Raw genomic sequence first — 56443 nt, forward strand, 5'->3', positions numbered from 1 at the left:
CGGACTCATCAGCCAGTCGGTCGAAAGTACCACCTGCATAGCGTGGGTTCACCCTCGCCAACTCAGGGCGCATCTCACCGAGCCAGTCGAAGAAGTCGGTTAGGTGGGTGATGATGTGCGAGGCATCCTGCGGCGATCGTGGAGGCCAGCATAGTCCGCTAACGTCGAGGCCTGTCTCGCGGTCAAACGTCCCGGTGTAGAGGCGTTGAGCGAAGTTCTGGAAAAGTTGGTAAGTGTCGCTCTCTGAGGGATTGACTTGCAGGTATTCGAGGAACATTCGCACCGAGCGTGTCACCTTCTTCATCCACGTCATACTTCGGTCGTGGCTTCTGTAAAGGCAGTAATCGAGCAATGATTCAAGCACACCAGCAGGCGTCAGCAGCGCTGGAAGTTGGGTGTAGGCCCCCGTAGTGTCGGTGTAGACGCGAGACTTGACTGTCACAAACACAAGGCGATCCCTCTCTGCTCACTGTGCAAGTCAAAGCGGCCATTCGTGGCCTTCTTCAACGACCGGATGTGTCTCACTCACCACGATGAGCGTTTTGTTACGATGCTCCAAGCAAAAGCGAGACACGAGATCAGCTTCGACACCAACTGTGGACGTCGTGCCGCCAAGCGCACCAATCCAGACATAGCAGTAAGTATCGAGGCATGCCAGGTAGTAGCCGGTAGGCATAACACTGCTCCAATCGATGAATTACGAGCTTCAAGCAGCCTTATGAGGGCGTTGACGACTACTGCCACGAGTAAGGCAGGCATTACGGCCCATAAGTCAGAGGGCTACGATCAACCTAACTCCTAGCCGCAGTCCTTTCCAATGATGCATATGGCTGAGCGTCGTCTACATACCATGCTAGATCACGGTATGGCTTTCGCATTGGGGAAGTAAAAAAATACCCCTCAGTGAGGGGTATTGAAGTGTTAATAGTCTGAAAGGCCCAAACTATGTATTCCCAAGTGGGGGGAATAACCAAGTGCGGGGCATTTTTTTGGTCGTTCCCACGCTCACCTGCGTGGGAACGATCATCACAGCGCTTATTGAATCTCTTCCGGTTTCACGATCACCCAGTTCTTGTCCGCCGTCACCGCCAGCCCTTCTTTGGCCTGGGCCGCCGCGTGCTTGGCCATCATGCCGTTAATCTGGGTCATGTACTTGTCTTTGCGGTTGACCCACAAATGGATGCCGCCCTTGGACACGTCGACGCTGTGGAACAGCATGTAACCATCGCTGGTCGGGGTATCGCCGCCCACCAGGACCGGTTTCTTCCATTCATCGATGTAGGTCAGGATGGCCGCCTGCTTACCGGACATCCAGGTGGCCGGGGTCCACAGGTACGGAGTCAGTTCCAGGCCCAGGTTAGCCTTCTCGTCATACTTGCCGGCAGTAATCTGCTTGCGTGCCGTGGTCAGCTCGCCAGTCTTGCGGTCCTTGAGCAACGTGGTCACGCCGATCACGTTCTGCGGTTTGACGTTGTAGCCGTACTTCGGATCGGCAGCGACCATGCGCACCAGCTCTTCGGAAGCGGCGGTCATCACGTAGACCTCGATGCCGTTCTCCATCAGCCTGTTGTAGAGCTCTTTCTGACCGGTGAAGATTTTCGGCGGGTTAACGTCGATGGTCTTGACCACGTCGCCATCGTAATAAGTGCTCGGCACCGGTTTGCCGGACGCCATCAGCTCATCGACGTTGGCCTTGAGCTCCTGAAGCGTGAAGCCGGAAAACACTTGGGCGACCCATGGATAGCAAACCATGTCGTCGATTTCGCAGAGGCGATAGTAGTAGCTGAACAGGCTTTCCTTGTGGTCGGCGGTGTCCTTGAACGGCATCAGTTTCAGAGAAGGGTCGAGGCTCTCGCGGGTGATCAGACCCTTGTTTTCCATGAACGGCAGCAAGGACTCTTCGAGGTCGTAGCGGTAACTGGTGTTGTCCATGTCGAACACCGCAAAGTTACCCTTGTTGGCATTGGCCGCGATCATCGCGTCCAGCGCCTTGGCCTGATCCGCTGGCCAGTGCTGCAAATCGGTGGCGAAAACCTGCCCGGCAAGGCCCAGGCTCAACCCCAATCCCAGTGCAGCAGCAAGAAATTTCGGTGCAAGTTTCATCGGCGTTTCTCCCCTGGTTCAAAGAGATCGACGCTAACAAATAAGTGTGACAGTCCTCGCCTGCCCGCGACCGCTTACATCCTGATTCCGCCAGCCGCATTCCTTATAGCGGCATTGGCTTATTCCAAAAACGACAGTCAACCGCTGTTTTTGATATTAATTCATTACATATCAAGCTGTTAGGCTTACCGGTTCGCAGCTGCCCCGGAATGCGGCTGACACAGTTATTGGAGCCTCTATGAATCTGCCGCTGATCCTCAATCTGCTGGTGTTCCTCGCCTTGCTCTTTGGCCTGGCGCAAACCCGTCACACCACCTGGAGCCTGGCCAAAAAAGTGTTGCTGGCACTGGTGCTGGGCGTGGTATTCGGTGTCGCCCTGCACACGATCTATGGTGCGGGCAATCCGGTGCTGAAAGCCTCGATCGGCTGGTTCGATCTGGTGGGCAACGGTTATGTGCAGTTGCTGCAAATGATCGTGATCCCGCTGGTGTTCGCCTCGATCCTCAGTGCCGTGGCCCGTCTGCACAACGCTTCGTCGCTGGGAAAAATCAGCTTCCTGACCATCGGCACGCTGCTGTTCACCACCGCCATCGCGGCGCTGATCGGTATCGGCCTGACCAACCTGTTCGGTCTCACGGCTGAAGGCCTGGTCGCCGGCACCCAAGAAATGGCTCGCCTGCAAACCATCCAGACCGACTATGCGGGCAAGGTCGCCGACCTGAATGTGCCGCAACTGTTGTTGTCGTTCATCCCGCAGAACCCGTTCGCCGACCTCGCTCGCGCCAAACCGACGTCGATTATCAGTGTGGTGATCTTCGCCGCATTCCTTGGGGTCGCGGCGCTGCAACTGCTCAAGGATGATGTCGAGAAAGGTCAGAAAGTGATCAACGCCATCGACACCCTGCAAGCCTGGGTGATGCGCCTGGTGCGCCTGGTGATGAAGCTGACCCCATACGGCGTGTTGGCGCTGATGACCAAAGTGGTCGCCGGCTCCAACCTGCAAGACATCATCAAGCTCGGCAGTTTCGTGGTGGTGTCCTACATCGGCCTGGGCCTGATGTTTGTGGTCCATGGCGTGCTGGTATCGGCCGCCGGGATCAACCCGTTGCGCTTCTTCCGCAAAATCTGGCCGGTGCTGACGTTCGCCTTCACCAGCCGCTCCAGTGCCGCCACCATTCCATTGAGCATCGAAGCCCAGACCAGCCGTTTGGGTATTCCACAGTCCATCGCCAGCTTCGCCGCCTCGTTTGGCGCGACCATTGGCCAGAACGGCTGTGCCGGTCTGTACCCGGCAATGCTGGCGGTGATGGTTGCGCCAACCGTGGGCATCAACCCGCTGGACCCGCTGTGGATCGCGACGTTGGTGGCGATTGTGACGCTGAGTTCGGCCGGGGTGGCCGGGGTCGGTGGCGGTGCAACCTTCGCCGCGCTGATCGTGTTGCCGGCCATGGGCTTGCCGGTGTCACTGGTGGCGTTGCTGATTTCCGTTGAACCGCTGATCGACATGGGTCGCACGGCGTTGAACGTCAGTGGCTCGATCACCGCTGGGGCGATCACCAGCCAGATCATGCAGCAGACGGATAAAGCGCTGTTGGATGCGGATGAGCATGGGGCGTTGGCTCAGGCCTGATTAACTACCTGTTAGATCGCCTTCGCGGGCAAGCCTCGCTCCTACGGAATTGTGTCGATCACCGAATGTGGTTCACCACAACCCTGTAGGAGCGAGCGGTGCGGCGATCCGACTTGCCCGCGAAGCTTTCAGGCCTTCTCCCAAACTTCAAAGCTGTATGCCGGCTTGTCGCCTTCTGCCGGATTCGGAACATTCGACACCAGCTTCCACTGGTTCACATCAAACTCCGGAAACCACGCGTCCCCTTCCGGGCTCAGCGCTACGCGTGTCAGATACAACCGATCCGCCTGCTCCAGACCTTGTGCATATAACTGCGCGCCACCAATCAGCATCAACTCATCGACGCCCTGCTCCCGCGCCCACTCCTCGGCGCGAACCACGGCCGCCTCCAGCGACGGATAAACCTCCGCGCCTTCCAGCTGCAGATCCGCCTGACGACTGACCACGATGTTCAACCGGCCCGGCAGCGGACGACCGAGGGAATCCCAGGTCTTGCGCCCCATGATGATCGGCTTGCCGAGGGTGGTGGCCTTGAAGTATTTGAAGTCCCCCGGCAAGTGCCAGGGCATGCTGTTGTCGACGCCGATCACACGGTTTTCACCGAGGGCTGCGATCAGGCTGAGGGGGAGTGATTTAGTCATGCCGGCGAGGATACCAGAGCCTCCCTTACCCCGATAAGCGTCACAGCGGTTATGCTCATCGCTCAATTAAGCGACGGGATGCCGCGTGACTGAACTGACACCCCTGCAAAACCTCTGGCTGAGCGAAACCATCCGCCTGCGTGAAGAACACGCCGGGCCCCTGGATGATCTGGAAGCCAACCGAGTCGCCCGTAGCGCCGGCGGCGACCTGCCGACGCGCATTCAATGCCGCGCCCGGTGGCTGGCCGAGCGCGACGGGCAGACCCGCGCCCTCAAACACTGGCTGCAAGGCGCGCGACTGGCGTTGATCGTGCTCGCCGTGCTGGCCGTGATCAGTGGCGCCGGCCTGGCGTTTGCCGCGCTGGGCGACGGCCAGACCCCGGTCAATGTGTTCTGGGCCTTGGGCAGCCTGCTGGGGCTGAACCTGATTCTGCTATTGAGCTGGGCTCTGGGCCTGGTGTTCGCCGGCGAACAGGGCGCCGCCCTCGGACGCTTGTGGTTGTGGCTCAGTGAAAAACTCGCCCGCGATGCCAATGCCGCACAACTGGCGCCGGCCCTGCTGCTGTTACTGCAACGGCAGAAACTCAATCGGTGGGCGCTGGGTGTGCTGGTCAACGGCTTGTGGTTGTTGGCGATGCTCAGTGCCTTGGTGATGCTGCTGACGCTGATGGCGACCCGGCGCTATGGCTTCGTCTGGGAGACCACCATCCTCGGCGCCGACACCTTCGTCGCCATGACCCAGGCCCTCGGCGCCCTGCCGGCCTTGCTCGGTTTCAGTGTGCCCAGCGTGGAGATGATCCGCGCCAGCGGCGATGCCGCGCTGAACATCGAAAGCGCCCGCCAGGCCTGGGCGGCGTGGCTGGTGGGCGTGCTGCTGGTGTACGGCGTGTTACCGCGTTTGCTGCTCGCATTGTTCTGCCGGTGGCGCTGGAAAACCGGCCAGGCAGCCTTGCATCTGGACTTGAACCTGCCCGGCTACGCCCAACTGCGCGAACGGCTGATGCCCACCAGCGAACGCCTGGGTATTAGCGATGCCGCGCCTGAGCAACTTCACCGGGTTGAAAACGCGGCCAGCGATCTGCAAAGCGATGGCGCACTGTTGGTGGCCATCGAGCTGGACGATCAACGCCCCTGGCCACCGCAGCTGCCGAAAAGCGTCAACGACGCCGGCATCCTCGATAGCCGCGAATCCCGGCACAAACTGCTTGAACAGCTGAGTCGCTTTCCCCCGGCCCGCCTGGCCATCGCCTGCGATCCACGGCGTTCTCCGGACCGTGGCAGCCTGGCGCTGATTGCCGAACTGGCTCGCAGCGCCACCGCCACCCGCGTGTGGTTGCTGCAAGCGCCGCCCGGCGAAGCGCTGGATGCCGAACGCCTGGGCGACTGGCACGTTGCGCTGCAACAACTGGACCTGCCATTCGCCGATTGTGCGCCGTTGAACTGGCTGGAGACGGGTCATGACTGATACCTGGAAACAGCCGTTGAAACTCGCAGTGGTCGGCCACACCAACGTCGGCAAAACCTCGTTGCTGCGAACGCTGACGCGGGATGTCGGGTTCGGCGAAGTCTCCCATCGCCCCAGCACCACGCGCCATGTCGAGGGTGCGCGCTTATCGGTAGAGGGCGAGCCGTTGCTCGATCTGTTCGACACGCCGGGCCTGGAAGATGCCATCGCCCTGCTCGACTACCTCGAGCGCCTGGAGCGACCCGGTGAACGCCTCGACGGCCCGGCGCGGCTGGCGCGCTTCCTTGAGGGCAGCGAAGCCCGGCAGCGCTTCGAACAGGAAGCCAAGGTGTTGCGGCAATTGCTTGCCTCGGACGCCGGCCTCTATGTGATCGACGCCCGGGAGCCGGTGCTGGCCAAGTACCGCGATGAACTGGAAGTACTGGCCAGTTGCGGCAAACCGCTGCTGCCAGTGCTGAATTTTGTCAGCAGCGCCCAGCATCGCGAACCGGATTGGCGTGAGGCCCTGGCGCGATTGGGCTTGCATGCCTTGGTGCGGTTCGACAGCGTCGCGCCGCCGGAAGATGGCGAACGCCGACTGTATGAAAGCCTCGCGCTGCTGCTCGAAAACTCCCGCGAACAATTGGAACGCCTGATCGCCGATCAGCAGGCCCAACGCTTAGCCCGTCAGAAGAGTGCAGCGCAGCTGATTGCTGATTTATTGATCGATTGCGCCGCCTGCCGCCGCAGTGTGGTCAGCGAGGCGGAGCAGGAGCAGCAAGCGATCAGCGAACTGCGCAAAGCGGTGCGTCAGCGCGAACAACGCTGCGTCGAAGCCTTGCTCAAGCTCTACGCCTTCCGCCCACAGGACGCGGCGGCCAGCGACCTGCCCCTGCTCGATGGCCGCTGGGGCGATGACCTGTTCAACCCGGAAACCCTGAAACAACTCGGTGTACGGGTCGGCGGTGGTATCGCGGCTGGCGCGGCGGCCGGGGCCGGCGTCGATTTGCTGGTGGGCGGCCTGACCCTCGGCGCGGCGGCACTGGCCGGAGCGATTGCCGGCGGCGCTCTGCAAACCGCCCGCAGTTACGGCAGCCGCCTGCTGGGCAAGATCAAAGGCCAGCGAGAACTGACCGTCGACGACAGCGTGTTGCGGCTGTTGGCCTTGCGCCAGCGGCAATTGCTGCAAGCCCTGAACCAGCGCGGGCATGCGGCGATGGACAGCATTCAGGTCGCCACACCACAGGACAAAACCTGGCGCGAAGGCAAACTGCCGGAAGCGTTGAACAAGGCGCGAGCACATCCGCAATGGTCGTCGCTCAATCCTCATTCGAAGCTGAATCAGGCGGAGCGGCAGGAGCAGGTTGAGGTGCTGGCTGAAAAGGTGATTGATAGTTAAGTACGCAGCACACGCAACGCCTTTTCCTTCAACACATCCAGATCAATTACCGGCATCCACATCTGCTTGGCCAACTCATCCCACTGGCGCATCCGCAAACTGACGGCACACAACGGGTCCTGCTCGAAGGCTTCGGCCTCGGCGGCGCTCATCACCCCGCCCTGATACTTCAGCGTGCGCCGACTGGCTTCGCTCAAACGCTCGTAGTACCCGGACTCTTTGAGCGTCAGATAACGCTTGGCCTCCACGTGATATTCCACCAACCGCGCCATGCGTTCGCTGAAGCCGGCCCGACGCAAATAATCAGCGCCCAAACGCTCATGGCTGACCGCGCCGAAGCCACCCATGCTCTCGGCCCCCTCGGCACAGAGATGCCCAATGTCGTGAAAGAACGCCGCCAGCACCACTTCATCATCGAAGCCCTCGGCCATCGCCAGCTCGGCTGCTTGCGACATGTGCTCGATCTGCGACACCGGTTCGCCGATGTAGTCGTTGTCGCCAAACCGCTCGTACAGACCGAACACCTCGACGATCACTTGCTGATGGCGGTCCATCAACCGTCTCCCAATAAGCTGGCGACATTACGCTCAGCCAGCGCCGGCCCGACGCTCATGCCGACACCGGTGTGCATCAGCGCCACGCTCACCCCCGGCATCGGCCGCAGAAAGGAGAACGGCCCCGGCCCGCGTGAACCGTAAACACCCTGCCAGCGCTCGACCACTTGCACCTTGCAACCCAGGGTTTGTTCGGCCAGTTCGAGCATCCAGTCGTCCACCTGCTCGGCATTGAACGGCGACGGATCGCTGCCGTAATGGTGGGAGTCGCCGATGATCAACTCACCGTACGGTGTCGGGCTGATCAGCAGGTGAATGCCGTTTTCATGCAGATGAGGCGCCTCGTGCAGAATCTGAGCCTGTACCGCGGCCGCTTCCGGCAAATCGGCGAAAGCGCCGTAGTGCACGCAACTCAGACCGGTGAGCAGTGCGTGTTGCAGGTTGAGGTTGATCCGTGGCCGGGCGCGGAGCATTTGCAGGCGGCAGATTTGCGGGTTGAGTTCGGCAATCGGCTCGGCCAGCAAGGTTTGATAATCGTGACCGGAGCAAACGATGATCTGCTCGGCGCTGAAGGTGCCGGCAGTGCTGTGCAAGCGGCCCGGCTCAATGTTGCGCACCAGGGTGGAAAAGTGAAACTCGACGCCCAACTCGCGGCGCAGGTAGTCGATCAATGCCGGAATCGCCTCGCGGGAATACAACTGTTGGTCGTCCATGCCGTGCAACGCGGCGCGGTGATGGCTGAACTGACCGCCGTATAAATCCCGCAACGCTGAACCACGCAGCAGCTCGACACGGTAACCGTGCTCTACGGCACGCCCCGCGCAGAAGGCTTCCAGCAGATGTTCTTCCGCTTCGGTACGCGCGAACAAGTACGAGCCGTTACGCTTGAGGTGCAGGCCGGCCAGTTCTGCCCATTGGCCCCAGATGTCGCGGCTGGCCTTGGCCAGTTCCAGCATTGGTCCCGGCGGTTGGCCGGTGACCAGTGCCTGGCCGAAGTTGCGCACCGAAGCGCCCAATGGCGTGGCGCTGCGCTCGAAGACTTTGACCTTGAGACCGCGTCTGGCGGCGGCATAGGCGTGGGACAGGCCGAGAATGCCGGCGCCGACGATCAGCATGTCGCTGTGGTGTGTCATTAAGATAATCCCGCTTTTTGTGGCGAGGGAGCTTGCTCCCGCTGGGGCGCGTAGCGGCCCCCCCTCTCTATCTGAAAAGAAGGGGCCTGCTGCGCAGTCCAGCGGGAGCAAGCTCCCTCGCCACAAGGTGTGAGTCCGTTACTTGGCAGCCACTTTCTCGGACTTGCCGTCATAGCGCTTGCGCCATTCAGTCAGGATCTCGTCGCGATTCTTCGAGGCCCAGGCAAAGTCGTTCTTGATCAGGCGCTGTTCATAGTCCGCCGGCAATTCGGTCTGCGGCTTGGCGATACCCGGTTGCGCGAGCACCGCGAAGTTCTCTTTATAGAGCTCCATCGCCGCCGGGCTTGCGGAGAAGTCGGCCAGTTTCTTCGCTGCTTCTTCATGCGCGGTGCCTTTGATCACGGCAGTCGCTTCGATCTCCCAGCCCAGGCCTTCTTTCGGCAGGATGATGTCCAGCGGCGCGCCTTGGCGCTTCAACTGAACAGCCGGGTATTCGAAGGAAATACCGATCGGGAACTCACCGGCCGCGGCGAGTTTGCACGGCTTGGAACCGGAGTGAACGTACTGACCGATGTTCTGGTGCAGGTCGTCCATGTACTGCCAGCCCTGCTTCTCGCCGAAGGTTTGCAGCCAGGCGCTGACGTCGAGGAAACCGGTGCCGGACGAGGCGGGGTTGGGCATGACGATCTTGCCTTTGTACTCAGGCTTGGTCAGGTCCTGCCAGCTGACCGGTTTGCTCAGCCCCTGCTTTTCGGCTTCGACGGTGTTGAAGCAAATGGTTGCTGCCCACACATCCATGCCGACCCAGGCCGGTGGGTTGGCGGCGTCGCGGTAGTTGCCGCCGATTTTGCCCAGATCCTTCGGCGCGTAGCTTTGCAGCATGCCTTGCTGATCGAGGATCGCCAGGCTCGACGCCGCCAGGCCCCACACCGCATCGGCTTGCGGACGGGCTTTTTCGGCCAGCAGTTTGGCGGTGATGATGCCGGTGGAATCGCGCACCCATTTGATCTCGACGTCCGGGTTGGCCTTTTCGAAAGCCTCTTTGTAGGTCTTCAGTTGTTCGGCTTCGAGGGCGGTGTACACCGTCAACTCGGTTTTCGCAGCGAAGGCGTTCAGGCTGAAAGCGGTGAGGACAGCAGCGGCCAGGGCCAAGGGCTTGAACATGGTGCAATTCCTGTGTGAGTTGAAGGTGTGAATCAAAGACCGGGCGCGGTCTGCCGCCAGGCCTGGGAGCGGTGCAATAAACCGCGCGAGGCCCAGGCCAGCAGCAGGGACACGCCCGCCGAGGTGAATAGAATCAGGGTCGACATCGCCGCCGCACCGCCGACGTTGCCGGCGTCGTCCATGTTCAGCACCGCGACCGCCGCGAGGATGGTGTCGGGGCTGTAGAGGAAGATTGCCGCCGAAACGGTGGTCATGGCCGAGACGAACAGGTAGCGCACGATGTCCAGCAACGCCGGCAGGCAGATCGGCACGGTGACTCGCAGGTAATGCCGATACAGCGGCGCCTTGAGCGACAGCGCGGCGGCTTCGAACTCGGCGTCGAGCTGGCGCAGCGCGGTGGTGGCGGTCATTTGCGCGGTGGTCAAATAGTGAGCAATGGTGCAAACCACCAGCAGCGTCATGCTGCCGTAGAGCACATGCAGCGGATTGCCGCTGAGGTTGAAGAAGAAGACGTAACCCAGGCCCAGCACCAGACCCGGCACCGCCATCGGTACGAAACTGAGCATGCGCAGGGTCAGATTCAGGCCGCGCTGGCCACGGGTTTTCTCCATCAGGTAGGCACCGGTGAAGATCAGCACGCTGCCGATCAACGCCGTGCACAGCGCCATCTTCACGCTGTTGCCGTAGGCCAGCCAGCCACCGCCCGCGGTGTCGTTGAACTGGTAATGGTTGAGCGACAGCGACAGGTTGTACGGCCAGAACTTCACCAGCGACGAGTACACCGCCATGCCGAACACCAGCAGCAACACCGCGCAGATCAGCAACACGATGGCCAGATAACAACTGTCGCGCAGCCTCGACGGCGCCGGTTGAAACACTTGCGCCCGACCACTCATGGAATCGCCATGACGCCGACGCAGCCAGGCGTCGACACCAAAGCTGAACAGCGCCGGCAGCAACAGGACCATGCCGATCAGTGCGCCGCGACCGAATTGTTGCTGACCGACCACCGCTTTGTAGGCTTCCAGCGCCAATACCTGATAGTCGCCACCGACCACCACGGGCACACCGAAGTCGGTGATGGTCAGGGTGAACACCAGACAGAACGCCGCGAATACCGCCTGACGCGTCGCCGGCCAAGTGATGCTGCGAAAGGCTTTCGCCGGGCTCGCGCCCATGCTGGAGGCGGCATCGAACAGTCGCGCATCCGCCAGGGACAGCGCTGACAGCAAAATCATCAGGGCGTGTGGGAAGGTGTAGATGACCTCGCCGAGCACAATGCCCCAGAAACCGTAGATGTTGTCCGAGAGCAGACCGCGCAACAGGCCCTGATTGCCGAACAGATAAACCAACGCAATCCCCGGCAACATTGACGGCGCCATCAACGGCAGCAGCGACATGCCGCGCCAGATACCTTTGCCAGGAATCAACGTGCGTTGCAGGGCGTAGGCAAACAGGTAGGCCAACGGTACGACAATCGCCGCCACGCTGAGGGAAACCTTCAGGCTGTTACCGAGCAACCAATGGAAATTCGCGCTGGTCAGCAATTCACCGGCAGCCACCAGACCACCGCCCTGCCCGGCCTGCGAACTGAACCCGCGCCAGAAGATCGCCAGTAACGGCATCAACACTGCCACACAGAGCAACACCAACAACAGCAGCTTGCCGCCGACCACGAACAGCCGGTCGCCGATCTCGGCACGGGAGGCCTGCCGAACCTGCTTGTGCGGTATCGGCAGCGCGACATTCGCGTTCATCAGGCAAACACCTGCAGGCTGCGCGGCGGCAAGGCGACCATGATCTGCTGCGCGCCGAGACGCGGCATCGCTTCCGGCGCCAGTTCCGCCAGCAATGCATGACCCGGCAGCTGATCGAGTTCGAAACTCATGCGGCAACGATTGCCGAGGAAAGTGATCTCGCGAATCTTGGCCGGGAACAGGTTTTCTTCATGCACCAGCGGGTTGACGTTGATCGCCTCGGGACGGCAGAACAAACGGCCCGACGCGGTTTTCGCACTACCATCGGCCAGGCGCATGTGCATCCCGCCGACCAGGGCATGACTATCGCTGCTACGGCGGAACGGCAGCCAGTTGCCCTGACCGACGAACTCCGCCACAAACGGTGTGGCCGGGCGGTCGTAGATGTCCTGCGGTGTGGCGTACTGCTCGACCTTGCCGTTGTTCATCACGGCGATGCGGTCGGCCATCAGCATGGCCTCGTCCTGATTGTGGGTGACCATCAGGGTGGTGATGCCGAGGTTGCGCTGCAGTTGGCGCAACTCGGTGCACAGATGCTCGCGGACCCGGGCGTCGAGCGCCGACATTGGTTCGTCCAGCAACAACAAGGAAGGAGCCGGCGCCAGGGCCCGGGCCATCGCTACGCGTTGCTGCTGACCGCCGGACAACTGGCCGGGGTATTTTTTCTCACTGCCGGTGAGGCCGACCAGCTCCAGCATCTGACCGACACGCTGGCGCACTTGATCGCGACCGCTGCCGGCGAGGCCGTAGGCGATGTTCGCTTCGACGGTAAGGTTGGGGAACAGCGCGTAGGACTGGAAGAGAATGCCGTAGTCCCGGGCCTGAGGCGCCAGGTGGGAAACGTCGCGATCACCGAGGTATAACTCGCCGCTGTCTTGTTTCTCCAGACCCGCGATACAGCGCAGCAAGGTGGTTTTGCCACAGCCCGACGGCCCCAGCAAACACACCAGTTCACCGGCTGCCACGTCGAGGGAAACGTTATCCAGCGCGGTGAACGCACCGAAACGTTTCTGCACGCCGCGCACTTTCATCGGCGCGCCGGGGTTGGTCAGGGCAGTTGCGATCGAGTGGTTCATGGACAGGCCTCATCAAGCAGATGAGGGTCATCCTAGGTTTGCAATGCGTCCGTCATGTGGCAACGAGGCAAAAACGGCCGATAGTGGTATTCAAGGATTTGGGTTGAAGGTTCAAGTCATGCGCTGGTTGATCCGACGCCTTCGCGGGCAAGCCTCGCTCCTACAGATGACCGCGTCCCCCTGTAGGAGCGAGGCTTGCCCGCGAAGAGGCCTTCACATTCACCGCAACTCTCAAGCCGGGGCCATTTCCTGCGCCAACCCCAGAAATGCCGCCGGCAGCCGGGCGCCTTTTCGTTCCTTGAGGCAGTACAGGTACTCAGGAATCTGCGGCGCATTCTCGAGGGTCAACACCCGCAATTGCGGATCGTGCGGCACCTCCTGCCGGGCGATGATGCTGATGCCGATGTTGCGCAGCACCGCTTCACGGATCGACTCGCGGCTGCCAATCTCCAGCAGTGGCCCGCAACTCACCCCGGCACTGGCCAGCAACTCTTCGGTCAAGCGCCGAGTGGTCGAGCCCGACTCGCGCATCAACAAGGTATGCCCAGCCAGCGCGCTGAGGGGCACATGGTCATGCACCGCCAGCGGATGATTACGATGCACCGCCAACACCAGCGGATCGCTGCCGAGCACCCGGCGAATCAACCGCGCATCGTCGAGCAACTGCGAGGACGCGGCGACATCGACCCGGTAATCCTCCAGCGCTTCAAGCACCTGCTGGGAGTTGCCGATTTCCACCGACACCTCCACCTGCGGCAAGCGCTCGCGAAAGGTTTTCACCAGATCGAGGATGTAATACGGCGCCGTGGCGGCGATGCGCAACGTGCCCTGGACCTGACCGCTGTTACGCAGGAAGAACTCGATATCGGCTTCCTGCTGCAGCAGTGCCTTGACCATCGGCAACAGCCGCGCACCTTCGTCGCTGACGCTGAGGCGGCGGCCGCCACGGTAGAACAGCTCAACCGAATACTGGCTTTCCAGGTGCCGGATCTGGGTCGTCACCGTCGGTTGGCTCAGGCCGAGCTTTTTCGCCGCCAGGGTAATGCTGCCCAGCCGGGCCACCATGTAAAACGCCTTCAGCTCGGCACTCAGCACACCCGTCCCTCATCGTCTATTTGCGCAACAGGCGCAAACCGTTGAACACCACCAACAGGCTCACGCCCATGTCGGCGAACACCGCCATCCACATGGTGGCGATCCCGGCGAAGGTTACCCCAAGAAAGATCGCTTTGATGACCAATGCCAGGGCAATGTTCTGTTTGAGGATGTTCGAGGTCTGCCGCGACAGGCGGATGAAGGCCGGGATCTTGCGCAGATCATCGTCCATCAGGGCGACATCGGCGGTTTCGATGGCGGTGTCGGTCCCGGCGGCCGCCATGGCGAAACCGATCTCGGCCCGCGCCAGTGCAGGAGCGTCGTTGATGCCGTCGCCGACCATTCCCACGCGATAGCCCTGGGCATACAGCGTTTCGATGGCCTGCAGCTTCTCGCTCGGCAACAGATCGCCTTGCGCCTGATCGATGCCCACATGGGCGGCGATGACCTCGGCGGTGTGAACGTTGTCACCGGTCAGCATCAGGGTTTTGATGCCCAGTTCATGCAATTGCTGGATCGCCTCGCGACTGGTCGCTTTCACGGTGTCCGCGACGGCAAACAAGGCCAGCGGACCCGACTTGTCGAGCAACAGCACCACCGACTTGCCCTGTTTCTCCAGAGCAAACAGTTTTTCTTCCAGCACTGGAGAACACAGGCCCAAGTCTTCCACCAGTCGATGGTTGCCCAGGTGATAGAGCTCACCATTGATCTCACCGCGTACTCCACGCCCCGCCAAGGCTTCGAAGTTATCCACAGTCAGCGGCGCGCGCTGGTTATCCACAACTGCCGCGTTGGCGATGGCCAACGACACCGGGTGATCCGAGCGACCGGCCAGTGCCGCCGCAATGGCCGGGGCTGTTTGATCGGCGGTCGGGTCGAGGGACAAATAGTCGGTCTGCACCGGTTTGCCATGCGTGAGGGTGCCGGTCTTGTCGAGGGCCAGGTAATCGAGTTTGTAGCCGTGCTCCAGATAAACGCCGCCCTTGACCAGAATCCCTTTGCGCGCCGCTGCCGCGAGGCCGCTGACGATGGTCACCGGAGTGGAAATCACTAAGGCGCATGGGCAGGCGACCACCAGCAACACCAGCGCCCGATAGATCCAGTCGAACCACAGCGCGTCCATGAACAGCGGCGGGATCACCGCCACGGCGAGGGCCAGGATGAACACCGCCGGTGTGTAGATTTTCGAAAAGCTGTCGACGAAACGCTGGGTCGGCGCCCGCGCGCCCTGGGCCTGTTCGACGGCGTGGATGATCCGCGCGAGGGTCGAGTGATCGGCCGCTGCGGTCACGGTGTACTCCAGTGAACCGGACTGGTTGATGGTGCCGGCAAACACCTTGTCGCCAACGGTTTTCTCCACCGGCAGGCTTTCACCGGTAATCGGTGCCTGATCGATAGTCGAGCTGCCGGACACCACTTCGCCGTCCAGACCGATCCGCTCACCGGGACGCACTCGCACCCGCGCACCCAGCTCGATGCTTTTCACCGGTTGTGCGACCCAACTGCCATCGGCTTGCTGCACCGTGGCTTGCTCGGGCGCCATCTGCATCAGTCCGCCGATGGCGTTGCGCGCCCGGTCCAAGGACCTGGCTTCGATCAACTCGGCGACGGTGAACAGGAACATCACCATCGCCGCTTCCGGCCACTGGCCGATCAGGACCGCACCGGTCACCGCGATGCTCATCAGCGCGTTGATGTTCAGGTTGAGGTTTTTCAGGGCGATCCAGCCCTTTTTATAGGTACCCAGGCCGCCACTGAGAATTGAGATCAGCGCAATCACCGCCACCACCCAATTGGGCGCAGCGTTAGTGAAGTGGATAACTTCAGCCGCCAGCGCGCCAACACCGGACAGCGCCAATGGCCACCAAGGTTTTTTCTCTGGCACAGGTATTGGCGCTTCGACGCCTTGTTCCAACGGCTCGGCGTGCATGCCGAGTGACTTGATCGCCTCTATGATCGGCGCGTTGGTTGGCAGGTCATGGGTTACGCCCAGCACCCGGTTGATCAGGTTGAACTCCAGTTGCTGCACGCCCGCAAGCTTGCCGAGTTTGTTCTGGATCAGCGTCTGCTCGGTCGGGCAGTCCATGGCTTCGATGCGGAAGCTGCTCAGCCGCGCGCCGGCGGTCGGTGTCTCGCTCAACTTGATCAGCGATGGCGCCGCTTTGGAGGAACAGCAGGAATCGCCGTGGCCGCCATGATCATGGCTACCATGGACATGCTGGGGCACAGGCTGCAGTTTGTGGCTGTGATCGTGATCGTGATCGTGATCGTGATCAGCCTCGGGTTTGTGGGTGTGAAGAGAATCGCTCATTGGTCGCGTCCATGAAGGTGCCTGTTGCCAAGTAAAGACCCTGTAGCCACTATAGGGTCAAGCACCCTTTTGGAGATTGACGCGATGAAAATAGGAGAACTGGCGAAACTCACCGACTGCGCGGTGGAAACCATCCGCTACTACGAGCGCGAAAACCTGCTGCCGGAACCGGCCCGCAGCGACGGCAATTATCGCGTCTACACCCAGGCCCACGCCGAACGCCTGACTTTCATCCGCAATTGCCGCACCCTCGACATGACGCTCGAGGAAATCCGCAGCCTGTTGGCCCTGCGCGACAGCCCGCAGGATCAATGCGAAAACGTCAACGCGTTGATCGACGAACATATCCATCATGTGAAGGCACGAATCGACGGTTTGCTGGCCTTGCAGACACAACTGCTCGACCTGCGCCAACGCTGCAGCGAAGGGCCGGATATCGATCAGTGCGGGATTTTGCAGCGGCTGGAGGTGAGTGGCGGGGTTGTGGCGACGGAGGTCGAGCATTCCCATGTTGGCCGAAGCCACGGGCATTAAGAATGCCTTCGCGGGCAAGCCTCGCTCCTACAGGTATCGTGTGAACCTGTAGGAGCGAGGCTTGCCCGCGAACACCGCGAAGCGGTGCCAGACTCAGACCGCCATCGGCGCCGTCATCGGAGCGTGGTGCTCGTAGCCTTCGAGCGAGAAATCACTCGGTTCGATCAGCTCCAGCCATTCCGGCTGATACACACCGGTCTTGGCAAACTCCGGCACACGGTCGGAGATCTTCAGCTTCGGCAGGGCGAACGGCTCGCGCTTGAGCTGTTCGTTGAGCATGTCCAGGTGGTTTTCGTAGACGTGGGCGTCACCGATGAAATAGGTGAACCAGCGCGGCGTGTAACCGGTCAGGCGACCGATCAGGCTCAGCAGCGCGGCGCCTTCGGTGAGGTTGAACGGCGTGCCCAGGCCCAGGTCGTTGGAGCGGATGTAGAGGGTCAGGGAGATTTCCCTGGTCTCGACATTCGGGTGGAACTGGTACAGCAAGTGGCACGGCGGCAGGGCCATCTCATCGAGCTGCGCAACGTTCCAGCCGTGGAACAGAATGCGACGGCTGCCTGGGTCCTTGATGATGGTGTCGACGCACTGGCGGATCTGGTCGATCGCCTTGTACAGCACCACATACGCCTGGCCGTCTTCTTCGCCTTCGGCGATCTGCCGATAACCCTGGCTCAGGGTCTGCTCGATGGCGGCCTGGTTGCTGACCGGTATCTGCTTGTACGCCGGCCATTTGCGCCATTGCACGCCGTAGATCTCGCCGAGGTCGTCTTCGCCCTGACGGAACGGGTTGGCCAGCCACTGGGCGTTTTCGTTGGCGTTCTGGTCCCAGACCTTGCAACCCAGTGCACGGAATTCAGCGGCGTTGTTCACCCCGCGCAGAAAACCGCACATCTCGCCGATGGCCGACTTGAAGGCCATCTTGCGGGTGGTGATCGCCGGGAAACCTTCCTGCAAATCGAAGCGCAGCATCGCACCCGGAAAGCTGATGGTGTTCACGCCGGTGCGGTTGGCCTGTTTGGTGCCGTTCTTGATGACGTGGGCGACCAGATCGAGATATTGCTTCATGAATTACCTGTGTCCTTGAACCCGGAGCCGTCGCCCCGGGGTTCGAATTTTTTGCGCCTGCTTCTTATGCAGCTGCGGGGGCCGCCGGGGCGCGTCGATAAGCCAGCCAGATCAGGAATAGACCGCCGACGATCATCGGTACGCACAGCACCTGGCCCATAGTCAGCCAGTTCCACGCCAGATAGCCCAGCTGCGCATCCGGAACGCGGACGAACTCGACGATGAAACGGAAAATGCCATAGAACAGCGCGAACATCCCGGATACCGCCATGGTCGGCCGTGGCTTGCGCGAGAACAGCCAGAGGATCAGGAACAGCGCCACACCTTCCAGCGCAAACTGGTACAGCTGCGACGGATGACGCGGCAACTGCGCCGGGTCGCTGAACGGCGGGAAGATCATCGCCCACGGCACGTCGGTCGGCTTGCCCCACAACTCGGCGTTGATGAAGTTACCGATGCGCCCGGCACCCAGGCCGATCGGCACCATCGGCGCGACGAAGTCCATCAGCTGGAAGAACGACTTGTTGTTCTTTTTACCAAACCACAACGCTGCGAGCATCACACCGATGAAGCCACCGTGGAACGACATGCCGCCCTTCCACACTTCGAAGATCAACATCGGGTTGGCCAGGTAAGCGCTCAGATCATAAAACAGCACATAACCCAGGCGGCCGCCGACGATGACGCCCATCGACATCCAGAACACCATGTCGGAGAGTTTCTCCTTGGTCCAGGTCGGGTCGAAGCGGTTCAGCCGACGGGACGCCAGCAGCCACGCGCCGCCGATGCCGATCAGGTACATCAGGCCGTACCAGTGGATTTTCAGCGGACCGATGGCCAAGGCCACCGGGTCGATCTGCGGGTAAGGCAGCATTGCGACTCCTCGTTAGAGTTGAAACCTTCAAAATTCCCGGGCGACGCTGTCACGCCAGGATTAAGCCAGGATTGCGTTACGCCTCAGAGCAAGAAGCTCAAGCCGACGCAAAACAGCAAAGCGGCAAACAGTCTTTTCAGCAAGCGCGGCGACAGCCTGTGGGCCAGTCGTGCACCGAGGCGGGCGAAGACCATGCTGGTCAGGGCGATCCCCAGCAGCGCCGGCAAATAAACAAAACCGAGACTATGGGCCGGCAGCAGTGGATCGTGCCAGCCCAGAATCATGAAACTTAATGCACTTGCCAAGGCGATGGGCAGGCCACAGGCCGACGACGTGGCCACCGCTTGCTGCATCGGTACGCTGCGCCAGGTCAGGAATGGCACGGTCAGCGAACCGCCGCCAATCCCGAAAATCGCCGAAGCCCAGCCAATCACACTGCCGGCCACGGTCAGACCGACTTTACCGGGCACCGTTCGGCTGGCCTTGGGCTTGAAGTCCAAGGCGAGTTGAACCGCGATGATCAACGCGAATACGCCGATGATCTTCTGCAGATTCGGCCCGGAGATCGCTTCGGCGGTCAGCGCGCCGAAACCGGCACCGATCAGAATGCCGAGGGTCATCCAGGCAAAAATCGGCCAACGCACGGCGCCACGGCGATGATGTTCGCGAACCGCATTGACCGACGTAAAAATGATCGTCGCCAGGGAAGTGCCGACTGCAAGATGCGTCAGGATCGACGGATCAAATCCCTGCAAGGTGAAGCTGAACACCAGCACCGGAACGATAATCATCCCGCCGCCTACCCCGAACAGCCCGGCCAGCACGCCCGCACAGGCGCCCAGCGCCAGATAGAGCAAAAATTCCATGGCCACATCCCCAAGCATCCCGAATCAGGAGCGGCATGGTAACGGATGCATGGCCTCGGGCTCCACTGCGGATGGCGATGGATCGATGAGCGATGTCTGCGTAGAGTGAGCAAAAAACACACAAGGACCACCTTATGTGCCTGATTGTCTTTGCCTGGCGGCCGGGTCATGCCCAGCCGCTGATCGTGGCGGCCAACCGCGACGAATTCTATGCCCGACCCAGCTTGCCTTTGGCGCAATGGCCGCACGCCCCGCATGTCTACGCCGGGCGTGACCTCGAGGCCGGCGGTACGTGGCTTGGTGTCGGCGCCAATGGGCGCTTCGCCGCACTGACCAACATCCGCGATCCCCTCCAACCGCCGGCCGCCAAGTCGCGAGGCGAACTGGTGGCGCAGTTTCTCAGCGGGGAAACGCCCATTGAAGACTATTTAAGCGACATTATCGGACGCTCGACTGAATATGCCGGGTTCAATCTGCTAATCGGCGATGCCAGCGAGTTATGGCACTTCAACGCTCGGGAAACCGCGGCGGTCAGGCTCGAACCAGGGATTTATGGGTTATCAAACGCGGGGCTGAATACGCCGTGGCCAAAAGTGCTCAAGGCCAAGGCAGCCTTGAGCGAAGTGCTGGACGCCCCGCAGCCGCAGGCGCTATTGGCCTTGCTCAGCGATCCACAGACGGCGCCGCTTGCCGAGCTGCCGGACACTGGCGTGGGGCAAGCCACCGAGACGTTGTTGTCGAGTGTGTTTATCAAGAGCCAGGCTTATGGGACGCGGGCGAGCACGGCGTTGATTGTTCAGGCGAATGGGATGCGGCATATGGTCGAGCGGAGTTTCGGGCCGTATGGGGGGCATTTGGGGGAAGTGGAAGTCAGGATTTAATTTTGTGCTGCCTGGACTGGCCCCATCGCAGGCAAGCCAGCTCCCACAGGTTTTGGTGTTGATCACAAATCAGTGAATCGACCCAAATTCCTGTGGGAGCTGGCTTGCCTGCGATGAGGCCATCAGCCTTTTAAAGGGTCTTGACCGAAGCTGGATTGATCATCCGCGCCAACCCAAGGTTTTTCAGCGCCAGTTGCAGCGAGCTGTGGATAACTTGCGGGTTGTCGATGGTCATCAGCTCCGCCAGCAGTTCCTTGGCCTTGCTCAGGTTGATCTGACGCAGCATCCACTTCACTTTCGGCAAGTTGGTGGCGTTCATCGACAGGCTGTCGAAGCCCATTGCCATCAACAGCACCGCCGCCGCCGGGTCACCGGCCATTTCGCCGCAGATACTCACCGGTTTGCCTTCGGCATGGGCATCACGCACCACGCTCTGCAAGGCTTGCAGCACCGCCGGGTGCAGGTAGTCGTAGAGGTCGGCCACCCGTGGGTTGTTTCGGTCCACGGCCAGCAGGTACTGGGTCAGGTCGTTGGAGCCGACCGACAGGAAGTCCACCTGCCGCGCCAGTTCCTTGGTCTGATACACCGCCGCCGGAATCTCGATCATCACGCCCACCGGCGGCATCGGCACATCGGTGCCTTCGTCGCGGACTTCGCCCCAGGCCCGGTGAATCAGGTGCAAGGCTTCTTCCAGTTCATGGGTGCCGGAAATCATCGGCAGCAGAATACGCAGGTTGTTCAGGCCTTCGCTGGCCTTGAGCATGGCGCGGGTCTGCACCAGGAAGATTTCCGGGTGGTCGAGGGTCACGCGAATGCCGCGCCAGCCGAGGAACGGGTTGTCTTCCTTGATCGGGAAGTACGACAGCGCCTTGTCACCGCCGATGTCCAGGCTACGCATGGTCACTGGCTGTGGATGGAACGCGGCGAGTTGCTCGCGATAGATCGCCAGTTGTTCCTTTTCGCTCGGGAAGCGCTGGTTGATCATGAACGGCACTTCGGTGCGGTACAGGCCCACGCCCTCGGCACCGCGCTTCTGCGCCCGTGCCACATCCGCCAGCAGGCCGGTGTTGACCCACAGCGGCATGCGGTGGCCATCGACCGTTACGCACGGCAGGTCGCGCAATGCATCCAGCCCGAGGGCCAGTTGTTTCTCTTCCTCGACCACGTCGGCGAACTGCTTGCGCAGCACGTCACTCGGGTTGGTGTAGACCTCGCCGTGGTAGCCGTCGACGATCATCTGGATGCCGTCGACCTTGGAGTACGGCAGGTCGACCAGGCCCATCACCGTCGGAATACCCATGGCGCGCGCCAGGATCGCCACGTGGGAGTTGCCAGAACCGAGTACCGACACTAGGCCCACCAGCTTGCCTTCCGGCACCTCGCCGAGCATCGCCGGCGTCAGTTCTTCGCTGACCAGAATGGTGTTGTCGGGGTAGACCAGCGTCTGCTGCCGCTCTTCCTGCAAGTAGGCGAGCAAACGGCGGCCGAGGTCCTTGACGTCCGAGGCCCGCTCACGCAGGTAGGCGTCGTCCATCAGTTCGAAACGGTTGACGTGATCGGTGACCACCTGACGCAGCGCGCCCTGGGCCCACTGACCGGTCTTGATCACGGTGGTGACTTCGCTGCCGAGCGAAGCATCGTCGAGCATCATCAAGTAGACGTCGAACAGGGCCCGCTCTTCAGGTCGCAGCTGGGTTGCCAGCTTGGCGGACAAGGCACGCATGTCGGCGCGCACGCCTTCGATGGCGGTCTTGAACAGCCCAAGTTCTGCATCGATGTCGGTGATGGTCTTGTCCGGCACCACGTCCAGATCGGCCGGTGGCAGCATGACGACCGCGGTGCCGACCGCCGCGCCCGGCGAACCTGGTACGCCGACGAACTTTGCTTCCTGAATGCCTTTGCCCTGACGGCCCAGGCCACGGATCGAACCGGTGGCCTCGGCATGGGCGATAACGCCGGCGAGCTGCGCGCTCATGGTCACGAGGAAGGCTTCTTCGCCTTCATCGAACTGGCGACGTTCCTTTTGCTGAATGACCAACACGCCGACGACGCGGCGGTGGTGAATGATCGGCGCCCCAAGGAACGACGCGTAGCGTTCTTCACCGGTCTCGGCGAAGTAACGGTAGCGCGGGTGATCCGCGGCGTTTTCGAGGTTCAGGGGTTCTTCACGCGTGCCGACCAGGCCGACCAGACCTTCGTTGGGTGCCATGCTGACTTTGCCGATCGAGCGCTTGTTCAAGCCCTCGGTGGCCATCAGCACGAAGCGGTTGGTCTCTGGATCAAGCAGGTAGACCGAGCAGACCTGGCTGCCCATGGCCTCTTTGACGCGCAACACAATAATCCCCAACGCCGCCTTGAGATCCTTGGCGGAGTTAACTTCCTGGACGATCTTGCGCAGCGTATTGAGCATGGCTCGGGGTCGAACTCCGTCGTCAGTCGCGCGCTAAAAGGCGCGGGGCAAGCTCTTTGAGAGCGCGTCGATACACTTCGCGCTTGAATGTCACCACCTGGCCCAACGGATACCAATAGCTGACCCAGCGCCAGCCATCGAATTCCGGTTTACCGGTCAAATCCATCCGCACCCGCTGCTCGTTGGAGATCAGGCGCAGGAGAAACCATTTCTGCTTCTGGCCGATGCACAGCGGTTGGCTGTGCGTTCTGACCAGACGTTGCGGCAAACGATAACGCAACCAGCCCCGGGTGCAGGCGAGAATTTCAACATCTTCGCGCTCCAGGCCCACTTCTTCGTTCAACTCGCGGTACAAGGCGTCTTCCGGCGTCTCCTGGGGGTTGATCCCGCCCTGTGGAAACTGCCAGGCATCTTGATTGATTCGGCGAGCCCATAGCACCTGGCCAGCATCATTCGTCAGAATGATCCCGACATTGGGGCGGAAACCATCGGGGTCGATCACGGCAACAACCTCGCAAACGCATGTCGCCGCATTGTTCCACAAAGGTTGTGAAAGCAGCAACGAGCCGACCTACCTTATGTGCACTCTTGTGAAAAGTCCGTATTCTGGAGACCTTTCTACAGACTTTTCAGCGAGTAACTGCAATGCGGCTGGCTTTATTCGACTTGGACAACACGCTTCTGGGCGGCGACAGTGACCACGCCTGGGGCGATTATCTGTGCGAACGCGGTTTCCTCGACGCCGTCGCCTACAAGACACGCAACGACGAGTTCTATCAGGACTATCTGGCCGGCAAGCTGGATAACGACGCGTACCTGAACTTCTGCCTGGAAGTCCTCGGCCGCACCGAAATGGCAACGCTCGATCAATGGCACCTGGATTACATGCGCGACTGCATCGAACCGCTCGTGCTGCCCAAGGGCCTCGAACTGTTGGCCCAACACCGCGAGGCCGGCGACAAGCTGGTCATCATCACGGCCACCAACCGCTTTGTAACCGGGCCGATTGCCACGCGTTTAGGCGTTGAAACCCTGATCGCCACCGAATGCGAAATGATCGACGGCCGGTACAGCGGGCGCAGCACCGATGTCCCGTGCTTCCGTGAAGGCAAGGTGACCCGGCTGAATCGTTGGCTGGAAGAAACTGGCCACAGCCTGGAAGACAGTTATTTCTACAGCGACTCGATGAATGACTTGGCGTTGCTGGAGCAAGTGACGAATCCGATCGCGGTCGACCCGGATCCGAATCTGCGGGCCGAGGCCGAAAAGCGGGGCTGGCCGGTGATTTCGTTGCGCGATTGAGATCGCCTTCGCGGGCAAGCCCGCTCCCACAGGGTCTCTGCTGTGAATGCTATCTATGTCACACAGCAGAACCTTGTGAGCGGGCTTGCCCGCGATGCAGGCGACGCGGTGACAAGCCTTAAACCGGCTTGGCCCCCATCAATCCCGCAATCGCGATAAAGCAGACAAAACTGAACAACGCCAACGCCAAGGTAAACTTCCCATTCCCCGCCGTCGGCGCCTTGCGTAGCCGATTGAGCCGCACCACCAGCCAGAACCAGCCCAGCACCGCCACGGTGTACAACACGCTGGACGCCAGCAACCAGGTCTGCCCCAACGGCCAGCCCACCAGATGCACCATCCACCAGCCGGTGAATGGCATGCTCAACAACGCCAGGCCCATCAGCAACCAGATGAACACCTGCGGTCGCTGCAAGGTACGTGCAGGCGCCGTCGCATCACCCTTGCGACGAGCGCGCCAGACCCAGATTGCCAGCCCCAGTGCGCTGATCAACAGCAGCACCGTCGCCACGCCATGCGCGACTTTGAGGGCGGTTAACGTTTCCATTGTTCGATTTCCTTATAGGCTGCCCATCAGCGTAGCCGCTCAGCCGAGAAACAGCTGATAGGCCGGGTTGTCACTTTCGTCCCAGTACGGGTAGCCGATTTCTTCCAGCGCCGCCGGTACCAGGTGACGTTCGTCGTGGGGCACTTGCAGGCCCGCGACCACACGACCATCCGCCGCGCCGTGGTTGCGGTAGTGAAACATCGAAATGTTCCAGCGCCCGCCGAGCTTGTTGAGGAAGTTGAACAACGCACCCGGGCGCTCCGGGAATTCGAAGCGCAGCACCACTTCATCGACCACCTGGGCGGCACGCCCGCCAACCATGTGGCGGATGTGCAACTTGGCCAGTTCGTTATCCGTCAGGTCGAGTACCGGGAAACCCTGCTCAGTCAGGCTGGCGAGCAGCGCACTGCGCGGGTCGTTTTCCGGGTGGGTCTGCACGCCGACAAAGATGTGCGCTTCGCTGCCGGTGTTGTAGCGGTAGTTGAATTCGGTGATCTGGCGCTTGCCGATGGCTTCGCAGAACGCCTTGAAGCTGCCCGGCTTCTCGGGGATGGTCACGGCGATGATGGCTTCGCGGCCCTCGCCCAGCTCGGCGCGCTCAGCAACGTGTCGCAAGCGGTCGAAGTTGACGTTGGCGCCGGAATCGATGGCCACGAAGGTCTGGCCGGTGACGCCGCGTTGCTCGACGTATTTCTTGATCCCGGCCACGCCCAAGGCGCCGGCAGGCTCAGTGATCGAGCGGGTATCGTCGTAGATATCCTTGATCGCCGCACAGATTTCATCGGTGCTGACGGTGATCACTTCATCAACGTAGTCTTTGCAGATATCGAAGGTGTGCTGACCGATCTGCGCCACCGCGACGCCATCGGCAAACAGCCCCACGGTCGGCAACACCACGCGCTCGCCGGCCGCCATGGCGGCTTGCAGGCAGTTGGAGTCATCCGGTTCGACGCCGATGATCTTGATGTCCGGACGCAGGTATTTCACGTACGCCGCAATCCCGGCGATCAATCCGCCGCCGCCCACCGGAACGAAGATCGCATCCAGGCGCCCCGGGTGCTGGCGCAGAATCTCCATGGCCACCGTGCCCTGCCCGGCAATGGTGTGGGGATCGTCGTAGGGGTGAATGTAGACGTAGCCTTTTTCGTCGACCAGTTTCAGCGAGTAGGCCAGGGCTTCCGGGAACGAATCCCCATGCAGTACCACTTTGCCACCGCGCGAACGCACGCCTTCGACCTTGATCTCCGGGGTGGTCTTGGGCATGACGATGGTCGCTTTCACGCCCAGCACTTTGGCTGCCAGGGCCAGGCCTTGCGCATGGTTGCCCGCCGAAGCGGTGACCACACCACGGGCGCGCTCTTCATCGCTCAGTTGCGTCAGCTTGTTGTAAGCGCCGCGAATCTTGAACGAGAACACCGGCTGCAAGTCTTCACGCTTGAGCCAAATCTCGTTGCCCAGCCGCTCGGAGAGCTGGCGAGCAGTCTGCAATGGGGTTTCTACGGCAACGTCATAAACGCGCGAGGTGAGGATCTTTTTGACGTACTGTTCGAGCATCGGAAAGCATCACTGAACGGGTTGGGCAGGGCCAAGGAGTCTAACCCGGCTTTCGGGCGGGCGACCACACTAAACAGGTGGTTTCAAGGTCAACGGAAAAGATCGCAGCCTTCGGCAGAACCTGCGGGTGCGATCTTTTGACCTGCCAATCGGGCAATGACCTTCCTCGCCCCCGGGCCTATAATGCCGGCCTTTCGTTCCCTCTTCGGCACTTCGGAGCCCGCATGACCCAGGATCAACTCAAACAGGCAGTGGCTCAGGCCGCCGTCGACTTCATCCTCCCGAAACTCGACGACAAGAGCATCGTCGGGGTCGGCACCGGCTCCACCGCCAACAGCTTCATCGACGCCCTGGCCAAGCACAAAGGCGCATTTGACGGCGCAGTGGCCAGTTCCGAAGCCACCGCTGCACGCCTCAAGGGTCACGGCATTCCGGTGTATGAGCTCAATACCGTCAGCGATCTGGAGTTCTACGTCGACGGCGCCGATGAAAGCGACGAGCACCTGCACCTGATCAAGGGCGGCGGCGCGGCCCTGACCCGCGAGAAGATCGTGGCCGCTGTGGCCAAGACTTTCATCTGCATCGCCGATGCCAGCAAACTGGTGCCGGTGCTCGGCGCGTTCCCGTTGCCAGTGGAAGTGATCCCGATGGCGCGCAGCCACGTGGCCCGCGAACTGGTGAAGCTCGGCGGCGACCCGGTTTACCGTGAAGGCGTGCTGACCGATAACGGCAACATCATCCTCGACGTGCACAACATGCAGATCACCAACCCGGTGGAACTGGAAGCACAGATCAACGCCATCGTCGGCGTGGTCACCAACGGTTTGTTCGCGGCCCGCCCGGCGGACTTGCTGCTGTTGGGCACGAGTGAAGGCGTGAAAACCCTGCGCGCCCAATAAGGCCTACACAAAACCTGTGGGAGCGGGCTTGCTCGCTCTCACATTGGATTTGTGGTGTTTGTCAGGGTTGTGGTTTTTTGAAGACGTAGAACAGGTTCGGCTCGCTCACCATGTACAGCGTGCCAGCTTCGTCCATGGCAACGCCCTCGGCGCGCGGAATGGTTTTCTTCAGACCATTGAAACCACCGAGCAAGGTCATGAAACTGACCTGCTCGCCCTTCTCGTCCAGTTCCAGCAACAAGTGAGAGTCGGCGGACAGCACCAGGGTGTGGCCGGTGCGTGGATCGATGGCCAGGGCTGACAGGTTGCGGACATCCAGTGCGTCGCTGGAGAGTTTTTGCTTGTCACCCTTCAGGATCTGGCTGCCATCGCTTTTCCAGCTGAACAGCGCTGGTGGACGCTCTTCACCCAGCAGCAGTTGCTGGCGGCGGGCATCCCAGACGACGGCTTCGAAACCTTTATTCTGGTTTTTTGACGGGCCGAGATCGTATTTCGGGAAATTGGCGATGTTCAGCTCGCGCGTATCGGCATCGACCTTGACGAGCGAGAGCAGATGTTCGCGCTCATCGGTAATCGCCAGCAAACCATTGCCCATTACCGTCACCCCTTCCGGGTTGCTCCAACCCACCAGCGGCATTTTGCGCAACACGTCGCCCTGCAACGTCAGCTCGACCAGGAACGGGTTCTTGCCCATCACGGAAAACAGGGTTTTGGTCTGCGGGTCGTAAGACACGTCCGATGCTTCGTCCTTCTCCATGCCAGGCAGCAGTTTGGCGTCGATCACCGCCCGGTAGTCAGGCAGCCAGACACTCTCTTTTCGTTCGGCGGGGCTTTCGAAGCGCTCCTTCACCCAGAGCACGCCGCGATCATCCCAGTGCATCGCAAACGCAAGGCCATACGCAGCGGCCACAGCCAGTAAAAGCCAGGAATACCAACGCATGACAAAACGCGAGCGGCGGGCAGTTTTCAGCTTGGGCAGTGATTCGTTGGCCATTCAGGGATGCGCTCCAGAAATTCAGGCTATGGGTAATAGCACATTGAGGCAGGCTCAGACGCCAGAAGGCCCGGAATTATCCAGACAAAATGTGAAAAAAACGGGAAATGGCTGGATTGCCCTATGTGGGCAAACGCAGTTTGCAGGGAAGATCACAAAATCAATGTGGGAGCGGGCTTGCTCGCTCCCACAGGGTTTTGTGTTGAATCAGAGAACGCTGCTGGTAAAGCGGCTGACACCCGGCAATTCGAGTACCAGTTCATCACCAACATTCAGCGGACCAACGCCCACCGGCGTGCCGGTGAGGATCACGTCACCGGCCTGCAGCGAGAAGCAGCCTGCCATGTACTGGATCATCGGCACGATCGGATTGAGCATGTCTTTGCTGTTGCCATCCTGGCGCACTTCGCCATTGATGGTCAGGCGGATGCCGATGTCGGTCAGGTCGGCAAACGTGCTGCCAGCCACGAACGGCGCAATCACCGCCGCGCCGTCGAAGGATTTGGCGATCTCCCACGGCAAGCCCTTGGCTTTCAGCTCGGCCTGCTTGTCACGCAGGGTCAGGTCCAGGGCCGGGGCGAAACCGGAGATAGCGTCGAGCACTTCTTCACGGCTCGGCTTGGTCGACAATGGCTTGCCAATCAGTACCGCGATTTCGGCTTCGTAATGCACCGAACCACGCTCGGTGGGAATACTGAAGCCGCCTTCCAGCGGCACCACGCAACTGCCGGGCTTGATGAACAGCAGAGGCTCGGTGGGCACCGGGTTGTCCAGTTCCTTGGCGTGTTCGGCGTAGTTACGGCCGATGCACACCACTTTCCCCAGCGGGAAGTGAATACGCGTACCGTCGACATACTGGTGCTGATAGCTCATTGACCGACTCCTGCTTCGTTGCTCTTAAATTCAAAAGTCAAACAGCGAAAATCTTGCCCGGATTCATGATTCCATTCGGGTCGAACACCGCTTTGACGGCTTTCATGTATTCGATCTCAACCGGCGAGCGACTGTAGGTCAAGTAATCACGTTTGGTCATGCCCACGCCATGTTCGGCGGAAATCGAACCGTTGTACTTCTCGACGGTTTCGAATACCCACTTGTTGACGGTGGCACACTTGGCGAAGAACTCATCCTTGCTCAGGTTATCCGGCTTGAGGATGTTCAAATGCAGGTTGCCGTCGCCGATATGACCGAACCAGACGATTTCGAAGTCTGGGTAGTGTTCACCGACGATCGCATCGATTTCCTTCAGGAACGCCGGGACTTTCGACACAGTGACTGAAATGTCGTTTTTGTACGGCGTCCAGTGGGAAATGGTCTCGGAAATGTATTCGCGCAGCTTCCAGAGGTTCTGCAACTGGGTCTCGCTCTGGCTCATCACTCCGTCCAGCACCCAACCCTGCTCGACGCAATGTTCGAAGGTTTCCAGAGCGTGGTTGGCCACTTCATCGGTGGTCGCTTCGAATTCCAGGAGCGCATAGAACGGGCAGTCGGATTCGAACGGCGCTGGCACATCGCCGCGCGCCATGACCTTGGCCAGGGCTTTATCGGAGAAAAATTCGAACGCTGTCAGGTCAAGTTTGCTCTGAAACGCGTGCAATACCGGCATGATCGAATCGAAATCGGCGGTGCCGAGCACCATCGCGGTGAGGTTTTTCGGCGCACGGTCAAGACGCATGGTGGCTTCGACGACAAAGCCCAGGGTGCCTTCGGCGCCGATGAACAGCTGACGCAGGTCGTAGCCGGTGGCGTTCTTGATCAGGTCTTTGTTCAGTTCCAGCAGATCGCCCTTGCCGGTGACGACTTTCATGCCGGCCACCCAATTTCGGGTCATGCCGTAGCGAATCACCTTGATCCCGCCGGCATTGGTACCGATATTGCCGCCAATCTGGCTGGAACCTGCCGAAGCGAAGTCCACCGGATAGTACAAGCCGTGCTCTTCGGCCTTGTTCTGCAATTGTTCGGTGACCACGCCTGGCTGACAAACGGCAGTGCGATCGGTGAGGTTCACGTCGAGAATCTGGTTCATGTAGTCGAAGGACACGACCACTTCGCCATTAGCCGCCACTGCTGCCGCAGAAAGCCCGGTACGACCGCCGGACGGCACCAGCGCAACCTTGTGTTCATTGGCCCAACGGACAATGGCCTGGACCTGCTCGATGGTCTTGGGGAACACAATGGCCGTCGGGGCCGGGGCGAAATGTTTGGTCCAATCCTTGCCGTAAGCATTCAGGGAGTCGGCGTCGGTCAGTACCTTGCCAGGCTCAACCAGGGTCTTCAGCTCATCAATCAGCGCAGGATTGGTCATCGACAGAACTCTCGAACAATTCATGGTCATCCTGAGTACGCTTCACGTCGCAGAATGAGTGTTAGCAGGTCGCATATGCTAGCATACCGACCCCGCAGGATAGTGCCCAAAGGCTGTTCTGCGGCGACGGCTTTCCTGCCGTCCGGGTCAGCTCTGGCTGCTCCCTTCCCTGCCATTTTTTCTCCGGGACACAGGTTTACGCAGATGAGCAAGACTTCTCTCGATAAGAGCAAGATCAAGTTCCTTCTTCTCGAAGGCGTCCACCAATCGGCTGTCGACGTCCTCAAGGCGGCGGGCTACACCAGCATCGAGTACCTCACAGGTTCTCTGCCGGACGCCCAACTGAAGGAAAAGATCGCTGATGCTCACTTCATCGGCATTCGCTCCCGCACTCAACTGACCGAAGAGATCTTCGATCACGCGAAGAAACTGGTGGCTGTCGGCTGTTTCTGCATCGGCACCAACCAGGTCGACCTCAACGCGGCTCGCGAACGCGGTATCGCGGTATTCAACGCGCCGTACTCCAACACTCGCTCCGTTGCCGAGCTGGTGCTGGCCGAGGCGATCCTGTTGCTGCGCGGCATCCCTGAGAAGAACGCTTCCTGCCACCGTGGCGGCTGGATCAAAAGCGCAGCCAACTCCTTCGAAATCCGTGGCAAAAAGCTGGGTATCGTCGGTTACGGCTCGATCGGTACTCAACTGTCGGTCCTGGCTGAAGGTCTGGGCATGCAGGTTTACTTCTACGACACCGTGACCAAGCTGCCACTGGGCAACGCCACCCAGGTCGGCAACCTGCACGAATTGTTGGGCATGTCCGACATCGTCACCCTGCACGTTCCGGAAACCGCTGCCACCCAGTGGATGATCGGCGAGAAGGAAATCCGCGCCATCAAGAAGGGCGGCATCCTGATCAACGCCGCGCGCGGCACCGTGGTCGAACTGGACGCCCTGGCGGACGCGATCAAGGACAAGCACCTGATCGGCGCGGCCATCGACGTATTCCCGGTGGAGCCACGCTCCAACGAAGAAGAGTTCGAAAGCCCGCTGCGTGGCCTGGACAACGTGATCCTGACCCCGCACATCGGTGGTTCCACCGCTGAAGCACAGGCCAACATCGGCTTGGAAGTAGCAGAAAAACTGGTCAAGTACAGCGACAACGGTACCTCGGTATCGTCCGTGAACTTCCCGGAAGTGGCCCTGCCGGCTCACCCTGGCAAGCACCGCCTGCTGCACATCCACGAGAACATTCCGGGTGTGATGAGCGAGATCAACAAGGTCTTCGCCGAAAACGGCATCAACATTTCCGGTCAGTTCCTGCAGACCAACGAGAAAGTCGGCTACGTCGTGATCGACGTCGATGCCGATTACTCGGAAATGGCGCAAGAGAAGCTGCAGCACATCAACGGCACTATTCGTTGCCGCGTGCTGTTCTGATCGCGACTTGAGCGACAAAAAAGGGAGCTCCTCGGAGCTCCCTTTTTTACGGCTGCTTTTTCATGCCTGGAAAAGTTACTTCACAATCACGGTGATTTTCTTCGAAACGATCGGCGGATCGAACGGCATGTGACCGCTATCGCCCAGCTCGAGCTGCAAGGTGTGCTTGCCCGGGGCGAGTTTGATTTCAGCCTGGGTCTGCGCTTTGCCGAAGTGCATATGGTTGGCATCCATTGGAATCGGAGCCCCGGCAGCCGGTAGTTTGTCGACATCGATCAGCAGATGGTGGTGCCCAGTGTTTTTGGTGGTATCGCCCGCTGGCGCCAGCGCGATTTCCTTGACTCCGAATTTCACGGTGAAGGTTTGCGCGACCGTGGCTCCGTCCGCAGGAGATACGATGAACACTTCAGCACCTTTCGGGGCCGGCGTTGCAGCACTGGCCAGCACCGAAACACCCATCAACAGGCCAGCCAATGCTGCTCGTGACATAAAGGTTTTCATTCTCTTCTCCAGTTTTTCCATAAAATTCGCTCGACTATGACAACTTAACGGTCATACGTTGTCGAAGGCTCTCGATAACCATAGCAAAGCGAGCCTGAACAGCGCGTCGCGATAAAATGAATTCAAAGGAGTGACCATGCGCTTTTTGCCTGGCCTGATCTGCCTGCTACCCCTTCTGAGCCCTTTGGCTCATGCCGAACTGATTGACGATGTAAACGACCGCGGCGAATTGCGCATTGCTCTTGAGGCTAATACACCGCCCTTCAATTTCAAGGATGACGGCAAACTGACCGGGTTCGAGGTCGAGTTGGGTCAACTGCTGGCCAATGAGCTGGATGTACGGGCCGACTTCGTCGTCACCGATTCCGACGATCTGATGACCGGCGTCGAAAGCGGCAAATACGACGTTGCCATCAATCACATAGCACTGACCCCGGATCTGAAGGATCGTTTCGACTTCAGCGAACCTTACATTCACACCAACGCGCAATTGATCGCGCAGAAAGAAGAACAACCGCGATCAATCCTGTTGGTGCAGTCGCTGACGGAACAAAAACCGAAGGCCACCCCTGTGAGCCTGGCGATTCCGTTTCAGAAGGGTAATCCGGCGTTTCATGCCAGCCTTGAGAATGCATTGCAACGGATCAAGGCAGATGGCCGGCTGGAGGCGCTGGAGCAGAAGTGGTTTGGGGCGGATACGGGTGTGGCGCCGAAACCATAAGGCACTGAAGATTTAATGTGGGCCGTTAGTTCAGGGTTGCCAGGGCCTGCGCCGCTTGCGGCAACTCCAGCTCGCTGAAGACTTGCACACCATGGCGCTTGAGCAGCGCGGCGGTCACGCCCTCACCGCTGACCTTCACTCCACTGAACGTCCCGTCATAAGTCTGCAGATTCCCGCAAGACGGGCTGTTGGCCTTGAGCACGGCAATCCGAATGCCGTGCCGTTGCACCAGCTCCAGTGCCTGGCAAGCCCCCGAAAGAAACGCGGCACTGACGTCCTCGCCCTCGGTGGTGATGACCGATGCAAGGCCATCAAGCACTTCAGCGCCCTGCCCGCCAGGAATTTCCGCCGCGGCCCTGGGTGTCGGCAACCCGCCGGCGACTTCCGGGCACAACGGCACCACCCGGCCTTCGGCAATCCACTGCTCCAACAGATCGAACGGCCCGCTGGCCCCGCCGTCGTAACGGACGCGGTGACCGAGCAAACAGCGGCTTACCAGAATCTTTTGCATGATCAGAACGGCTCGTTGCCACGACGACGGAACCAGCCTGTCAACGACAGGCGTTCTCGGGTCGCGGGCAGGACTTCGTGGGGCACCTCGCCCGACAGGAACACCACCAGGCATCCGCCAGTGGGCACCACATCGTGCTCGACGCCTTCGTCCAGGTACATGCGCAACTGACCGCCATGCTCGGGCAGCCAGGCGTCATTGAGGTAGATCACCGCCGAGACCATGCGCCGGTCGTCGTCGCGGAAACGGTCGACATGCTTGAGGTAGAAAGCACCGGGCGGGTACAGGGCGAAATGGCTTTCGAAATCTTCCAGGCCCAGGAACAAGCCGCGATTCATCGCCTCGCGCAGGCTGTCCATCAACCCCAGATAGTTGTCGCAGGCCTCGGCCTGACCAGGTTCGAGCCACTGGATATGGTCGCCGCGAATACCCTCGCGAATCTCCGAAAACGACCCGCGCCCCACGGCGGCCGGGGAGAGTTCGCCCTCGGCGGCACGCTTGCGACACTCGGCCGCCAGCGCCCGGGTCAGGTCCAGGGGCAGGAAAATATTCTGCTGCGACCAGCCGCGTTCGGCCAGGTCGTCGACGATACGTAACAGCAGTGGATGATCAGAGGGTATGTGCATGGTGCGCATAGTATTCCTGTGCCCGCAAATCCGACAGAGCCACGCAGCGGAGGATTGGTCGGATCAGGTACTCAACCTGATACGAATTCTCGACAAGTACGGATGCCGCACGGAGAATAGTCGCCTGCTGACAGGAGTCCCTATGCGTCGCTTGCTTTTCTCACTGTTGATGTTCTGCGTTTTGCCCGCCTGGGCGGACGGCCATGACCAGTTGTACAAGGTCGCCGGCTGGCCAGAACAACGCGCGCATTTCAACGATGCTCTCTCGGCCGCTCAGCAGCGCTATCAGAACAGCTTGCCACCGGCAGTGTTCCAGGCCTTGGTCGACAACAGCAATCAGCGGTTCGCCCCCAAGGCCATGGACCAGCGCGCCGAAGCGCAACTGCGCAAGAAACTCGCCGATCCGACCCCCGCGCTGACCTTCTTTCAATCGCCCCTGGGCAAGAAAATCGTCGCCGCCGAACTGCTGGCGACCCGCCGCGATCAATTGGCGAAAAACGCCAAGGGCTTGCCGAAAATGCAGGCCAGCGATGCCCGGCAGTTGATCATCGGCCACCTGGCCCAGGCCCTGCCCGCCCGCGAGGCCGGCGCTGAAGTCAGCCTGGCGATCGCAGGCGTCGCGGCCGACAGCCTGAGTTCGATGATCCCCGGCCTGCTCGGCAACGGTCAGGCTCAAGGCATGTTGAACGGTCAGCGCCAGCGCCTGATGGAACAGATCGGCGCCGACCTGAACAACACGCTGCTGTATGTCTATCGCGACCTGTCGGATGACGAACTGGAAGAGTTTTCGACCTTTGCCGAGTCCTCTGAAGGCAAGGCTTATTACCAAGCGGCATTGGCGGCGATTCGGGCGGGGTTGGCGGTGGGGCAAAGCACGTCCAGTCTGACCCAGTAATTTTTTGGCGTCTGTGAAATGGCCCGCGATGACTGTCGAAATGTCACCGCCGATCCCGACTCATGCGTTTGGTCAAAAACCCGAAATACTCCTGCCGCAACCCCGGCGACTCATTCGCCAGATGATGCCGCGCCTCAGGCAGCATCAACACCTGGGGCCGATCGAACTTGCCTCGTAACACTTCAAGGTTGTGCTCCCAATCCACGGTCATGTCCGCCTGCCCCTGCACGATCAGCGGCCGCCGCGGGCTGCTCGGTGCCGCTTCGATACGCTTGATCCACCGCCCCAGCGCACCGACCCAGGCCGTTGGCAGACGCAGCGGTTGCAGCGGATCGGCCTGCAGGAACGCGAGGAAGTCAGGGTCGTTGGAATTTTCGCTGAAGCGCCGGGCGATGCCTTTGACAAACGGCTTGAGCAGGTAATAACTGAGCCGCGACCAGCCCCAGGCTCGCGGCCGCACCAAGGGCGACAGCAGAATCACTTGCCCCTGGGCCGGGCTGCTCGCACCTTGATTGAGTACATGGTCAATCACAATCGCCCCGCCGGTGCTTTGCCCGCACAAGTGCCAGGGCTGCGGAAGGCCCAACGACTGCGCCTCGGCCAGCAGGCCTTGCAGGGCGCTCTGGTACTCGGCGAAGTCCTTGATACTCGCCCGTTCGCCACTGGACAAGCCATGCCCCGGCAGGTCACAGGCAATCACCGCAAACCCCTGGTCCAGCGCCCACTCGATCACATGCCGGTAGAGCCCGGTGTGATCGTAGAAACCGTGAAATAGAAACAGCGTCGCCTTCGCCCGCTCGGGCCACCAGAGCTGGCTGACCACTTCATAGCCATCGATCTCGAAACGCCCCAAGCCACGGCGCAGGGTCCGCTGTGGAAAATCCAGCCCGTAAAAACGCTGATAGGCCATGGCCTCCGTCGACAGCGGCTGCCACTGGGCCAATGGCCGCAGGCTGGCACGCAAATGATCGGGGTCGAAAGTGGCAGACATGGGCTATTCCAGAGCGCGAAACAGACTTTATGGGCCTGCGATATTCATCTGTCGCGGCAAGCATGGCAAGCTAGCCGACCTTCGAGGATTGAAACCCATGCGCCCGGCCTATCGCACCACACTGCTTGCCAGCCTGCTCGCCCTTGTGTGTGCCAGTGTGTTGTGGGCCGCTTACAACTGGTTTCAGGGACGTTACCTGCGAGCCTTCAGTTCGCACACCGCCGTGTTCTCCGGCGACCCGTTGCGCCTGCCAGACGAACTCGCCGGCCCCGGCGCCATTCGCCTGGTGCACTTCTGGGATCCGGCCTGCCCGTGCAATGTCGGCAACCAACAACACCTGACTGAACTGGTTGAGCAATATGTACCGCAGGGTGTCGAGTTCTATACGGTACAAAAGCCCGGCAGCCACGGCCAGTTGCCCGGCACCTTGAGCCGCCTGAAAACCCTCGCGACCCTGCCTGGCTCCGAACAGATCCCCGCCAGCCCGGCAGTGGCGATCTGGGACCGCGACGGCAAGCTCGCATATTTCGGCCCGTACAGCGAAGGCCTGACCTGCAATTCGAGCAACAGTTTTATCGAGCCCATTCTGCAAGCACTGAACGCAGGCAGGGCGGTGAACGCCACCCATACGCTGGCGGTGGGTTGCTACTGCCCGTGGCCTGCAAAGGTGAAGTAAGGCATTCCTGACTTTTCCAGGACCGCGATGCCCGGCACAGGAGGTCTGTGCTACACGTTTGCAGCCCGCACGGGTGGCACCCCCCGAAAGAACAAGGAGTCACAATGAAACGCGTCCTGACCGTACTTGCCTTGCTGATCGTCGCGCTCGCCGCCGGGGGCGGCTGGTATGTGTACAGCAAACAACCGACGCGCCAGGGCCAGGTGGCGTTGCAGCATCTGCAAGGTTCAGTGACCGTGCACTACGACGAGCGCGGCGTGCCGCATATCCGCGCCGAAAACGAAACCGACCTCTACCGCGCCCTCGGCTACGTGCAGGCCCAGGACCGACTATTCCAGATGGAAGCCGTGCGGCGTCTGGCCCGTGGTGAGCTGGCCGAAGTCCTCGGCCCGAAACTGCTCGACACCGACAAACTGTTTCGCAGCCTGCGCATCCGCGAACGTGCTGACAGTTACGTGGCCGCGCTGGATCGTCAGTCGCCGGCGTGGAAGGCCCTGCAAGCCTATCTGGACGGCATCAATCAATATCAGGACAGCCACGCAGCACCAGTAGAGTTCGACGTGCTGGGAATCCCCAAGCGCCCTTTCACCGCCGAAGACAGCATCAGCATCGCCGGCTACATGGCCTACAGCTTTGCCGCGGCGTTTCGCACCGAGCCCCTGCTGACTTACGTGCGTGACCAACTGGGCGCCGAGTACCTGAACATCTTCGATCTCGACTGGCAACCCAACGGCGTACTGGCCAAAAGGCGCGCCAGCCCAGCGCCGGTCCTCGCCGCCAGTGACTGGAAAGACCTGAACGCCCTTGCCCGCCTGAGCGAACAGGCGCTGGCCGACCACGGCCTGCCGCAATTCGAAGGCAGCAATGCCTGGGTGATCTCCGGCAACCGCAGCAAAAGCGGCAAGCCGCTGCTGGCCGGTGACCCGCACATTCGCTTCTCGGTGCCGGCGGTGTGGTACGAGGCGCATCTGTCGGCACCGGGCTTCGAGCTGTATGGCTACCATCAGGCGCTGGTGCCGTTTGCATTTCTCGGCCACAACCTGGACTTCGGCTGGAGCCTGACGATGTTCCAGAACGACGATCTGGACCTGATCGCCGAGAAGGTCAACCCGGACAACCCGAACCAGGTCTGGTATCGCGGCAAGTGGGTGGACATGGTCACCACCGAACAACAGATCGCAGTGAAAGGCCAGTCACCGGTCACATTGACGCTGCGCCAGTCGCCCCATGGCCCGATCGTCAACGATGCGCTCGGCACTGCCGCCGGCAAGACGCCGGTTGCCATGTGGTGGGCGTTCCTCGAAACCCCGAATCCGATCCTTGACGGCTTCTACCAGCTCAATCGCGCCGACACCCTGGCCAAGGCCCGCGCCGCGGCCGCCAAGGTTCAGGCACCGGGGTTGAACATCGTCTACGCCAACGCCAAGGGCGACATCGGCTGGTGGGCGTCGGCGCTGCTGCCCAAGCGTCCGGCCGGGGTGAAGCCCGGTTTCATTCTCGACGGCAGTACCCCTCAGGCGGACAAAGAAGGTTTTTACCCGTTCAGTGCCAACCCGCAGGAAGAAAACCCGGCGCGGGGCTACATCGTCTCGGCCAACTTCCAACCGGTGTCGCCGACCGGCATGGAGATTCCCGGCTACTACAACCTCGCCGATCGCGGGCAGCAGCTCAATCGCCAGCTCAGCGACAAGAACCTGAAGTGGGACAACGCGGCCAACCAGAAGCTGCAACTCGGTACCACCACCGCCTACGGGCCGCGTTTGCTGGCCCCGCTGTTGCCGGTGTTGCGTGAAGTGGTGAGCGATCCGGCCGAGCTCAAACTGGTGGAGCAACTGGCGCAGTGGAGCGGCGATTACCCGCTGGACTCCATCAGCGCCACCCTGTTCAACCAGTTTCTGTTCAACCTCGCCGACGCGACGATGCACGATGAACTGGGCAATGACTTCTTCGAAACACTGCTCTCGACCCGGGTGATCGATGCCGCGCTGCCACGTCTGGCGGCCTCCGCCGATTCACCGTGGTGGGACAACCGCAACACCCCCGGCAAGGAAACCCGTGCAGATACGGTCAAGGTGGCCTGGCAAGCGAGCATGGCCCACCTCAAGACCACCCTTGGCGCCGATTCCGCGCAATGGCAGTGGGGCAAGGCGCACACCCTGACCCATGGCCATCCGCTGGGGATGCAAAAGCCCTTGGACCAGATTTTCAACGTTGGCCCATTCGCGGCACCCGGCACCCACGAAGTACCGAACAACCTCTCGGCCAAGATCGGCCCGGCGCCGTGGCCCGTGACCTACGGCCCGTCGACCCGGCGGCTGATCGACTTCGCCGACCCGGCCCACAGCCTGACCATCAACCCGGTGGGCCAGAGTGGCGTGCCGTTCGATAGCCACTATGCCGACCAGGCCGAGTCGTACATCGAAGGGGTTTATTACCAGGCGAATTTCAATGAGGAAGAAGTGACGGCCAACACTCGCAGCACGTTGAGGCTGTTGCCGGCGCGGGCTGCACAATAGGTCGGAATATTTGTTGGCCGGGCTGACCTCTTCGCGAGCAAGCCCGCTCCCAGAGTTGATCGAGTTTCCCAAACAGCCACGGTCCAATGTGGGAGCGGGCTTGCTCGCGAAGAGGCCCTCACAGGCAACACAAATTGCCGCTAAACCATCACCGAAAAATTCAACCTGAACTGCTGCGGCGTCACCCCCAGCCTGCGGTTGAACACGCTGCGCATGTGCTGGGCATCGCGAAAGCCGCACTGGTACGCCACGGTTTTCAGCGGCGCACCGGTGCTTTCGAGCATCACTCGCGCCGCGTCCACCCTCGCCTGTTCGACGAATTCCGCCGGGGTGATTTTGGCCTCCCTGGCAAACACTCTGGAAAAGTTGCGTGTGCTCATGTTGGCGGCGTTGGCCAGGTCAGCAATGGTCAGGTCGCCATTGAGGTTGGCCAACACGTAGAACTGGACCAGCGCCACCGCCGAAGTCGGTTCGACGTGGGGGGTGAGGAACGGGCTGAACTGCGATTGCCCACCCGAACGCTGAGTGAACACCACCAACCGCTTGGCCACGCTGAGTGCCACGTCCGCTCCATGATCCCGAGCCAGCAGATACAGCGACAGATCAATCCCCGCGGTGACCCCGGCCGAGGTGTAAAGCTCGCCGTCCTGCACGTACAAGCGATCAGCCTCGACCCGAGTCGACGGACACAACTGCGCCAGCGCCGCGGCGTCGCTCCAATGGGTGGTGACTGTTCGCCCATCAAGCAACCCGGCCCGGGCGAGCATGAAGGCACCGTTGCAAATCGAGCCGAAACGTTGCGCACGCGCACACGCATCGCGCAACCAGGCATCGAACACCGCGCCAAAATTCAGGAACGGCAACTGCGGGCCGCCCGCCACCAATAGCAGGTCATACGCTTCCAGCGCTTCACTGAAATACCGATGGGCATTGAGCGACAACCCGTTGGAGCACGCCATCACACCGCGCTCGACACCGATCACCTCCAGCCGATAGTGATCTTCCTGTGCCAGGAAACGATTGGCCTCGGAAAACACATCCATGGGACCAGTGACGTCCAGCGACTGGACGCCTGGGAATACGACAATGGCGACGGTTTTGTGCATGGCATGAAACGCCTTTTATGGCACTGGACTAGATATCAACTATCACTCGCCCCGTAGCAGCTGCCGAGCCTGCGAGGCTGCGTTCAACCCTAGCCAATTCAGGCCCGACAAGCGAGGTTGGCGCGATATGCCTGCTCATTGGCCGGGATCGCAGCCATGGATCGATTGTCCGGTTTCGGCGGCACGAACAGACTGACTCCATCAGCGCCGCCACGGCGTTCCCCATGAGGACAGCACCATGAGCAGCATCATCGCCGGCATCAAGATCCCCGACAGCGCATTGGCCAGGGCCACCACTGAATACATTCGCGACGTCGAGTCCGACCTGCTGTACCACCACTCACGCCGGGTATTTCTGTTCGGTGCCTTGAGCGGTGAGCGCAAGCAACTGGCCTACGACCCGGAGCTGCTGTACGTCGGTGCGATGTTCCATGACTTGGGCCTGGTGGAAGGTCATCGCAGCGATGACGAACGCTTCGAAGTCGACAGCGCCAACGCCGCCAAAGCCTTCCTCACACCCTATGGTTTGTCTGACGACGATATCGAACAGGTGTGGCTGTCGATCGCCCTGCACACCACGCCGGGGGTACCGCAACACTTGCGTCCCAACGTGGCACTGGTGACAGCCGGCGTCGAAATGGATGTGCTGGGCATCGACTACGCTGCATTTTCCACCGTGCAGCGTGAAGCAGTGGTGCATGCGCATCCACGAGGTGAAGGGTTCAAGGAATGCATCCTGTGTGCGTTCGCCAATGGCTTCAAACACAAACCCGACAGCACGTTTGGCACCGTGAACGCGGATGTGCTGGTGGACAGCGAGCCGGGCTTCAAGCCGATGAACTTCGTCGAGATCATCCGCAAATCGCCTTGGGTGGCATAAAAACCAATGTGGGAGCGGGCTTGCTCGCGAAAGCGGTGAGTCAGTCAACATGGATGTTGAATGTCAGTCCGCCATCGCGGGCAAGCCCGCTCCCACAGGGATTTGGGCTTGCCACGCAACGGTGGTCAACCCATCGGGCTCAAGCCGCTTCCGGTGCCTGCGCCCGACGTACGTCCGGTTGTTTCCAGGAATCGGCAGCGGCTTCCTCGATAGCCAGCTGGATCGCACGCTTGCGGCTTTCTTCGGCGCGACGGCTGAAGAACCAGACCAGGAAGGTCACCAGCGACACCGCCAGCAGAATCAGGCTGGCCACGGCGTTGATCTCAGGCTTCACGCCCAGGCGCACCGCCGAGAACACTTCCATCGGCAGGGTCGTGGAGCCTGGCCCGGACACGAAGCTCGCCAACACCAGATCATCCAGCGACAAGGCAAACGACATCATGCCGCCGGCCGCCAGTGACGGCGCGATCATCGGAATGGTGATCAGGAAGAACACTTTCCATGGCCGCGCACCGAGGTCCATGGCGGCTTCTTCGATCGACAAATCCAATTCACGCAAGCGCGCCGACACCACCACCGCCACATACGCTGCACAGAATGTGGTGTGAGCGATCCAGATGGTGACGATGCCGCGCTCCTGCGGCCAGCCGATCATCTGCGCCATGGCCACGAACAGCAGCAACAGCGACAGACCGGTGATCACTTCCGGCATCACCAGCGGTGCGGTAACCAGGCCGCCAAACAGTGTGCGGCCCTTGAAGCGGGTGATGCGGGTCAGCACGAACGCCGCCAGCGTCCCCAATGCCACCGCCGCTATCGCCGTGTAGCAAGCGATTTCCAGCGAGCGCACCACTGAGCCCATCAGTTGCGTGTTGTCGAGCAGGCCGACGTACCACTTGACCGACCAGCCGCCCCACACCGTCACCAGTTTCGAGGCGTTGAACGAGTAGATCACCAGGATCAGCATCGGCGCGTAGATGAACAGCAGCCCCAGCACCAGCATCAGGTTCGAGAAACGGAAGCGCTTCATTCTTTACCCTCCATTTCCTTGGCCTGGCTACGGTTGAACAGGATGATCGGCACAATCAGGATCGCCAGCATCACCACCGCCAGGGCAGACGCCACCGGCCAGTCACGGTTGTTGAAGAACTCTTGCCAGAGCACTTTACCGATCATCAGGGTTTCCGGACCGCCGAGCAGTTCCGGGATCACGAACTCCCCCACCACCGGGATGAACACCAGCATGCAGCCTGCGATAATGCCGTTTTTCGACAGTGGCACGGTGATCTTCCAGAAGCTGTTGAAGTTGCTCGAACCGAGGTCCGATGCGGCTTCCAGCAGGCTGTGATCGTGTTTCACCAGGTTGGCGTACAGCGGCAGGATCATGAACGGCAGATAGGAGTAAACGACCCCGATATAGACCGCCAGGTTGGTATTGAGGATCTGCAGCGGTTCGTCGATCCAGCCCATGCTCATCAGAAAACCATTGAGCAGCCCGTTGTTGCTGAGGATGCCCATCCACGCATACACGCGGATCAGGATCGCGGTCCAGGTCGGCATCATGATCAGCAGCACCAGCACCGTTTGCAGCTCTTTGCGGGCGGTGGCAATGCCATAGGCCATCGGGTAGCCGATCAGCAGGCAGAGGATGGTGCTGAACAGCGCCATCTTCAGCGAGCCTAGGTAAGCGGCGATGTACAACTCGTCATCGCCCAGCATCGCGTAGTTGGCCAGGTTGAGCAGCACCTGCAGTTTCTGGTCAACGAAGGTGTAGATCTCGGTGTACGGCGGAATGGCCACGTCGGCTTCAGCGAAGCTGATCTTCAGGACGATGAAGAACGGCAGCATGAAGAACATGAACAGCCAGATGAACGGAACCCCGATGACCAGCTGACGGCCACCGGGCAGTATTCGATTGAGCCGGCGTTTGAGTTTGCGCATGTTCATGAGCGAAGTACCACGCCGCTGTCGTCTTCCCACCACACGTAAACCTGGTCACCCCAGGTCGGGCGCTGGCCACGGCGCTCGGCGTTGGCGACGAAGGACTGCACCAGCTTGCCGCTCGGCAGTTCGACGTAGAACACCGAGTGGCCGCCCAGGTACGCGATGTCGTGCACCTTGCCGCTGGACCAGTTGTGTTCGCAGGTCGGCATTTCGGCCGTCACCAGCAGTTTTTCCGGACGGATCGCATAGGTAACGGACTTGTCCTGCACCGAGGTGCTGATGCCGTGACCCACGTAAATGTTGCGGTCCAGATCCTTGCAGGTGATCAGTGCATGGCCCTCGGCGTCGTCCACCACTTCACCTTCGAAGATGTTGACGTTGCCGATGAATTCGCAGACCAGGCGGCTGGTCGGGGTTTCGTAGATGTCGATCGGGCTGCCGATCTGGGCGATCCAGCCCAGGTGCATGATCGCGATGCGCTCGGCCATGGTCATGGCCTCTTCCTGATCGTGGGTCACCATGACGCAGGTAACGCCAACACGCTCGATGATCTCGACCAGCTCCAGTTGCATTTGTGAGCGCAGCTTCTTGTCCAGCGCGCCCATCGGTTCATCGAGCAGCAACAGCTTCGGCCGCTTGGCCAACGAACGCGCCAGTGCCACACGCTGACGCTGACCACCGGACAACTGATGCGGTTTGCGCTTGGCGTACTCGCTCATCTGCACCAGCTTGAGCATCTCGGCCACGCGGGCATCGACCTCGGCCGCCGGGATCTTGTCCTGCTTGAGGCCGAAGGCGATGTTCTGCGCCACGGTCATGTGCGGGAACAAGGCGTAGGACTGGAACATCATGTTGATCGGCCGCTCGTACGGCGGCATGTCAGTGATGTCTACGCCATCGAGAAAAATGCGCCCCTCCGTGGGCCGTTCGAAACCTGCCAGCATCCGCAGCAAGGTGGATTTGCCCGAACCCGAGCCGCCGAGCAAGGCGAAGATTTCGCCTTTCTTGATTTCCAGGGACACATCGTCCACGGCAATCGTCTCGTCGAACTTTTTGGTGACCCGGTCGATTTTGACCAACACCTGTTTAGGTGATTGGTCGCCCTCGAGGGCTTTCTTATAGGCGCCGGAGGCAACTGCCATTTACGAAACTCCCAACAGAATTTGCAGTTCGCTCAATGTGGCGAACCTGGATAGTTTGACGCTATTTGCCCGACTTGACCTTGGTCCAGCTGCGCGTCATCAAACGTTGTATGTTCGGCGGTAACTCGATGGACACGTACATCTTGTCGAGGACCGCTTGCGGCGGATAGACCGACGCGTCGGCGCGTATGGACTGTTCCATCAGTTTGTCCGACCCAGGGTTCGGGTTGGCGTAGCCCACGGCATCGCTGACCTTGGCGATCACCTCAGGCTTGAGCAAATAGTTGATGAAGGCGTGGGCTTCCTTGACGTTGGCCGCGTCCTTGGGGATCGCCAGCATGTCGAACCAGAGCGCGCCGCCCTCTTTTGGAATCGAGTAGGCGATGTTCATGCCTTTGCCAGCCTCTGCCGCACGAGTCTTGGCCTGGATCATGTCGCCGGAAAAACCGATCGCGACACAAATATCGCCGTTGGCCAGGTCCGCGATGTATTTGGATGAGTGGAAGTACGTCACATAAGGCCGTACCGCCAGCAACTTGGCCTCGGCCTTTTTGTAGTCTTCGGGGTTGGTGCTGTTGGCGTTCAGGCCCATGTAGTTGAGGACCGTGGGCATCATTTCATCGGCGGAGTCGAGGAACGCGACGCCGCAACTGTGCAGCTTCTTGATGTTCTGCGGCTCGAACACCACATCCCAGGAATCGATCTTGTCGAGGCCCAGCACAGCCTTGATCTTGTCGACGTTGTAACCGATGCCATTGGTGCCCCACAGATACGGCACGGCATATTGGTTACCCGGATCGTTCTGCTCCAGGCGCTTGAGCAGCACCGGGTCAAGGTTGGAATAGTTGGTCAGCTTCGACTTGTCGAGCTTCTGGAACGCACCGGCCTTGATCTGTTTGCCAAGGAAATGGTTGGACGGCACGACCACGTCGTAGCCGGTACGCCCGGCCAGCAACTTGCCTTCCAGGGTTTCATTGGAATCGAATACGTCGTAAATCGGCTTGATACCAGCTTCTTTCTGGAAGTCGGCCAAGGTGGTCTCACCAATGTAGTCAGACCAGTTATAAATATGCACCGTGCCGGTGGCCTGGGCACTGACGGCAAGCGTCAGCCCGGCGCCGACCAGCAGGGCATTGCGCAACAAAGAAAAAACAGGCAAGTGGAGGTCCTCTAAAATTAGTTGGGCCCAAGTTGCCCCGCGCTACATGACAGCCATGGCTGCCTGACAACAAAACCGGCGCGCAACTTACCCTCGAAAAACCGTTCCAGCAAAACTTTTATGCAAAGCCCTGTAGTCGCTGCCCAAGGCTGCGGCAGCGGCTACAGGTTTATTACTTACTTACCGGATTTGATCTTGGTCCAGCTGCGGGTCAGTTCACGCTGGGTGGCGGCTGGCAAATCAGCGATCGCATACAGCTTGGCCTGTACTTCAGGAGTCGGATAGATGCCCGGATCCGAAGTGATGTCCTTGCTCACATACTGGGTGGCTTCAGCATTACCGTTAGGGAAACGCACAGCGTTGGTGATGTCAGCCATTACTTTCGGTTGCAGCAGGTAGTTCATGAACTTGTAGGCCCCCTCGACGTTTTCCGCATCTTTGGGGATTGCGACCATGTCGTAGAAGCTGCCAGCGCCTTCTTTTGGAATGGCGTAGCTGACTTTCACCTTGTCACCGGCTTCGGCAGCACGGGACTTGGCTTGCTGGACGTCACCCGAATAGCCGACGGCTACGCAGATGTTGCCGTTGGCCAGGTCCGAGATGTACTTGGACGAGTGGAAGTAGGTGATCGAAGGACGAATCTTGAGGAACAGTTCCTCGGCTTTCTTGATGTCTTCTTTCTTCTGGCTGTCAGTTGGCAGACCCAGGTAATGCAGGGCGACCGGCAGCATTTCGGTAGGCGAATCCAGGAAGCTCACACCGCAGCTCTTGAGCTTGGCAATGTTTTCAGGCTTGAGCAGGGTGTCCCAGGAATCGATCGTGTCGACGCCCAGCGCGACCTTGACCTTCTCGGGGTTGTAACCGATACCGATCGAGCCCCACATGTAAGGGAAGGCGTGTTTGTTGTCCGGGTCACTGACGGAAACCGCTTTAAGCAACGATTTGTTCAGGTTGCCGTAGTTGGACAGTTTGGACTTGTCCAGCTCCCGGTAGACCCCGGCCTTGATTTGCTTGGCGAGGAAGTTGTTCGACGGTACAACGACGTCGTAACCGGACTTGCCTGCCAGCAACTTGGCTTCCAGGGTTTCGTTACTGTCGAATACGTCGTACACCACCTTGATCCCGGACTCTTTTTCGAAGTTCGCGATGGTGTCCGGTGCAATGTAATCGGACCAGTTGTACACGTGCAGCACTTTGTCGTCGGCCTGAACGGCGCCCGCCATCACGCCCATCAGGGACATGGCGAGGAGGGTCTTGCCAGTTATCTTCATACCTAATGCCTTCATGGGTAATGCTCCAGTTTTTCTTTTTAACCACGTGCTCAGCAGCCTGTTACAGGGCATCCGAACAACCGTTAGTCTGGCAAGATCCAAGGCAGGCTTTCAAGGAAAGACCCATCCTTTGTTTGCACTGAGCGAAGTGCAAGCATCGCACCTCGCTCAGAGCCTAGCACTTAGCCCTGCAACGCACTCAGGGTCAGGTCCAGGCACTTGCGCGCCTTGGTCACCAACTCGTCGATTTCAGCCGGTGTAATCACCAGTGGCGGAGCAATGATCATGGTGTCGCCGACCGCGCGCATGATCAGGCCGTTGTCGAAGCAGAACTGCCGGCAGATCATGCCGACGCCCTTGCCTTCGTAACGCTTGCGAGTGGCCTTGTCCTGAACCAGCTCGATAGCCCCCAACAGACCGACCCCACGCACTTCCCCCACCAACGGGTGATCGTTCAGTTCCCGTAGACGCTTTTGCAAATAAGGTGCCGTTTCTGTCCGCACGTGCTCGACAATTTTCTCATCGCGCAGGATGCGGATGTTTTCCAGTGCCACCGCAGCGGCCACCGGATGCCCGGAATAGGTGAAACCGTGGTTGAAATCACCGCCTTCGTTGAGCACCTCGACCACGTCGTCATGCACGATCAGGCCACCCATCGGGATGTAGCCGGACGTCAGGCCTTTGGCGATGGTCATCATGTGAGGCTTGAGGTCGTAGAAATCGGTACCGAACCACTCACCGGTACGACCGAAACCGCAGATCACCTCGTCGGCCACGAACAGAATGTCGTACTTGGCGAGGATTTCCTTGATGCGCGGCCAGTAGCTGTCTGGCGGAATGATCACGCCGCCGGCGCCCTGGATCGGCTCGGCAATAAAGGCACCGACGTTGTCGACGCCGATTTCCAGAATCTTCTCTTCCAGCTGATTGGCCGCCCAGATACCGAACTCTTGTGGCGTCATGTCACCGCCTTCGCCGAACCAGTATGGCTGGGCGATGTGGACGATGCCTGGGATCGGCAAATCGCCCTGTTCGTGCATGTACGTCATGCCACCCAGGCTCGCGCCGGCCACGGTGGAGCCGTGATAGCCGTTCTTGCGGCTGATGATGACTTTCTTCTTCGGTTGACCCTTGATCGCCCAGTAGTGGCGAACCATCCGCAACATGGTGTCGTTGCCTTCGGAACCGGAACCGGTGAAGAACACATGATTCATGCCTTCAGGCGCGATGTCAGCGATGACCTTGGCCAACTCCAGCACCGGGGGGTGAGCGGTCTGGAAGAACAGGTTGTAATAAGGCAGTTCGCGCATTTGCTTGGCAGCGGCATCGGCCAGCTCATCGCGACCATAGCCGATCGCGACGCACCACAGACCGGCCATGCCGTCGAGGATCTTGTTGCCTTCGCTGTCCCACAGGTAAACGCCCTTGGCGTTGGTGATGATCCGCGGGCCTTTCTCTTTCAACTGCTTGAAGTCGCTGAACGGGGCCAGGTGGTGATCGCTGCTCAGGGTTTGCCATGCACGGGTTTGCGGGTTGTTGCTGGTCATGCGAATTCTCCTTGGATTGCAGTGACGGCGCGACGTCAGAGGGCAATCACGCCCCTTGTCGCGCCCGGCGCATCAGACGGCGAAGAGCAGGAACTCCCGCTCCCACGAACTGATCACGCGCTTGAAGTTTTCATGCTCGGCCCGCTTGACCGCGACGTAGCCTGTGATGAATTTCTTGCCCAGATACTTTTCGATGGTCTTGCTGTTTTCCATACGATCCAGCGCGTCTTCGATGGTTAACGGCAGGCGCAGATTGCGCCGCTCGTAACCACGCCCCACCACCGGGGCACTCGGGTTATGTCCTTCGAGCATGCCGATCAGGCCGCACAACAGGCTGGCGGCGATGGCCAGATAAGGGTTGGCGTCGGCACCCGGCAGACGGTTTTCCACCCGACGGTTCTGCGGCCCGGCATCCGGCACCCGCAGGCCCACGGTGCGGTTCTCTTCGCCCCACTCCACGTTCACCGGTGCCGAGGTATCCGGCAGGAAGCGGCGGAACGAATTGACGTTGGGCGCGAACAGCGGCAGCAACTCAGGGATGAATTTCTGCAAACCGCCGATGTGATGGAGGAACAGCTGGCTCATGGTCCCGTCTTCATTGGAGAAGACGTTTTTGCCGGTCTCGATGTCGATGATGCTCTGGTGCAAATGCATGGCACTGCCCGGCTCGCCGGTCATGGGCTTGGCCATGAAGGTCGCCGCCACGTTGTGCTTGAGTGCGGCTTCTCGCATGGTGCGCTTGAACACCAGAATCTGGTCGGCCAGGGACAGGGCATCGCCGTGACGGAAGTTGATTTCCATCTGCGCGGTGCCGTCCTCGTGAATCAACGTGTCGAGATCCAGCTCCTGCAATTCGCACCAGTCGTAGACGTCTTCGAACAATGGGTCGAATTCGTTCGCCGCTTCAATGGAGAACGACTGGCGACCGGTTTCCGGACGACCGGAACGGCCAATCGGCGGTTGCAACGGGTAGTCCGGGTCATCGCTGCGCTTGGTGAGGTAGAACTCCATTTCCGGCGCCACGATCGGCTGCCAGCCGTGGTCGGCGTAGAGCTTCAGTACCTTCTTGAGCACGTTGCGCGGCGACAGCTCGATCGGATTGCCCTGCTTGTCATAGGTGTCGTGGATCACGATGGCGGTGGGCTCGATGGCCCAGGGCACCAGGAACACGGCGTTCTGGTCGGGGCGGCAGACCATGTCGATGTCGGCCGGGTCGAGCAGTTCGTAATAGATGTCGTCTTCGACATAGTCGCCGGTCACGGTCTGCAACAGAACGCTTTCGGGCAGGCGCATGCCTTTTTCGGCGATGAACTTGTTGGTCGGCGAGATCTTGCCCCGGGTGATGCCGGTCAGGTCGCCAATCATGCATTCGACTTCTGTGATCTTGTGGTCTTTCAACCAATCGGTGAGCTGGTCGAGGTTGTTACTCATAAATGCCTCTTAGGCTTGAGTTTCCTGACTTTTATAAGTCAGGCGTTGTTTGACGCATCGGCGTCGCGTTGTAGTGCGCGCTTGCGGCAGGCATCGCCAAATGCCTGGAAAATCGCAAGGTAGTCAGGATTCAAGCTTACCTGCCATTCGGGATGCCATTGCACGCCTAAAGCAAAAGCCTTGCCTTCGATCACAGAGACCGCTTCGATCAGCCCATCGGGCGCCACAGCTTCCACGCGAAGGCCCGGCGCCAGCCGCTCGACACCCTGACCATGAATCGAGTTGACTTGAATCTCGCTCGCCAGACCCAGCCCCGCAAGTACACCACCCGGCTGGACGTGCACCGGGTGACTGGGAGCGTACTGCCCTTCGAGCGACAGGCTGTCGTCTTCACGGTGATCCATGAAGGGACCGGCCTCGTGGACCTTCTGATGCAGGCTGCCACCGAACGCCACATTCATTTCCTGGAAGCCGCGGCAGATACCGAGCACGGGAACGCCAGCCTCGACAGCGGCGCGGATCAGCGGGAGAGTGGTGGCATCGCGTGCAGAATCATGAGCAGTGCCTGGCGCGCTGGCCGGGCCGTTGTAGTGAAACGGTTCTATATTAGAAGGAGAGCCTGTAAACAGAATGCCGTCCAGAGCGTCCAGAATATCGGACGGCGCCAGTCGATCTGCCAGGGATGGAAGAATCAACGGCAGGCCTTTGGCAGCTGATGCCACGGCGCGTACGTATTTGTCGCCACTGATGTGATAAGCATGCAGACCGATCTGCTTTGAGCAGGCGGTGACGCCGATTAACGGCAGGCGAGACATGAAGCACCCCGGTATTATTGCTGTTATGGGTTTAAATCGAGCTTAGCCTTGTTCATTTTTTTACACAACACCCCCGTAAAAAATACAACACGGCCCGCTCAAGCCCGCGGGCGCCAAGACGTCAGAAGACAAAAATACGCCCCAAAGTGCCTCAAAAAAGCCTTGCGAGCGCTTTTTTAGGGCAAAAAAGGCCTCGCTTGACTTCGGCATGCCGTTCGGGTTGACTGGAATCTGAAAAGATCAATGATTGATATTTTTAACAACAAAGGTGTTGCATCATGTCGGTACCCCCGCGTGCCGTTCAGCTTAACGAAGCGAACGCGTTCCTTAAGGAACATCCTGAGGTTCTGTACGTTGACCTTCTGATTGCGGATATGAATGGTGTGGTGCGCGGCAAGCGCATCGAACGCACCAGCCTCCACAAGGTTTACGAGAAAGGCATCAACCTGCCGGCCTCTCTATTTGCTCTGGATATCAATGGCTCGACGGTGGAAAGCACCGGCCTGGGCCTGGACATCGGCGATGCTGACCGAATCTGCTATCCAATCCCCGACACCCTGTGCAATGAGCCCTGGCAGAAGCGCCCGACTGCGCAACTGCTGATGACCATGCACGAACTCGAAGGTGAACCTTTCTTCGCCGACCCGCGCGAAGTCCTGCGTCAAGTAGTGACCAAGTTCGATGAGATGGGCCTGACCATCTGCGCCGCGTTCGAACTGGAGTTCTACCTGATCGACCAGGAAAACGTGAACGGTCGCCCGCAACCGCCGCGCTCGCCGATCTCCGGCAAACGCCCGCACTCGACCCAGGTCTACCTGATCGACGACCTCGACGAATATGTCGACTGCCTCCAGGACATTCTGGAAGGTGCGAAAGAGCAAGGCATTCCTGCCGACGCGATCGTCAAGGAAAGTGCCCCGGCGCAGTTCGAAGTGAACCTGCACCACGTGGCCGACCCGATCAAAGCCTGCGACTACGCGGTCCTGCTCAAGCGTCTGATCAAAAACATCGCCTACGACCATGAGATGGACACCACCTTCATGGCCAAGCCTTATCCAGGCCAGGCGGGTAATGGTCTGCACGTCCACATCTCGATTCTTGATAAAGATGGCAAAAATATTTTTGCCAGCGAGGATCCCGAGCAGAACGCCGCACTGCGTCACGCGATCGGCGGTGTGCTCGAGACCCTGCCTGCGCAGATGGCTTTCCTCTGCCCGAACGTCAACTCCTACCGTCGTTTCGGCGCACAGTTCTATGTGCCGAACTCGCCGTGCTGGGGCCTGGACAACCGCACCGTGGCGATCCGCGTACCGACCGGTTCCTCCGATGCCGTGCGCATCGAACACCGTGTGGCGGGTGCCGATGCCAACCCGTACCTGCTGATGGCCTCGGTCCTGGCCGGCGTGCACCACGGTCTGGTCAACAAGATCGAGCCGGGCGCGCCCGTGGAAGGCAACAGCTACGAGCAGAACGAGCAAAGCCTGCCGAACAACCTGCGTGATGCACTGCGCGAGCTGGACGACAGCGAAGTCATGGCCAAGTACATCGATCCGAAATACATCGATATCTTCGTCGCCTGTAAAGAGAGCGAGCTGGAGGAGTTCGAACACTCCATCTCCGACCTCGAGTACAACTGGTACCTGCATACCGTGTAAGCGGTTGCCGTAAAAACAACGCCGCCGGCTTTACAGCCTGCGGCGTTTTTTTATGGCCGCCTGCGGCGGTTCGCGGGCAAGCCTCGCTCCTACAAGCCCATATCGATCGGCGCCCCTGTAGGAGCGAGGCTTGCCCGCGAAAGCGTCCTGGCAGACAACAAAGAAACCTGCTCGTACAATGCCCGCTGCCCTGCAGGAGACTTCAATGACCCGACTCGCCACCCCACGCAAACCCCGCGCACGCAGCCAGGCCCGGATCGATTCGATACTCGATGCCGCCCGCACGCTGCTGGCCGCCGAGGGCGTGGCCAGTCTGTCGATCTACAGCGTCGCCGAACGCGCCGAGATCCCGCCCTCCTCCGTCTACCACTTTTTCGCCAGCGTCCCGGCCCTGCTCGAAGCCCTGACCGCCGACGTCCACGCCGCGTTCCGTGCCTGCCTGCAAGCGCCCATCGACCACAATGCCCTGAGCGGTTGGCGCGACCTGTCGCGACTGGTGGAACAACGCATGCTCGACATCTACGACGAAGACGCCGCCGCCCGCCAGTTGATCCTCGCCCAGCACGGCCTGACCGAAGTCACCCAGGCCGACCGTCAGCACGACATCGAACTCGGTGATCTGATGCACAAACTGTTCGACCATCACTTCGAGCTGCCAAAGCTGCCGACAGATGTCGATGTGTTTGCCCTGGCCATGGAGCTGGGGGATCGAGTGTATGCACGCTCGGTGCAACAACATGGGCAGATCACGCCGCGCATGGCTGAAGAAGGGATGCGTGTGTTTGATGCGTACCTCGGGCTGTATTTGCCGCCGTATTTGCCCAAGCGTGCTGTTCCAGTCTGATTTTTTTGCTGTATTCACTGGCCCTTTCGCGAGCAAGCCCGCTCCCACATTTAATCTTCACCGAGCTCACTGATTCACGCGCATAAAAAACCCCGAAGGGCTCACACCCTCCGGGGTTGTTGTTGGCGCACGCACTTACAACTTGGCGATCGACACCTCGGTGGATTTCACAAACGCGATCACTTCGCTGCCGACCACCAGTTCCAGCTCTTTCACCGACCGAGTGGTAATCACCGAAGTGACGATGCCGGAGGCAGTCTGCACGTCGATTTCCGAGAGGACGTCGCCGAGCACGATTTCCTTGATCGAGCCTTTGAACTGGTTACGAACGTTGATGGCTTTGATAGTCATGATGTTGATTCCTGTCGTTGGATGAGTTTTTACGTTATTGAGCCCAGCGCAATTGCGTGGGCAATGGTGAAACAGGTTCCGGTTCCGGCGGTTGGCCGGGTACCGACAGCACGCGGTTAAGCACTTCGGTTTCCAGCGCCGCCAGCCGATGGGAGCCGCGAACCCGAGGGCGCGGCAACTCCACTGCCAGGTCGAGGCCGACTTCGCCCTCTTCAATCAGAATCACCCGATCGGCAATCGCCACCGCCTCACTGACGTCGTGGGTCACCAGCAACACGGTGAAGCCATGTTGTTGCCAGAGCCGTTCAATCAGTTGCTGCATTTCAATACGGGTCAGGGCATCCAGTGCGCCCAGCGGTTCGTCGAGCAACAGCAGGCGCGGTTGATGGATCAGCGCGCGGGCCAAGGCCACTCGTTGCTTCTGACCACCGGACAGCGCCGCCGGCCATTCGTGGGCGCGGTCCGCCAGGCCGACCGCTTCAAGGGCTTCCAGTGCTTGCGGTCGCCAGTTGCCCTTGAGCCCGAGACCGACGTTGTCGATGACCTTCTTCCACGGCAGCAACCGCGCTTCCTGGAACATCAGCCGGGTGTCTTCCCGGGCGGCACTCAGCGGCGCGGAGCCAGCAAACAACTCGCCAGCCGTAGGTTTGTCGAGACCGGCGAGCAAGCGCAGCAAGGTGCTTTTGCCGCAACCGCTGCGCCCGACCACCGCCACAAACTGCCCGGCAGGAATGTGCAGGTCGATTTCACGCAGCACTTGCCGCGAACCGAAGGTCTTTTGCAGCTTGCGCACTGCCAGCGGGATTCCGCGCAGCAGGCGTGGAGGTTGTTGAGCCGTCATGCGGCACCTCCCTTGGCAACCTGATAGGCCGGATGCCAGCGCAGCCACACGCGTTCAAGTCCACGGGCCGCGAGATCAGCGAGTTTGCCGAGCACGGCATACAACAGAATCGCCAGTACCACTACGTCGGTCTGCAAGAATTCCCGGGCATTCATTGCCAGGTAGCCGATGCCGGCGTTGGCGGAGATGGTTTCGGCGACGATCAGGGTCAGCCACATGAAGCCCAGGGCAAAACGCACGCCGACCAGAATCGAAGGCAGCGCACCCGGCAGGATCACCTGATGGAACAGGCTGAAACCGGACAGGCCATAACTGCGGGACATTTCCACCAGCGCCGGATCGACGTTGCGGATGCCGTGGTACGTGTTGAGGTAGATCGGGAACAACGTGCCCAACGCCACCAGGAAAATCTTCGCCGACTCATCGATGCCGAACCACAGGATCACCAGCGGGATCAGCGCCAGGTGCGGTACGTTGCGGATCATCTGCACCGAACTGTCGAGCAGGCGCTCGCCCCACTTCGACAGGCCGGTGATAAAGCCCAGCGCCAGGCCAATGCCGCCGCCAATGGCGAACCCGAGTGCCGCGCGCCAGCCGCTGATAGCCAGGTGAGTCCAGATTTCACCGCTGCGGAACAGGCTCACACCGGCTTCGATCACCGCGATGGGCGCCGGCAGAATCCGCGTCGACAACCAGCCCGACGACACCGACAACTGCCATACCGCCAGCAACAGAATCGGCAACACCCAGGGTGCGAGGCTGTGGATAGTTTTCTTCATGGCCACGCCTCAGCTCTGGGACGCGGCTTTGGGAAGAATGTCGTTGGCCACCATCTCGCCGAACGGGCTGACGTAACCGGCGCTTTTCGGCAGTTCCGGGCGCTCGATGTCCAGGTGCGGGAACAGCAACTCGGCCACCCGATAGGATTCTTCCAAGTGTGGATAACCGGAGAAGATGAACGTATCGATGCCCAGATCGGCGTATTCCTTCACCCGAGCGGCCACGGTCGGACCATCGCCGACCAGCGCCGTACCGGCCCCGCCGCGCACCAGACCGACACCGGCCCAGAGGTTGGGACTGACTTGCAGGTTGTCGCGACTGCCGCCATGCAAAGCGGCCATGCGTTGCTGGCCGACCGAATCGAAACGCGCCAGAGAAGCCTGGGCGCGGGCAATGGTGTCATCGTCCAGATGAGAGATCAGTCGATCCGCCGCTTGCCACGCCTCGGCGTTGGTTTCGCGAACGATCACATGCAGGCGAATACCGAAGCGCACAGTACGCCCAAGCTTCGCGGCTTTGGCGCGAACCTGTGCGATTTTCTCGGCAACGGCGGCCGGCGGCTCACCCCAGGTCAGGACCATTTCGACCTGCTCTGCCGCCAGATCCTGCGCCGCTTCCGACGAGCCGCCGAAATACAGCGGCGGACGCGGTTGCTGGATCGGCGGATAGAGCAACTTGGCGCCCTTCACGCTAATGTGCTGGCCGTCGTAATCGACGGTTTCGCCTTCCAATACCCGACGCCAGATGCGGGTGAATTCCACCGAGGCCTGATAGCGCTCTTCGTGACTGAGGAACAGACCGTCGCCGGCCAGTTCTTCCGGATCGCCACCGGTGACCAGGTTGAACAGAGCGCGACCGCCGGACAGACGATCCAGGGTCGCGGCCTGACGCGCCGCCACCGTCGGGGAAATGATCCCGGGGCGCAGGGCGACGAGGAATTTCAACCGCTGGGTCACCGGGATCAGCGAAGCAGCCACCAGCCACGAATCTTCGCAGGAGCGACCGGTGGGAATCAGCACCCCGCCGAAACCCAGACGATCCGCCGCTTGCGCGACTTGTTGCAAGTAACCGTGGTCGACGGCGCGAGCGCCTTCGGCGGTACCCAAGTAATGGCCGTCGCCGTGGGTAGGCAGGAACCAGAAGATATTGAGGCTCATGGAGTGGTCTCCTTGGGGAATCGAATTACGGCGCTTTGGCGACCGCTGCCGGTGGCGTCCAGATCACGTCCTTGATACTCAAGGGCTTGGGAATCAGCTTGAGCTGGTAGA

The 56443-nt window shown here is 60.4% G+C and carries 53 protein-coding genes and 1 pseudogene (1 of these 54 cut by a window edge); 15 read left to right on the forward strand and 39 right to left on the reverse strand.

The annotated features are described in order from the left end of the window. The 3 genes and pseudogenes from AC30D7_RS00005 to AC30D7_RS00015 all read right to left on the reverse strand — a co-directional run. A pseudogene (locus tag AC30D7_RS00005) lies at window positions 1-448 on the reverse strand (gamma-mobile-trio recombinase GmtY); the annotation flags it as partial. Between the two features lie 30 nt (window positions 449-478). Continuing rightward, window positions 479-676, reverse strand: coding sequence for a hypothetical protein (locus tag AC30D7_RS00010; RefSeq protein ID WP_490132581.1), 198 nt, complete (start codon window positions 674-676; stop codon window positions 479-481). Between the two features lie 359 nt (window positions 677-1035). Further along, a complete protein-coding gene (locus AC30D7_RS00015; protein WP_490132582.1) occupies window positions 1036-2103 on the reverse strand; it encodes an HAD family hydrolase in 1068 nt (355 codons plus the stop codon). 238 nt (window positions 2104-2341) lie between these two features. On the opposite strand from AC30D7_RS00015, the gene AC30D7_RS00020 reads away from it, so the two are divergent. Next, window positions 2342-3733 carry an L-cystine transporter gene (locus AC30D7_RS00020; protein WP_028939090.1) on the forward strand — a complete coding sequence of 464 codons (1392 nt, stop codon included), beginning with the start codon at window positions 2342-2344 and terminating at the stop codon, window positions 3731-3733. 128 nt (window positions 3734-3861) lie between these two features. Here the strand turns inward: AC30D7_RS00020 and AC30D7_RS00025 are convergent, their stop codons facing one another. Further along, the gene (locus tag AC30D7_RS00025; RefSeq protein ID WP_490132583.1) at window positions 3862-4374 is read right to left on the reverse strand and encodes a dihydrofolate reductase; all 513 of its coding nucleotides are present in this window, start codon (window positions 4372-4374) and stop codon (window positions 3862-3864) included. A gap of 85 nt (window positions 4375-4459) precedes the next feature. On the opposite strand from AC30D7_RS00025, the gene AC30D7_RS00030 reads away from it, so the two are divergent. Both AC30D7_RS00030 and AC30D7_RS00035 read left to right on the forward strand, forming a co-directional pair. Next, window positions 4460-5839 (forward strand): DUF2868 domain-containing protein, encoded by a 1380-nt coding sequence (locus AC30D7_RS00030; protein WP_490132584.1) that lies wholly within the window; start codon window positions 4460-4462, stop codon window positions 5837-5839. After that, window positions 5832-7217 carry a GTPase/DUF3482 domain-containing protein gene (locus AC30D7_RS00035; RefSeq protein ID WP_490132585.1) on the forward strand — a complete coding sequence of 462 codons (1386 nt, stop codon included), beginning with the start codon at window positions 5832-5834 and terminating at the stop codon, window positions 7215-7217. Before AC30D7_RS00030 ends, AC30D7_RS00035 begins: the two co-directional genes overlap by 8 nt. Here AC30D7_RS00035 and AC30D7_RS00040 read toward each other — a convergent pair. The 7 genes from AC30D7_RS00040 to AC30D7_RS00070 form a co-directional block, all read right to left on the reverse strand. Continuing rightward, window positions 7214-7771 (reverse strand): phosphonate degradation HD-domain oxygenase, encoded by a 558-nt coding sequence (locus AC30D7_RS00040; RefSeq protein WP_490132586.1) that lies wholly within the window; start codon window positions 7769-7771, stop codon window positions 7214-7216. The two genes, AC30D7_RS00035 and AC30D7_RS00040, sit on opposite strands and share 4 nt — an antisense overlap. Continuing rightward, the gene (locus AC30D7_RS00045) at window positions 7771-8904 is read right to left on the reverse strand and encodes a TIGR03364 family FAD-dependent oxidoreductase (RefSeq protein ID WP_490132587.1); all 1134 of its coding nucleotides are present in this window, start codon (window positions 8902-8904) and stop codon (window positions 7771-7773) included. Before AC30D7_RS00045 ends, AC30D7_RS00040 begins: the two co-directional genes overlap by 1 nt. A gap of 138 nt (window positions 8905-9042) precedes the next feature. Next, the gene (locus tag AC30D7_RS00050; RefSeq protein WP_064620991.1) at window positions 9043-10068 is read right to left on the reverse strand and encodes a putative 2-aminoethylphosphonate ABC transporter substrate-binding protein; all 1026 of its coding nucleotides are present in this window, start codon (window positions 10066-10068) and stop codon (window positions 9043-9045) included. Window positions 10069-10100: 32 nt separating this feature from the next. Beyond that, window positions 10101-11825: a putative 2-aminoethylphosphonate ABC transporter permease subunit gene (locus tag AC30D7_RS00055; RefSeq protein ID WP_490132588.1), complete on the reverse strand. Its 1725-nt coding sequence runs from the start codon at window positions 11823-11825 to the stop codon at window positions 10101-10103. After that, complete coding sequence (locus tag AC30D7_RS00060) at window positions 11825-12901, reverse strand: putative 2-aminoethylphosphonate ABC transporter ATP-binding protein (RefSeq protein ID WP_490132589.1); 1077 nt, start codon at window positions 12899-12901, stop codon at window positions 11825-11827. Before AC30D7_RS00060 ends, AC30D7_RS00055 begins: the two co-directional genes overlap by 1 nt. Before the next feature lie 231 nt (window positions 12902-13132). Further along, on the reverse strand, window positions 13133-13996 hold the full coding sequence (locus AC30D7_RS00065) for a LysR family transcriptional regulator (RefSeq protein WP_490132590.1): 864 nt from the start codon (window positions 13994-13996) through the stop codon (window positions 13133-13135). A gap of 16 nt (window positions 13997-14012) precedes the next feature. Next, window positions 14013-16307 carry a heavy metal translocating P-type ATPase gene (locus tag AC30D7_RS00070; protein WP_490132591.1) on the reverse strand — a complete coding sequence of 765 codons (2295 nt, stop codon included), beginning with the start codon at window positions 16305-16307 and terminating at the stop codon, window positions 14013-14015. Window positions 16308-16391: 84 nt separating this feature from the next. Here AC30D7_RS00070 and cadR point away from each other — a divergent pair, with 84 nt between their 5' ends. Continuing rightward, window positions 16392-16841 carry a Cd(II)/Pb(II)-responsive transcriptional regulator gene (gene cadR / locus AC30D7_RS00075; RefSeq protein WP_007897786.1) on the forward strand — a complete coding sequence of 150 codons (450 nt, stop codon included), beginning with the start codon at window positions 16392-16394 and terminating at the stop codon, window positions 16839-16841. Window positions 16842-16934: 93 nt separating this feature from the next. Here the strand turns inward: cadR and AC30D7_RS00080 are convergent, their stop codons facing one another. The 3 genes from AC30D7_RS00080 to AC30D7_RS00090 form a co-directional block, all read right to left on the reverse strand. Further along, window positions 16935-17906 carry a thymidylate synthase gene (locus AC30D7_RS00080; protein WP_490132592.1) on the reverse strand — a complete coding sequence of 324 codons (972 nt, stop codon included), beginning with the start codon at window positions 17904-17906 and terminating at the stop codon, window positions 16935-16937. 64 nt (window positions 17907-17970) lie between these two features. Then, window positions 17971-18780, reverse strand: coding sequence for a prolipoprotein diacylglyceryl transferase (gene lgt / locus AC30D7_RS00085; RefSeq protein ID WP_490132593.1), 810 nt, complete (start codon window positions 18778-18780; stop codon window positions 17971-17973). Between the two features lie 83 nt (window positions 18781-18863). Further along, a complete protein-coding gene (locus AC30D7_RS00090; RefSeq protein ID WP_490132594.1) occupies window positions 18864-19646 on the reverse strand; it encodes a sulfite exporter TauE/SafE family protein in 783 nt (260 codons plus the stop codon). Window positions 19647-19780: 134 nt separating this feature from the next. Here AC30D7_RS00090 and AC30D7_RS00095 point away from each other — a divergent pair, with 134 nt between their 5' ends. Then, the gene (locus tag AC30D7_RS00095; protein ID WP_490132595.1) at window positions 19781-20527 is read left to right on the forward strand and encodes an NRDE family protein; all 747 of its coding nucleotides are present in this window, start codon (window positions 19781-19783) and stop codon (window positions 20525-20527) included. A gap of 130 nt (window positions 20528-20657) precedes the next feature. Here AC30D7_RS00095 and ptsP read toward each other — a convergent pair whose 3' ends face one another. Both ptsP and AC30D7_RS00105 read right to left on the reverse strand, forming a co-directional pair. Further along, window positions 20658-22937 (reverse strand): phosphoenolpyruvate--protein phosphotransferase, encoded by a 2280-nt coding sequence (gene ptsP / locus AC30D7_RS00100; protein ID WP_018928656.1) that lies wholly within the window; start codon window positions 22935-22937, stop codon window positions 20658-20660. Between the two features lie 22 nt (window positions 22938-22959). Continuing rightward, window positions 22960-23439, reverse strand: coding sequence for an RNA pyrophosphohydrolase (locus tag AC30D7_RS00105; protein WP_007897732.1), 480 nt, complete (start codon window positions 23437-23439; stop codon window positions 22960-22962). Window positions 23440-23582: 143 nt separating this feature from the next. On the opposite strand from AC30D7_RS00105, the gene AC30D7_RS00110 reads away from it, so the two are divergent. After that, entirely contained in the window at window positions 23583-24239 is a 657-nt protein-coding gene (locus AC30D7_RS00110; protein ID WP_490132596.1) for a histidinol-phosphatase, read from the forward strand. A gap of 118 nt (window positions 24240-24357) precedes the next feature. Here the strand turns inward: AC30D7_RS00110 and AC30D7_RS00115 are convergent, their stop codons facing one another. After that, window positions 24358-24786 (reverse strand): DUF2269 domain-containing protein, encoded by a 429-nt coding sequence (locus AC30D7_RS00115; RefSeq protein WP_490132597.1) that lies wholly within the window; start codon window positions 24784-24786, stop codon window positions 24358-24360. A gap of 39 nt (window positions 24787-24825) precedes the next feature. After that, complete coding sequence (gene ilvA, locus AC30D7_RS00120; RefSeq protein ID WP_028939103.1) at window positions 24826-26340, reverse strand: threonine ammonia-lyase, biosynthetic; 1515 nt, start codon at window positions 26338-26340, stop codon at window positions 24826-24828. 224 nt (window positions 26341-26564) lie between these two features. Here ilvA and rpiA point away from each other — a divergent pair, with 224 nt between their 5' ends. After that, on the forward strand, window positions 26565-27239 hold the full coding sequence (gene rpiA / locus AC30D7_RS00125; RefSeq protein WP_490132598.1) for a ribose-5-phosphate isomerase RpiA: 675 nt from the start codon (window positions 26565-26567) through the stop codon (window positions 27237-27239). A gap of 61 nt (window positions 27240-27300) precedes the next feature. Here rpiA and AC30D7_RS00130 read toward each other — a convergent pair whose 3' ends face one another. From AC30D7_RS00130 to AC30D7_RS00140, 3 genes are all read right to left on the reverse strand, one after another. Next, window positions 27301-28233, reverse strand: a complete 933-nt coding sequence (locus AC30D7_RS00130) for an SdiA-regulated domain-containing protein (RefSeq protein WP_490132599.1) — start codon at window positions 28231-28233, stop codon at window positions 27301-27303. 207 nt (window positions 28234-28440) lie between these two features. After that, the gene (locus tag AC30D7_RS00135; protein ID WP_490132600.1) at window positions 28441-29106 is read right to left on the reverse strand and encodes a fumarylacetoacetate hydrolase family protein; all 666 of its coding nucleotides are present in this window, start codon (window positions 29104-29106) and stop codon (window positions 28441-28443) included. Between the two features lie 37 nt (window positions 29107-29143). Beyond that, a complete protein-coding gene (locus tag AC30D7_RS00140; protein WP_305410436.1) occupies window positions 29144-30538 on the reverse strand; it encodes an FAD-binding oxidoreductase in 1395 nt (464 codons plus the stop codon). A 204-nt stretch (window positions 30539-30742) separates the two neighbouring features. On the opposite strand from AC30D7_RS00140, the gene serA reads away from it, so the two are divergent. Next, entirely contained in the window at window positions 30743-31972 is a 1230-nt protein-coding gene (gene serA, locus AC30D7_RS00145) for a phosphoglycerate dehydrogenase (RefSeq protein ID WP_018928647.1), read from the forward strand. A 75-nt stretch (window positions 31973-32047) separates the two neighbouring features. Here the strand turns inward: serA and AC30D7_RS00150 are convergent, their stop codons facing one another. Next, the gene (locus tag AC30D7_RS00150; protein ID WP_490132830.1) at window positions 32048-32473 is read right to left on the reverse strand and encodes a DUF4399 domain-containing protein; all 426 of its coding nucleotides are present in this window, start codon (window positions 32471-32473) and stop codon (window positions 32048-32050) included. Window positions 32474-32609: 136 nt separating this feature from the next. On the opposite strand from AC30D7_RS00150, the gene AC30D7_RS00155 reads away from it, so the two are divergent. Next, window positions 32610-33194, forward strand: a complete 585-nt coding sequence (locus AC30D7_RS00155; protein ID WP_490132601.1) for a transporter substrate-binding domain-containing protein — start codon at window positions 32610-32612, stop codon at window positions 33192-33194. A gap of 25 nt (window positions 33195-33219) precedes the next feature. Here AC30D7_RS00155 and AC30D7_RS00160 read toward each other — a convergent pair whose 3' ends face one another. Together AC30D7_RS00160 and AC30D7_RS00165 are read right to left on the reverse strand one after the other, a co-directional pair. Further along, on the reverse strand, window positions 33220-33705 hold the full coding sequence (locus AC30D7_RS00160) for a 2-thiouracil desulfurase family protein (protein ID WP_490132602.1): 486 nt from the start codon (window positions 33703-33705) through the stop codon (window positions 33220-33222). A gap of 2 nt (window positions 33706-33707) precedes the next feature. After that, complete coding sequence (locus AC30D7_RS00165) at window positions 33708-34340, reverse strand: 2OG-Fe(II) oxygenase (RefSeq protein WP_490132603.1); 633 nt, start codon at window positions 34338-34340, stop codon at window positions 33708-33710. A 133-nt stretch (window positions 34341-34473) separates the two neighbouring features. On the opposite strand from AC30D7_RS00165, the gene AC30D7_RS00170 reads away from it, so the two are divergent. Continuing rightward, window positions 34474-35226 (forward strand): DUF2059 domain-containing protein, encoded by a 753-nt coding sequence (locus AC30D7_RS00170; RefSeq protein ID WP_490132604.1) that lies wholly within the window; start codon window positions 34474-34476, stop codon window positions 35224-35226. 43 nt (window positions 35227-35269) lie between these two features. On the opposite strand, the gene bipL is transcribed toward AC30D7_RS00170, so the two are convergent. After that, a complete protein-coding gene (bipL, locus tag AC30D7_RS00175) occupies window positions 35270-36217 on the reverse strand; it encodes a phospholipase BipL (RefSeq protein ID WP_433784410.1) in 948 nt (315 codons plus the stop codon). Window positions 36218-36314: 97 nt separating this feature from the next. Between bipL and AC30D7_RS00180 the strand changes: the two genes are divergently transcribed. Together AC30D7_RS00180 and AC30D7_RS00185 are read left to right on the forward strand one after the other, a co-directional pair. Next, window positions 36315-36893, forward strand: coding sequence for a DUF6436 domain-containing protein (locus AC30D7_RS00180; RefSeq protein WP_490132605.1), 579 nt, complete (start codon window positions 36315-36317; stop codon window positions 36891-36893). A gap of 104 nt (window positions 36894-36997) precedes the next feature. Then, entirely contained in the window at window positions 36998-39409 is a 2412-nt protein-coding gene (locus AC30D7_RS00185) for a penicillin acylase family protein (protein ID WP_490132606.1), read from the forward strand. 140 nt (window positions 39410-39549) lie between these two features. On the opposite strand, the gene AC30D7_RS00190 is transcribed toward AC30D7_RS00185, so the two are convergent. After that, complete coding sequence (locus AC30D7_RS00190; protein ID WP_490132607.1) at window positions 39550-40515, reverse strand: GlxA family transcriptional regulator; 966 nt, start codon at window positions 40513-40515, stop codon at window positions 39550-39552. Window positions 40516-40753: 238 nt separating this feature from the next. On the opposite strand from AC30D7_RS00190, the gene AC30D7_RS00195 reads away from it, so the two are divergent. Further along, window positions 40754-41395, forward strand: a complete 642-nt coding sequence (locus AC30D7_RS00195; RefSeq protein ID WP_305479335.1) for an HD domain-containing protein — start codon at window positions 40754-40756, stop codon at window positions 41393-41395. Between the two features lie 139 nt (window positions 41396-41534). On the opposite strand, the gene AC30D7_RS00200 is transcribed toward AC30D7_RS00195, so the two are convergent. The 8 genes from AC30D7_RS00200 to AC30D7_RS00235 form a co-directional block, all read right to left on the reverse strand. Beyond that, window positions 41535-42425, reverse strand: coding sequence for an ABC transporter permease subunit (locus AC30D7_RS00200; protein ID WP_019580562.1), 891 nt, complete (start codon window positions 42423-42425; stop codon window positions 41535-41537). Then, window positions 42422-43303 carry an ABC transporter permease subunit gene (locus AC30D7_RS00205; RefSeq protein WP_172901220.1) on the reverse strand — a complete coding sequence of 294 codons (882 nt, stop codon included), beginning with the start codon at window positions 43301-43303 and terminating at the stop codon, window positions 42422-42424. The genes AC30D7_RS00200 and AC30D7_RS00205 overlap by 4 nt, the downstream gene beginning before the upstream one ends. Window positions 43304-43338: 35 nt before the next feature. Further along, window positions 43339-44481 carry an ABC transporter ATP-binding protein gene (locus tag AC30D7_RS00210; protein WP_105340744.1) on the reverse strand — a complete coding sequence of 381 codons (1143 nt, stop codon included), beginning with the start codon at window positions 44479-44481 and terminating at the stop codon, window positions 43339-43341. A gap of 61 nt (window positions 44482-44542) precedes the next feature. Further along, complete coding sequence (locus tag AC30D7_RS00215; RefSeq protein WP_490132608.1) at window positions 44543-45640, reverse strand: polyamine ABC transporter substrate-binding protein; 1098 nt, start codon at window positions 45638-45640, stop codon at window positions 44543-44545. Window positions 45641-45816: 176 nt separating this feature from the next. Further along, a complete protein-coding gene (locus AC30D7_RS00220; RefSeq protein ID WP_490132831.1) occupies window positions 45817-46911 on the reverse strand; it encodes a polyamine ABC transporter substrate-binding protein in 1095 nt (364 codons plus the stop codon). A 182-nt stretch (window positions 46912-47093) separates the two neighbouring features. After that, entirely contained in the window at window positions 47094-48458 is a 1365-nt protein-coding gene (locus AC30D7_RS00225) for an aspartate aminotransferase family protein (RefSeq protein ID WP_490132609.1), read from the reverse strand. Between the two features lie 72 nt (window positions 48459-48530). Then, on the reverse strand, window positions 48531-49889 hold the full coding sequence (locus AC30D7_RS00230) for a glutamine synthetase family protein (protein WP_018928632.1): 1359 nt from the start codon (window positions 49887-49889) through the stop codon (window positions 48531-48533). A gap of 38 nt (window positions 49890-49927) precedes the next feature. Then, on the reverse strand, window positions 49928-50704 hold the full coding sequence (locus AC30D7_RS00235; protein ID WP_490132610.1) for a gamma-glutamyl-gamma-aminobutyrate hydrolase family protein: 777 nt from the start codon (window positions 50702-50704) through the stop codon (window positions 49928-49930). Window positions 50705-50982: 278 nt separating this feature from the next. On the opposite strand from AC30D7_RS00235, the gene AC30D7_RS00240 reads away from it, so the two are divergent. Both AC30D7_RS00240 and AC30D7_RS00245 read left to right on the forward strand, forming a co-directional pair. After that, window positions 50983-52359, forward strand: coding sequence for a glutamine synthetase family protein (locus AC30D7_RS00240; protein ID WP_018928630.1), 1377 nt, complete (start codon window positions 50983-50985; stop codon window positions 52357-52359). 205 nt (window positions 52360-52564) lie between these two features. After that, window positions 52565-53203 (forward strand): TetR/AcrR family transcriptional regulator, encoded by a 639-nt coding sequence (locus tag AC30D7_RS00245; RefSeq protein ID WP_490132611.1) that lies wholly within the window; start codon window positions 52565-52567, stop codon window positions 53201-53203. A 135-nt stretch (window positions 53204-53338) separates the two neighbouring features. Here the strand turns inward: AC30D7_RS00245 and AC30D7_RS00250 are convergent, their stop codons facing one another. The 5 genes in view from AC30D7_RS00250 to AC30D7_RS00270 are tightly spaced (at most 34 nt apart) and all read right to left on the reverse strand, a layout consistent with a single transcriptional unit that may run on beyond the window. Next, on the reverse strand, window positions 53339-53554 hold the full coding sequence (locus tag AC30D7_RS00250) for a TOBE domain-containing protein (RefSeq protein WP_003229256.1): 216 nt from the start codon (window positions 53552-53554) through the stop codon (window positions 53339-53341). Between the two features lie 34 nt (window positions 53555-53588). Continuing rightward, window positions 53589-54395, reverse strand: a complete 807-nt coding sequence (ssuB, locus tag AC30D7_RS00255) for an aliphatic sulfonates ABC transporter ATP-binding protein (protein WP_490132612.1) — start codon at window positions 54393-54395, stop codon at window positions 53589-53591. Next, window positions 54392-55174, reverse strand: coding sequence for an aliphatic sulfonate ABC transporter permease SsuC (gene ssuC, locus AC30D7_RS00260; protein WP_490132613.1), 783 nt, complete (start codon window positions 55172-55174; stop codon window positions 54392-54394). The genes ssuB and ssuC overlap by 4 nt, the downstream gene beginning before the upstream one ends. Window positions 55175-55183: 9 nt before the next feature. Then, the gene (ssuD, locus tag AC30D7_RS00265) at window positions 55184-56332 is read right to left on the reverse strand and encodes an FMNH2-dependent alkanesulfonate monooxygenase (RefSeq protein WP_490132614.1); all 1149 of its coding nucleotides are present in this window, start codon (window positions 56330-56332) and stop codon (window positions 55184-55186) included. Between the two features lie 25 nt (window positions 56333-56357). Further along, on the reverse strand, window positions 56358-56443 hold the 3' portion of the coding sequence (locus AC30D7_RS00270) for a sulfonate ABC transporter substrate-binding protein (protein WP_490132615.1). The gene runs 880 nt beyond the window's last position; 86 of the gene's 966 nt are visible here — the last part of the coding sequence; its start codon lies off the right edge, out of view; its stop codon occupies window positions 56358-56360.

Source organism: Pseudomonas sp. DF5, assembly GCF_058148225.1.

Excerpts from the sequence above, each read along its gene's own strand:
- AC30D7_RS00015 (WP_490132582.1), bottom strand. The coding sequence starts at position 2,103 with ATGAAACTTGCACCGAAATTTCTTGCTGCTGCACTGGGATTGGGGTTG.
- AC30D7_RS00150 (WP_490132830.1), bottom strand. The coding sequence starts at position 32,473 with ATGAAAACCTTTATGTCACGAGCAGCATTGGCTGGCCTGTTGATGGGT.
- ssuC (WP_490132613.1), bottom strand. The coding sequence starts at position 55,174 with ATGAAGAAAACTATCCACAGCCTCGCACCCTGGGTGTTGCCGATTCTG.
- AC30D7_RS00155 (WP_490132601.1), top strand. The coding sequence starts at position 32,610 with ATGCGCTTTTTGCCTGGCCTGATCTGCCTGCTACCCCTTCTGAGCCCT.
- AC30D7_RS00165 (WP_490132603.1), bottom strand. The coding sequence starts at position 34,340 with ATGCGCACCATGCACATACCCTCTGATCATCCACTGCTGTTACGTATC.
- AC30D7_RS00210 (WP_105340744.1), bottom strand. The coding sequence starts at position 44,481 with ATGGCAGTTGCCTCCGGCGCCTATAAGAAAGCCCTCGAGGGCGACCAA.
- AC30D7_RS00045 (WP_490132587.1), bottom strand. The coding sequence starts at position 8,904 with ATGACACACCACAGCGACATGCTGATCGTCGGCGCCGGCATTCTCGGC.
- ssuB (WP_490132612.1), bottom strand. The coding sequence starts at position 54,395 with ATGACGGCTCAACAACCTCCACGCCTGCTGCGCGGAATCCCGCTGGCA.
- AC30D7_RS00115 (WP_490132597.1), bottom strand. The coding sequence starts at position 24,786 with ATGGAAACGTTAACCGCCCTCAAAGTCGCGCATGGCGTGGCGACGGTG.
- AC30D7_RS00080 (WP_490132592.1), bottom strand. The coding sequence starts at position 17,906 with ATGAAGCAATATCTCGATCTGGTCGCCCACGTCATCAAGAACGGCACC.
- AC30D7_RS00110 (WP_490132596.1), top strand. The coding sequence starts at position 23,583 with ATGCGGCTGGCTTTATTCGACTTGGACAACACGCTTCTGGGCGGCGAC.
- lgt (WP_490132593.1), bottom strand. The coding sequence starts at position 18,780 with ATGCTGCCTTACCCGCAGATCGACCCGGTGGCCTTGGCCATCGGTCCG.
- AC30D7_RS00195 (WP_305479335.1), top strand. The coding sequence starts at position 40,754 with ATGAGCAGCATCATCGCCGGCATCAAGATCCCCGACAGCGCATTGGCC.
- rpiA (WP_490132598.1), top strand. The coding sequence starts at position 26,565 with ATGACCCAGGATCAACTCAAACAGGCAGTGGCTCAGGCCGCCGTCGAC.
- AC30D7_RS00220 (WP_490132831.1), bottom strand. The coding sequence starts at position 46,911 with ATGAAGATAACTGGCAAGACCCTCCTCGCCATGTCCCTGATGGGCGTG.
- AC30D7_RS00245 (WP_490132611.1), top strand. The coding sequence starts at position 52,565 with ATGACCCGACTCGCCACCCCACGCAAACCCCGCGCACGCAGCCAGGCC.
- AC30D7_RS00190 (WP_490132607.1), bottom strand. The coding sequence starts at position 40,515 with ATGCACAAAACCGTCGCCATTGTCGTATTCCCAGGCGTCCAGTCGCTG.
- AC30D7_RS00180 (WP_490132605.1), top strand. The coding sequence starts at position 36,315 with ATGCGCCCGGCCTATCGCACCACACTGCTTGCCAGCCTGCTCGCCCTT.
- ilvA (WP_028939103.1), bottom strand. The coding sequence starts at position 26,340 with ATGCTCGAACAGTACGTCAAAAAGATCCTCACCTCGCGCGTTTATGAC.
- AC30D7_RS00160 (WP_490132602.1), bottom strand. The coding sequence starts at position 33,705 with ATGCAAAAGATTCTGGTAAGCCGCTGTTTGCTCGGTCACCGCGTCCGT.
- AC30D7_RS00170 (WP_490132604.1), top strand. The coding sequence starts at position 34,474 with ATGCGTCGCTTGCTTTTCTCACTGTTGATGTTCTGCGTTTTGCCCGCC.
- cadR (WP_007897786.1), top strand. The coding sequence starts at position 16,392 with ATGAAAATAGGAGAACTGGCGAAACTCACCGACTGCGCGGTGGAAACC.
- AC30D7_RS00135 (WP_490132600.1), bottom strand. The coding sequence starts at position 29,106 with ATGAGCTATCAGCACCAGTATGTCGACGGTACGCGTATTCACTTCCCG.
- AC30D7_RS00130 (WP_490132599.1), bottom strand. The coding sequence starts at position 28,233 with ATGGCCAACGAATCACTGCCCAAGCTGAAAACTGCCCGCCGCTCGCGT.
- AC30D7_RS00250 (WP_003229256.1), bottom strand. The coding sequence starts at position 53,554 with ATGACTATCAAAGCCATCAACGTTCGTAACCAGTTCAAAGGCTCGATC.
- AC30D7_RS00040 (WP_490132586.1), bottom strand. The coding sequence starts at position 7,771 with ATGGACCGCCATCAGCAAGTGATCGTCGAGGTGTTCGGTCTGTACGAG.
- AC30D7_RS00090 (WP_490132594.1), bottom strand. The coding sequence starts at position 19,646 with ATGGAATTTTTGCTCTATCTGGCGCTGGGCGCCTGTGCGGGCGTGCTG.
- AC30D7_RS00095 (WP_490132595.1), top strand. The coding sequence starts at position 19,781 with ATGTGCCTGATTGTCTTTGCCTGGCGGCCGGGTCATGCCCAGCCGCTG.
- AC30D7_RS00230 (WP_018928632.1), bottom strand. The coding sequence starts at position 49,889 with ATGAGTAACAACCTCGACCAGCTCACCGATTGGTTGAAAGACCACAAG.
- AC30D7_RS00225 (WP_490132609.1), bottom strand. The coding sequence starts at position 48,458 with ATGACCAGCAACAACCCGCAAACCCGTGCATGGCAAACCCTGAGCAGC.
- AC30D7_RS00055 (WP_490132588.1), bottom strand. The coding sequence starts at position 11,825 with ATGAACGCGAATGTCGCGCTGCCGATACCGCACAAGCAGGTTCGGCAG.
- AC30D7_RS00035 (WP_490132585.1), top strand. The coding sequence starts at position 5,832 with ATGACTGATACCTGGAAACAGCCGTTGAAACTCGCAGTGGTCGGCCAC.
- AC30D7_RS00020 (WP_028939090.1), top strand. The coding sequence starts at position 2,342 with ATGAATCTGCCGCTGATCCTCAATCTGCTGGTGTTCCTCGCCTTGCTC.
- bipL (WP_433784410.1), bottom strand. The coding sequence starts at position 36,217 with ATGTCTGCCACTTTCGACCCCGATCATTTGCGTGCCAGCCTGCGGCCA.
- AC30D7_RS00140 (WP_305410436.1), bottom strand. The coding sequence starts at position 30,538 with ATGACCAATCCTGCGCTGATTGATGAGCTGAAGACCCTGGTTGAGCCT.
- AC30D7_RS00200 (WP_019580562.1), bottom strand. The coding sequence starts at position 42,425 with ATGAAGCGCTTCCGTTTCTCGAACCTGATGCTGGTGCTGGGGCTGCTG.
- AC30D7_RS00185 (WP_490132606.1), top strand. The coding sequence starts at position 36,998 with ATGAAACGCGTCCTGACCGTACTTGCCTTGCTGATCGTCGCGCTCGCC.
- AC30D7_RS00060 (WP_490132589.1), bottom strand. The coding sequence starts at position 12,901 with ATGAACCACTCGATCGCAACTGCCCTGACCAACCCCGGCGCGCCGATG.
- AC30D7_RS00240 (WP_018928630.1), top strand. The coding sequence starts at position 50,983 with ATGTCGGTACCCCCGCGTGCCGTTCAGCTTAACGAAGCGAACGCGTTC.
- AC30D7_RS00010 (WP_490132581.1), bottom strand. The coding sequence starts at position 676 with ATGCCTACCGGCTACTACCTGGCATGCCTCGATACTTACTGCTATGTC.
- AC30D7_RS00235 (WP_490132610.1), bottom strand. The coding sequence starts at position 50,704 with ATGTCTCGCCTGCCGTTAATCGGCGTCACCGCCTGCTCAAAGCAGATC.
- AC30D7_RS00025 (WP_490132583.1), bottom strand. The coding sequence starts at position 4,374 with ATGACTAAATCACTCCCCCTCAGCCTGATCGCAGCCCTCGGTGAAAAC.
- serA (WP_018928647.1), top strand. The coding sequence starts at position 30,743 with ATGAGCAAGACTTCTCTCGATAAGAGCAAGATCAAGTTCCTTCTTCTC.
- AC30D7_RS00070 (WP_490132591.1), bottom strand. The coding sequence starts at position 16,307 with ATGAGCGATTCTCTTCACACCCACAAACCCGAGGCTGATCACGATCAC.
- AC30D7_RS00050 (WP_064620991.1), bottom strand. The coding sequence starts at position 10,068 with ATGTTCAAGCCCTTGGCCCTGGCCGCTGCTGTCCTCACCGCTTTCAGC.
- ptsP (WP_018928656.1), bottom strand. The coding sequence starts at position 22,937 with ATGCTCAATACGCTGCGCAAGATCGTCCAGGAAGTTAACTCCGCCAAG.
- ssuD (WP_490132614.1), bottom strand. The coding sequence starts at position 56,332 with ATGAGCCTCAATATCTTCTGGTTCCTGCCTACCCACGGCGACGGCCAT.